Annotated in this window: 46 protein-coding genes (2 of these 46 cut by a window edge); 34 read left to right on the top strand and 12 right to left on the bottom strand. The window is 43.1% G+C overall.

Translation table 11 applies throughout. The features are described 5' to 3' along the window. On the top strand, positions 1-53 hold the 3' end of the coding sequence (locus BLU97_RS11060) for a flavodoxin family protein (RefSeq protein ID WP_074761628.1). 487 nt of this gene lie to the left of the window's left edge; 53 of the gene's 540 nt are visible here — the last part of the coding sequence; its start codon lies off the left edge, out of view; its stop codon occupies positions 51-53. Between the two features lie 167 nt (positions 54-220). Here BLU97_RS11060 and BLU97_RS11055 read toward each other — a convergent pair whose 3' ends face one another. Further along, positions 221-2,722, bottom strand: a complete 2,502-nt coding sequence (locus BLU97_RS11055; RefSeq protein WP_074761627.1) for an alpha-L-arabinofuranosidase C-terminal domain-containing protein — start codon at positions 2,720-2,722, stop codon at positions 221-223. Positions 2,723-2,896: 174 nt separating this feature from the next. Here BLU97_RS11055 and BLU97_RS11050 point away from each other — a divergent pair, with 174 nt between their 5' ends. The 5 genes from BLU97_RS11050 to BLU97_RS11030 all read left to right on the top strand — a co-directional run bounded on the left by BLU97_RS11050 (position 2,897) and on the right by BLU97_RS11030 (position 10,054). Beyond that, positions 2,897-5,341, top strand: a complete 2,445-nt coding sequence (locus tag BLU97_RS11050) for an alpha-L-arabinofuranosidase C-terminal domain-containing protein (protein WP_074761828.1) — start codon at positions 2,897-2,899, stop codon at positions 5,339-5,341. 460 nt (positions 5,342-5,801) lie between these two features. Further along, positions 5,802-7,313 (top strand): phage integrase SAM-like domain-containing protein, encoded by a 1,512-nt coding sequence (locus BLU97_RS11045; RefSeq protein WP_074761626.1) that lies wholly within the window; start codon positions 5,802-5,804, stop codon positions 7,311-7,313. 350 nt (positions 7,314-7,663) lie between these two features. After that, complete coding sequence (locus BLU97_RS11040) at positions 7,664-8,038, top strand: helix-turn-helix domain-containing protein (RefSeq protein WP_081352991.1); 375 nt, start codon at positions 7,664-7,666, stop codon at positions 8,036-8,038. Position 8,039: 1 nt separating this feature from the next. Then, positions 8,040-8,963, top strand: coding sequence for an AAA family ATPase (locus tag BLU97_RS11035; RefSeq protein ID WP_074761625.1), 924 nt, complete (start codon positions 8,040-8,042; stop codon positions 8,961-8,963). Further along, entirely contained in the window at positions 8,963-10,054 is a 1,092-nt protein-coding gene (locus BLU97_RS11030) for a DUF6371 domain-containing protein (protein WP_074761624.1), read from the top strand. The genes BLU97_RS11035 and BLU97_RS11030 overlap by 1 nt, the downstream gene beginning before the upstream one ends. An 18-nt stretch (positions 10,055-10,072) precedes the next feature. Here BLU97_RS11030 and BLU97_RS11025 read toward each other — a convergent pair whose 3' ends face one another. The 5 genes from BLU97_RS11025 to BLU97_RS11000 form a co-directional block, all read right to left on the bottom strand. Then, positions 10,073-10,591 carry a 3'-5' exoribonuclease domain-containing protein gene (locus BLU97_RS11025; protein WP_074761826.1) on the bottom strand — a complete coding sequence of 173 codons (519 nt, stop codon included), beginning with the start codon at positions 10,589-10,591 and terminating at the stop codon, positions 10,073-10,075. Then, positions 10,591-10,932, bottom strand: a complete 342-nt coding sequence (locus BLU97_RS11020) for an MmcQ/YjbR family DNA-binding protein (protein WP_074761623.1) — start codon at positions 10,930-10,932, stop codon at positions 10,591-10,593. The genes BLU97_RS11025 and BLU97_RS11020 overlap by 1 nt, the downstream gene beginning before the upstream one ends. A 3-nt stretch (positions 10,933-10,935) precedes the next feature. After that, positions 10,936-11,529, bottom strand: a complete 594-nt coding sequence (locus tag BLU97_RS15680; RefSeq protein ID WP_081352988.1) for a DUF1294 domain-containing protein — start codon at positions 11,527-11,529, stop codon at positions 10,936-10,938. Positions 11,530-11,760: 231 nt separating this feature from the next. Further along, complete coding sequence (locus tag BLU97_RS11005) at positions 11,761-12,315, bottom strand: sugar O-acetyltransferase (protein WP_074761621.1); 555 nt, start codon at positions 12,313-12,315, stop codon at positions 11,761-11,763. 12 nt (positions 12,316-12,327) lie between these two features. Beyond that, positions 12,328-12,795 (bottom strand): PaaI family thioesterase, encoded by a 468-nt coding sequence (locus tag BLU97_RS11000; protein ID WP_074761620.1) that lies wholly within the window; start codon positions 12,793-12,795, stop codon positions 12,328-12,330. A gap of 102 nt (positions 12,796-12,897) precedes the next feature. On the opposite strand from BLU97_RS11000, the gene BLU97_RS10995 reads away from it, so the two are divergent. Next, entirely contained in the window at positions 12,898-13,485 is a 588-nt protein-coding gene (locus tag BLU97_RS10995) for a flavin reductase family protein (RefSeq protein ID WP_081352987.1), read from the top strand. Between the two features lie 103 nt (positions 13,486-13,588). On the opposite strand, the gene BLU97_RS10990 is transcribed toward BLU97_RS10995, so the two are convergent. Continuing rightward, on the bottom strand, positions 13,589-14,206 hold the full coding sequence (locus tag BLU97_RS10990) for a hypothetical protein (protein WP_074761619.1): 618 nt from the start codon (positions 14,204-14,206) through the stop codon (positions 13,589-13,591). A 198-nt stretch (positions 14,207-14,404) separates the two neighbouring features. Here BLU97_RS10990 and BLU97_RS10985 point away from each other — a divergent pair, with 198 nt between their 5' ends. The 4 genes from BLU97_RS10985 (at position 14,405) to mobV (ending at position 17,570) form a co-directional block, all read left to right on the top strand. Further along, the gene (locus tag BLU97_RS10985) at positions 14,405-14,743 is read left to right on the top strand and encodes a hypothetical protein (RefSeq protein WP_074761618.1); all 339 of its coding nucleotides are present in this window, start codon (positions 14,405-14,407) and stop codon (positions 14,741-14,743) included. Further along, complete coding sequence (locus tag BLU97_RS10980; protein WP_074761617.1) at positions 14,740-14,976, top strand: hypothetical protein; 237 nt, start codon at positions 14,740-14,742, stop codon at positions 14,974-14,976. The genes BLU97_RS10985 and BLU97_RS10980 overlap by 4 nt, the downstream gene beginning before the upstream one ends. Before the next feature lie 356 nt (positions 14,977-15,332). Further along, complete coding sequence (locus BLU97_RS10975) at positions 15,333-15,740, top strand: hypothetical protein (protein WP_074761616.1); 408 nt, start codon at positions 15,333-15,335, stop codon at positions 15,738-15,740. A gap of 288 nt (positions 15,741-16,028) precedes the next feature. Next, positions 16,029-17,570 carry a MobV family relaxase gene (gene mobV / locus BLU97_RS10965; protein WP_074761614.1) on the top strand — a complete coding sequence of 514 codons (1,542 nt, stop codon included), beginning with the start codon at positions 16,029-16,031 and terminating at the stop codon, positions 17,568-17,570. 64 nt (positions 17,571-17,634) lie between these two features. Here the strand turns inward: mobV and BLU97_RS10960 are convergent, their stop codons facing one another. Beyond that, positions 17,635-17,841 carry a DUF1896 family protein gene (locus BLU97_RS10960; protein ID WP_074761613.1) on the bottom strand — a complete coding sequence of 69 codons (207 nt, stop codon included), beginning with the start codon at positions 17,839-17,841 and terminating at the stop codon, positions 17,635-17,637. An 18-nt stretch (positions 17,842-17,859) separates the two neighbouring features. Further along, the gene (locus BLU97_RS16080) at positions 17,860-18,015 is read right to left on the bottom strand and encodes a hypothetical protein (protein ID WP_175456367.1); all 156 of its coding nucleotides are present in this window, start codon (positions 18,013-18,015) and stop codon (positions 17,860-17,862) included. A gap of 399 nt (positions 18,016-18,414) precedes the next feature. Between BLU97_RS16080 and BLU97_RS10955 the strand changes: the two genes are divergently transcribed. After that, the gene (locus tag BLU97_RS10955; protein WP_074761612.1) at positions 18,415-19,779 is read left to right on the top strand and encodes an ATP-binding protein; all 1,365 of its coding nucleotides are present in this window, start codon (positions 18,415-18,417) and stop codon (positions 19,777-19,779) included. Positions 19,780-19,923: 144 nt separating this feature from the next. Here the strand turns inward: BLU97_RS10955 and BLU97_RS10950 are convergent, their stop codons facing one another. Further along, positions 19,924-21,657 carry an ATP-binding protein gene (locus tag BLU97_RS10950; protein WP_081352986.1) on the bottom strand — a complete coding sequence of 578 codons (1,734 nt, stop codon included), beginning with the start codon at positions 21,655-21,657 and terminating at the stop codon, positions 19,924-19,926. A gap of 118 nt (positions 21,658-21,775) precedes the next feature. Further along, the gene (locus tag BLU97_RS10945) at positions 21,776-23,173 is read right to left on the bottom strand and encodes a hypothetical protein (RefSeq protein WP_074761611.1); all 1,398 of its coding nucleotides are present in this window, start codon (positions 23,171-23,173) and stop codon (positions 21,776-21,778) included. Positions 23,174-23,383: 210 nt separating this feature from the next. On the opposite strand from BLU97_RS10945, the gene BLU97_RS10940 reads away from it, so the two are divergent. Next, a complete protein-coding gene (locus tag BLU97_RS10940) occupies positions 23,384-24,256 on the top strand; it encodes an RNA polymerase sigma factor RpoD/SigA (protein WP_074761610.1) in 873 nt (290 codons plus the stop codon). A 277-nt stretch (positions 24,257-24,533) separates the two neighbouring features. Here BLU97_RS10940 and BLU97_RS10930 read toward each other — a convergent pair whose 3' ends face one another. Next, positions 24,534-25,244 carry a nucleoside 2-deoxyribosyltransferase domain-containing protein gene (locus BLU97_RS10930; RefSeq protein ID WP_074761608.1) on the bottom strand — a complete coding sequence of 237 codons (711 nt, stop codon included), beginning with the start codon at positions 25,242-25,244 and terminating at the stop codon, positions 24,534-24,536. Positions 25,245-25,357: 113 nt separating this feature from the next. Between BLU97_RS10930 and BLU97_RS10925 the strand changes: the two genes are divergently transcribed. The 21 genes from BLU97_RS10925 to BLU97_RS10825 form a co-directional block, all read left to right on the top strand. Next, positions 25,358-25,963, top strand: coding sequence for a hypothetical protein (locus tag BLU97_RS10925; protein ID WP_074761607.1), 606 nt, complete (start codon positions 25,358-25,360; stop codon positions 25,961-25,963). A 12-nt stretch (positions 25,964-25,975) separates the two neighbouring features. Continuing rightward, positions 25,976-26,554: an NADAR family protein gene (locus BLU97_RS10920; protein WP_074761606.1), complete on the top strand. Its 579-nt coding sequence runs from the start codon at positions 25,976-25,978 to the stop codon at positions 26,552-26,554. Between the two features lie 78 nt (positions 26,555-26,632). After that, the gene (locus BLU97_RS16245; protein ID WP_254771711.1) at positions 26,633-28,990 is read left to right on the top strand and encodes an ADP-ribosylglycohydrolase family protein; all 2,358 of its coding nucleotides are present in this window, start codon (positions 26,633-26,635) and stop codon (positions 28,988-28,990) included. A 79-nt stretch (positions 28,991-29,069) separates the two neighbouring features. Then, positions 29,070-29,978, top strand: a complete 909-nt coding sequence (locus tag BLU97_RS10910; RefSeq protein ID WP_074761605.1) for a carbohydrate kinase family protein — start codon at positions 29,070-29,072, stop codon at positions 29,976-29,978. A gap of 102 nt (positions 29,979-30,080) precedes the next feature. Next, positions 30,081-32,732, top strand: coding sequence for a PD-(D/E)XK nuclease family protein (locus BLU97_RS10905; RefSeq protein ID WP_074761604.1), 2,652 nt, complete (start codon positions 30,081-30,083; stop codon positions 32,730-32,732). Further along, positions 32,729-36,001 carry a UvrD-helicase domain-containing protein gene (locus tag BLU97_RS10900; protein WP_074761603.1) on the top strand — a complete coding sequence of 1,091 codons (3,273 nt, stop codon included), beginning with the start codon at positions 32,729-32,731 and terminating at the stop codon, positions 35,999-36,001. The genes BLU97_RS10905 and BLU97_RS10900 overlap by 4 nt, the downstream gene beginning before the upstream one ends. A gap of 19 nt (positions 36,002-36,020) precedes the next feature. Continuing rightward, positions 36,021-36,428, top strand: a complete 408-nt coding sequence (locus BLU97_RS10895; RefSeq protein ID WP_074761602.1) for a hypothetical protein — start codon at positions 36,021-36,023, stop codon at positions 36,426-36,428. Positions 36,429-36,587: 159 nt separating this feature from the next. Next, a complete protein-coding gene (locus tag BLU97_RS10890) occupies positions 36,588-37,214 on the top strand; it encodes an HAD family hydrolase (protein ID WP_074761601.1) in 627 nt (208 codons plus the stop codon). A 94-nt stretch (positions 37,215-37,308) separates the two neighbouring features. Beyond that, on the top strand, positions 37,309-38,982 hold the full coding sequence (locus BLU97_RS10885; protein WP_074761600.1) for an ATP-binding protein: 1,674 nt from the start codon (positions 37,309-37,311) through the stop codon (positions 38,980-38,982). 12 nt (positions 38,983-38,994) lie between these two features. Further along, positions 38,995-39,912: a leucine-rich repeat protein gene (locus BLU97_RS10880; RefSeq protein WP_074761599.1), complete on the top strand. Its 918-nt coding sequence runs from the start codon at positions 38,995-38,997 to the stop codon at positions 39,910-39,912. Positions 39,913-39,919: 7 nt separating this feature from the next. Beyond that, positions 39,920-40,324, top strand: a complete 405-nt coding sequence (locus tag BLU97_RS10875; RefSeq protein WP_139209009.1) for a hypothetical protein — start codon at positions 39,920-39,922, stop codon at positions 40,322-40,324. Between the two features lie 8 nt (positions 40,325-40,332). Next, the gene (locus BLU97_RS10870; RefSeq protein ID WP_074761597.1) at positions 40,333-40,866 is read left to right on the top strand and encodes a leucine-rich repeat protein; all 534 of its coding nucleotides are present in this window, start codon (positions 40,333-40,335) and stop codon (positions 40,864-40,866) included. Between the two features lie 94 nt (positions 40,867-40,960). Then, complete coding sequence (locus BLU97_RS10865; RefSeq protein WP_074761596.1) at positions 40,961-43,714, top strand: leucine-rich repeat domain-containing protein; 2,754 nt, start codon at positions 40,961-40,963, stop codon at positions 43,712-43,714. Between the two features lie 55 nt (positions 43,715-43,769). Next, complete coding sequence (locus tag BLU97_RS10860; protein WP_074761595.1) at positions 43,770-46,634, top strand: RNA-binding domain-containing protein; 2,865 nt, start codon at positions 43,770-43,772, stop codon at positions 46,632-46,634. A gap of 232 nt (positions 46,635-46,866) precedes the next feature. Then, entirely contained in the window at positions 46,867-48,531 is a 1,665-nt protein-coding gene (locus BLU97_RS10855) for a DUF262 domain-containing protein (RefSeq protein ID WP_074761594.1), read from the top strand. Between the two features lie 12 nt (positions 48,532-48,543). Further along, complete coding sequence (locus BLU97_RS10850) at positions 48,544-50,349, top strand: site-specific DNA-methyltransferase (RefSeq protein ID WP_074761593.1); 1,806 nt, start codon at positions 48,544-48,546, stop codon at positions 50,347-50,349. A gap of 3 nt (positions 50,350-50,352) precedes the next feature. Beyond that, complete coding sequence (locus BLU97_RS10845; protein ID WP_081352985.1) at positions 50,353-52,689, top strand: DEAD/DEAH box helicase family protein; 2,337 nt, start codon at positions 50,353-50,355, stop codon at positions 52,687-52,689. An 11-nt stretch (positions 52,690-52,700) separates the two neighbouring features. Further along, positions 52,701-52,916 (top strand): DNA modification system-associated small protein, encoded by a 216-nt coding sequence (locus tag BLU97_RS10840; RefSeq protein ID WP_074761592.1) that lies wholly within the window; start codon positions 52,701-52,703, stop codon positions 52,914-52,916. A 12-nt stretch (positions 52,917-52,928) separates the two neighbouring features. Continuing rightward, positions 52,929-54,929: an AAA family ATPase gene (locus tag BLU97_RS10835; RefSeq protein WP_074761591.1), complete on the top strand. Its 2,001-nt coding sequence runs from the start codon at positions 52,929-52,931 to the stop codon at positions 54,927-54,929. A gap of 11 nt (positions 54,930-54,940) precedes the next feature. Further along, complete coding sequence (locus BLU97_RS10830) at positions 54,941-56,524, top strand: ATP-binding protein (RefSeq protein WP_074761590.1); 1,584 nt, start codon at positions 54,941-54,943, stop codon at positions 56,522-56,524. Positions 56,525-56,537: 13 nt separating this feature from the next. Further along, positions 56,538-57,671, top strand: partial view of a DUF2130 domain-containing protein gene (locus BLU97_RS10825; protein WP_074761589.1) — the 5' portion only. 669 nt of this gene lie beyond the right edge of the window; 1,134 of the gene's 1,803 nt are visible here — the first part of the coding sequence; the start codon lies at positions 56,538-56,540; its stop codon lies off the right edge, out of view.

Genomic DNA, 57,671 nt, shown 5'->3' with positions numbered 1-57,671 from the left:
AGGGCAATCCGAAACTGCAGGAGGCTTTTGATTTAGGAAAGAGCATCGGCTAAGACAATGAAGAGTAAAATGGTTGCTGGCGAAACCAAACGGCTGAGCCGAGCGTACGGAAGCTGATATGTCACAGACAGATGAATCAGAATATATCTGTTAAATTGCACTACCTAAATCATCTGTGCCAACTGCTATATTATTGCCTAACTTTTATATAAACTTGTTTTTATAACTCTATCACACGGAAAGTGTAAGGGGGTAGCGTGAGGGCGTTGGGGCCTGCTACTCCTTGCTTCATCTCAAGCGTCTGGTCGGTGGGCTGACCGCTGAACTCCTCGGTCTTGCTGTCGGCTGGGATAGTGAGGCCGTTGGCTTTGATGGTGAGCTCTACGGGCAGGGCGTTTACCAACTTGAGATAGCGACGGCCGGTGGCACTGTGGCGAACCAGACTGACGCCTACGCGATGTTTAAGTTCGGGGGCAATCTGGATGTCGGTGCTCACGTACTTGTCGCCACCATATACCGAGAACATGCGCTGAACATGGTAGGCAGGGGTGGGGCGGACTTCGGTGTTAGAGAAGTAGATCATGTCGGGATCCCAGTTGTGGTGCTTATCCTTGGCCAGCATCGGGGCGTAGCTGGTCATCTCTACCACGTCGCCATTGCGCTCAACATCGGTGAGATAGAGGGCTTCGGCCAGTGCGGTCTCGATATTGGGACGCTTGACATTGGTTGAGGCTGCATATTCGCCAAGATAAACCTTAGGCATGGTGCGATCGTAACCGTCGTAATAGTTGCGATGGTGCATGAACCAACCGGTTGACTCGTAGTAGTGCTCATCAACCATATACTGCAGCTCGGGATGGCGCTTGGTGAAGTCCCATCCTTCGACGTAATCGGCACTTGGGGCGTGGAAAGGTCCTACGGTGCCACAAATCTTAATCTCGGGATGTTTCTGACGGATGGCCTTGCAGATCATCTCGTAGCGCTCTTCGAACACGGTGCCGATGATGTCCTCGTTGCCTATACCTATATATTTAAGGTTGAATGGGGCGGGGTGACCGGCATCAGCGCGAAGCTTGGCCCACTTGGAGGTGGCGGGATCGCCATTGGCCCACTCAATCAGGTCGAGCAGCTCCTGGATGTAAGCTGGCATCTGATCCATAGGGATGCCGCACTGCTGACCGCCTATACCCTGGGCGTTGGCGGCTGAGTTCTGGCATGGAACGCCTGCTGCAAGCACTGGGAGTGGCTCGGCACCGATGTCTTCGCAGAACTGGAAATACTCGAAGAATCCCAGTCCGCGTGTCTGATGATAGCCCCAGATATTGAAGTCGGGTTTGCGGTCCTGAAGTGGACCTACGGTGTGGTTCCAATGGTAGATATTGTCGAGGCCCTGACCATGGCTCATGCAACCGCCTGGGAAACGGACGAACTTGGGCTTCAGGTCGGCGATGACCTGAGCTAAGTCGCGACGCAGACCGTTAGGACGGTTCATAAATGTTTCTTGTGGAAAGAGCGAAATCATATCGAGTCCCACACGGACGGACTTCTGCGGAATGATGGCCAGACGGGCCTTGGTGCAGCTCTTCTTGGTGCTGAGCACGCAGGTGTACTGTTGCCAATCGGTGCCCTGGGTTTTGAGTTTGCTGCTGGCAAGTATGGTGCCATCGGTGCCTATTAGCTGAATCGTGAAGTTCTGCTTCTGACCGTCGGCCAGAACATACATCGAGAAGTTGTACTTATGGCCGGCCTCTACGGCGATGCCATCCCAACCCTCGTTCCACAGTGTGTCGGCAGCAATCACAGCATAGTGGTGATTGTTGCTGCTGAGTGGGTGCTGGGTGGAAATATCGATAGGACTGGCTGAGTGCCAGGCGGTGGTGGCGTTCCACTCGCGACGATCTTTTGCGTTGTATTCGAAGTCGCGGTTCTGAATCAGTTCGGCATACAGACCGCCATCGGCAGCATAGCTGATGTCTTCGAAGAAGATACCTATCAGTTTGTCGCTGATGGTCTTCTCGCTGTTGCTCACGTGAAGTGTGGCTGTCACAGGCTGATGGGACAGCAGGGAATTCTTGGCATCGTCGTGCATGCGCTCACTGCTGAGACGTGCGTCGGCCTGCAACTGTTGGAAGTGACTAGTGATGGTGCTGAGCTCCTGCGCTGTGATGTCGAAGGTGTTGCCCTCGTGCAACTTGCCTGCTATGGTGGCGGTGTCGCGCGTCCAGGCAGCCTGATCGATCAGGCTCTTCTGGTCTTTGCTGAATTGACGGAAGTTGCCCGATGCAGATACCCAGCGCTTGTCGCCGGTCTTCGTCTGATAATAGATGTCGAAGGTGCCATTGTCATTGGCAAAGACTACCGGCTTGAGGCACTGTGGCGTTGACATCACAGGATAGTCTTGTGGGCGCCAGGTTACCAAGTTGCGGCTATAGGCTGCGGCAAAGAGTGGTGAACTGTCGTTGACCTGAAACACCAGGCGCCAGGTGCCATCGGCAGCGCGGGCCACTGAGGGGTGGTACATGCGCTTCTCGGCTCCCCATGTGCCATAGTCGGACGAGCACAGCTGACCCATCTCCTGCCAACCGTTGGGGGTGAATTGTGCTACATGCAAGCCGGCGTGCTCACCTGGGCTATAGACAAACACGCGCTTGGTGGTCTGAGCGCAAACGCTGATAGACGCTGTGGCGAAAATGCCTAAGAGGTAAAATCTTGATTCCTTCATTATTATTGTGTCATTAATTCTTTGAGGATGCAAAGGTAATGAATTATAGCGTAAAAATGCAAGTGAAATTCAGAAAAAGTTGCTTGGGAAGGAAATATCTTCAAAAACTTTTGTATATTTGCACCTGATATGATTATTACTATCTTTTTAAAACGTTACTATTTTGGAACTATTATGAACTGTAAAAAATCGCTCTTTATGGCCTGCTGGGCTGCTATGGCTGCCACTGCACAGGCTCAGATAACCATTGATATCGATGCACAGCAGCGAGGCCCTAAGGTGAGCCCCATGCTTTATGGAATCTTTTATGAGGATATCAACCATGCCGCTGATGGAGGCATCTATGCCGAACTGATCAGAAACCGCTCGTTTGAGGATGGACCGCGCTTTGGTGCTCCTGCCGACATGCAGGGGTGGGCTACCGTGGCTGCAGAGCCTTCTGTGTTGGCCGCCCGTCTCATTCAAGACTCGAAGAAAACGCCTCTGCTCAATAGTGCCCAGCACCATGCCCTGCAGTTGGATGTCAAGGCATCACCAGCTGCGCCTGTAAGTCTGATTAACGAGGGCTACTGGGGGATTAACGCCGTGCAGGGACGCACCTATCGCCTGTCGTTCTGGGCCAAGGCGCCAGCCTATAGGGGCACCGTGAAGGCAGAACTGCGCTCGGCCGACGGAAAACAGGTGTACGCTCAGCAGCAGGTGGCTGTATTCGCCGCTGCTAAAAAGCGGGGGTGGACAAAATACGAGGCCACGCTGACCGCTCTTGACAATGATGCCCAGGCGCAGTTCGCGCTTGTGTTCGATGGTGTAGGACAGGTGCAGCTGGATATGGTGAGCCTCTTCCCACCCACATTCCGCAATCGTGAGAACGGTATGCGTCCTGATTTGGCCAACATGCTGTGGCAGTTGCATCCTAAGTTTATGCGATTCCCTGGTGGTTGTTTCGTGGAGGGGCAGGAGAGTCCCGACAATGCCTTCCGCTGGCAGCGCACCATCGGTCCTGTCGAAGAGCGTGAAGGCCACTGGAATGTGAACTGGGGCTACCGTACCACCGACGGACTGGGGTATCATGAGTATCTGCAGTTGGCTGAGGATCTGGGAGCCAAACCGCTCTACGTGGTGAACGTGGGGATATGGCACGGCGGACAAACACCTTACGATAGTATCCAACCATGGATAGACGAGTGCTTGAATGCGCTGGAGTATGCCAACGGTCCCGTCAGTTCCAAGTATGGAGCCATGCGTGCCAAAAACGGTCATCCAGAACCCTTCGGAATAGAATATCTTGAGGTGGGTAATGAGAACAACCAGCCCGATCCGCGGCAGCAGAGCGATCACTATTACGAGCGTTACGAACAGTTCTACAATGCTATCAAGGCCAAATATCCCGATATGAAAATCATAGGCAATGTGGTGGCTTGGGGCGATGATAATCCGAAATGGGGCAGCAGTCTGCCCGTGGATTTGTTGGACGAGCATTATTACCGCTCGCCCGACTGGTTTGCTGATGCTTTCCACAAATACGACAGCTACGACCGCCAAGGACCTAAGGTGTATGTGGGTGAATATGCCGTGACCAATGGCTACGGCACGCTGGGCAATATGAATGCTGCACTGGGCGAGGCCATCTATATGATGGGTATGGAGAACAATGCCGACGTGGTGGAACTGGCATCTTATGCCCCTATCTTCGTCAACGAGAATGATGCCCGTTGGCGCCCGGATATGATACGCTTCAGCAGCAGTCGTGCGATGGGTACTCCGAGCTACTACGTGCAACAGCTCATGCCACAGCATCTGGGCACGCAGGTGCTGAAAGTGCAGCAAACTAATCCTTATAAAGATAAGGTGGTGAAACAGATTACGCCAAAGCAGAGTAGAGTGGGGTATGGTACATGGAACACACGCGCCACTTTCCAATGTGATAAAGAGGTGGACTGCATGTATGGCGACTGGCAGATAGAGGGTGGCATGCTGCACCAGACTGGACATAAGGATGCCACGCGCTGCATTCAGAAGGATGTCATAGACGGCGATCACTATACCTGTAAGTTCCGCTGTCGCAAAGACGAAGGGGCCGAGGGCTTTATCGTCATCTTTAACTATGTGGATGACAAGAACTACTGTTGGGTGAACCTTGGCGGATGGACCAACTCGCAGCATGCCATCGAGCAGATTAGCAATGGCGGCAAACTGCTGACCGACAGTAAGCGTGGGCGCATTGAGGCAGGACGCTGGTATGATGTTACCCTGCAGGTGGCAGGCGACAGTGTGAAGGTATGGCTCGACAATGAGCAGCTGTTTGATACTTTGCTCAAGCGCGACCACACCAAGGGCATCTACTCATCGGCCACCATCAACGACGCCACTGGCGAGATTATTGTAAAAGTGGTGAACAACGATGATGCTGCCACCACAGCTCGTATTAGTCTGAAGAACTTTGCGCCAAGCGAAGCCCGAGTAGTGAGGTTGGCAGCCAACGACGGTATGGAGGAGAATACGCTCCAGCAGCCCACAACCATTCATCCCGTAGAGCAACAACTCTCGACAGCTGATGACCACGTGATGCTAACCGTGCCCGCATATTCGCTGAACATCGTCACAATAAAAACGTCGTGACTGCGAAACAGGCTCTTTTTCTCATTTTTTTGTGATTTATTTGGTGGTTTAATTTGAAAAGTGTATTTTCGCAGCAAGAATAATTATTGAAAAGTGTAGTTTTTGGCCTCCAAAACCTATTGAAAAGTGTAAAAAACGTCATAAAAGGTGGTACGTACCCCACTTAAAATGGTGGTATGTATGATAAACACAAAAAAAGAGACATCGTTTAGGCGATGTCTCTTGGAGGGTGCCCGGTGGGACTCGAACTTGTGACAATATATTTCATTATATTCCAATAATTTTCAAAACATTGCAAATAGCTGAAAAGCAATGTGTTATAATAAAAATTAATCTATATTTCTATTTCTTAATATTTCAAAAATGTTCATAATGTACACCCAAAGTACACCCAACTTTTAGAAAAGATTATATACCTTTGCTGCCAGTTTTTTTTGTTTAATTTTTAAATAATTGTATTATGGCAGAATATTTCGTTAGATCTAAAGTTAACACGGGAAAGGCTCCGCTTTATACGAGAGTCTGTAAGCGTAACCCCAAAATTGTTTGGAACCACATCCGAACTGGTATTTATGTTGATATTGAGTCGTGGGAGAAAGCGCATAAATCAATATCAGCATGGAATAAGTATGTTCAAGGTGAGGGTAAAGAGATTAATGAGAAGCTTAATAAGGTGTCGCAAACCATAGACTTGCTATTTGCAGAAGGTAAGATTATGTGTAATGCTGACAAACCTGTGCTTGAAAATGCATTGTTACTAATTGCAAACAATGAGGCAATAAGAGAAAGGGAAGAAATGGAAGAGCGCGAAAAACGCCTAAAAGAACTTGCTGAACAGAAGAGAATTCAGGAGAAAAAGTATATCTGGAACTTCTATGAGTACTTCCTAAATGGTATTACGGACAAAAGCATACGTCATGGTAGTGGTAATGTGTATAAACCAGAAACTGTAAGGATATGGAGAGATTTTGGAACCCATCTTCATGCTTATTGTCCCATGGATATGTCATTTGATGATATTTCCCAACCATTTGCAGATAAGTTTAGACTGTATTTGGAAAATATCCCTGTTATGGAAACTACAATCAATAAATATGTTGGTTGTTTCAGAAAGCTGTGTAGGTATGCAACCATAGAAAGGGTAAATACAAATGCTGTAAGTCTTATGGTTTGGAAAGAGAAGACTGTCCACAAGAAAGATAAACGAGCAGCTATATATCTGACCACTGATGAATTGGATGCATTGTATAATATGAAGTTGAGCGGTACTGATGAAGAAGTTCGCGATGTATTCTATTTGGGAATTCTCAGTGCCCAAAGAGTATCTGATTATTCTACTCTGGATGAGAGTAACTTCACAACAACTGCAAAAGGTACTGATATCATATCATTAGATCAAATTAAGACCGATAATGGGGTTAAGGTTCCTTTCCTGAATAAGAAGCGTATTCTTGAGCTAATTCGTAAGTATGACTTTGATTTCCCTGATGTAAAGCCTCGTGATTTTAACAGAAGAATCAAAAGAATATTGGAAAAGCTTGCAGAATCAGTGCCATCTTTGCTTGAAGAATATCCTACGAAGTTGACGAGTGCAGAACTAAGGAGGGAAAAAAGCTATTTGAAAATGTGTAAAATGGTTGCTGATGGCGAAAAACTCAGTCCGGATAAGCGTAAGCAGTTTAGAGAGTCACAAAAATATGCAGAAGAGCATAATGGCTCTCCATTATTCAAACGCGATAAGAACGGGACGGTTTGGAAACGGAAATTTGAGATTGTTAGTAGCCATACTGCTCGTCGCTCTACAATCACTAATCTATATAAATTAGGTGTATTTGATACCCGTGAAATGATGGCTATTAGTGGTCATAGAACTGAAAGGAATTTTGAGTGTTATATTGAGACATCAGAAGATGAAATGGCTGATCGTATTGCAAAAAAATTGGAAGCGTTACAATTTGATATGATAGGTTGACAAATTGAAAACATTAAGCGCATTTCAACTATCAACGCAAAATGATTTGGTTGGTACAACACCTATTATTATATAAGTAATGTATGAAGGGGACCATTTAATATGGTTCCTTTTTTCTGTTATTTGGGAGTAACATGAAAGACTCTAAGCAAGCATTTATTTTACAGCAAAATGGCGTAAAAAGTCTTGTTTAAGCCATAACAAGACTTTTAGAGGGGTTCAAAAGTCTTGTTATAGTTAAAACGAGACTTTTGTTGGGAAATGTTTTGGTGGTTATGAAACGTTGATATAATTTTGCAGACCGAAATCCGAGAGCTCAAAGGATTATTGTTAAACCAAATAATATAAAAATGACTTATAAGAATTATGAGCATTCAATGCTCACTGATATTATAAAAACAGCGGTCGGAAGTTCTATCGACGAAAAGCTATCTGACGCTGTGTTGAAGCAGAAACTCAGAGAGGTCTGCTATGAAGTGATTAATCAATTCGTCGATGTGAGATTAGCCAATAATGTGAAGGGGCAGAATCCTGATGCAGAAGGATATCTCGATAGCGTTGAACTATGCGATATGCTGCATATCTCTATGACGAGTTTATGGCGCCGAGAGAATGATGGCGTATTGAAATGTCATCACATTGGTGGTAAAAAGCTCTATTCTAAGCAGGATGTTCAGAAGTTGGTTGAATCAGGCAAACTTGCCAAATTTAGTAGGAGGAAGTAATATGTTGAAGAATTATATTACAGGAGAAACCCTGCTGAATAAGGGTGTCAGTGAAGTTCCTACTTTATTGGAGCCACTATTGCCAAAATCTGGTCTCGTTTGCATTGCTGGTAGTTCTGATACGGGCAAGTCTGCTTTCCTTCGTCAACTGGCGATGGCTGTCTCTGCAGGATTGGACTCTTTCCTTGGAATGAGTCTCCATACAGAGCACCGGAGCGCAATCTATGTCTCCACAGAGGACGACGAGACTGCCAGTGCCTATTTGGTTGGACGGCAAAATGGCGATTTGCAACTTGAGGCACAATCCCTAAGGGGGCTTCGTTTCATCTTTGATAGTGAGGACGTTATTGCGGATCTTGACAAATGTTTAGCGGATCAACCAGCAGATTTAGTTGTGGTAGACTGTTTCTCAGACTTGTACACTGGCAGTATGAACGAAGGTAATCAGGTTCGTCAATTCTTGGTAAAATACTCATTATTGGCCTGCAAGCACAAATGTCTTATTATGTTCTTGCACCACTGTGGCAAGCGTACAGAAATGTTTGCACCGTCAAAACATAACCTGCTTGGTAGTCAGGCATTTGAAGCAAAAATGCGCTTGGTGCTTGAATTGCGTACTGACTTGAGGGATGTGAATTATAAACATCTTTGCTGTGTGAAAGGTAATTATTTGTCGGCTGACTACAAGTCTGAATCCATCAAGCTGATGTTTTCTGAACACCTCACCTTTGCAGAAACTGGCGAACGAGTGCCGTTTGAGGAGCTTGTGCCAGTTGATACAGAACGAGAGGCCAAATATAAATTGGCTAAGCAATTGAAGGAAGAAGGCTTGACTTATGAACAGATTGCCAAGCAACTTGGTTACACAGATAAATCGAGTGTGACAAAACTAATTCAAAGATTTGAAAAGAAGAAATGTGTGTAATGGACAAGTTTGATTATCAAGCTTTGGTTAACGAGGTCGTGTTTCGAAATATCAATATGTTTGATAATTTTGACAACTGGACGAAAGGAGCGTTCGCCCTCTCCACTCTTGGAGAGGATGGACGCCCCCTGTTCAAAAGTATCTCGAAACTAAGCAGTAAATACAATGAGGCAGAAAATAACCGGAAGTTCTCCAACGCATTACACACAGGTAAAACAGTTGGTCTGGCTTCTTTTATATATATGTGCCGAGAATATGGAATTGATACAAATAGATTCTACGTAAAGGATGGAGTTGAATGTGCTCAACCTGTTGCGAACATTGCTACCCCAAAAACAAAGAAAGAGTCTTATGTAAATATCCCATATGAGTATGTAAAGCGAAGCCTTGATAGATATTGTTGTTCTGATTTTGTGTCTTTTCTAAAGCGAGTAGTTGCCAATGATGATGCAATTGTTGAAATTGTCAATACGTATCAGTTGGGTATAACAAGGGCTGGACACATTATATATTGGTATGTGGATGAGGGGAATATAGTAAGAATGGGGAAGGTGATGTCCTATAATTCTGACGGTAGGCGAGACAAATCTTCAACGCCTTTGAGTATTCCTAAAGAATTGGCAAAAAGAGGAAAGTTGCCCACTTACTATGTTCTGAGAAAAACGCTCTTTGGTGAGCATTTGCTTCGTAATCCTCAAAATGCCAATAAGACAATATGCATAGTCGAAAGCGAAAAGACAGTTGTAGTTTGTTCGTTATGCTTTCAGAGTGTTCTGTGGATGGCAACAGGTTCGAAGGGTAACCTACAGGACGAACGATTGAGTGCAGTGAAGAATAGTAAGGTGCTGCTTTTCCCCGACACTGATGTTGATGGTCAAACATACAGGCAATGGTGGAAGCGGGCCAGAGAACTAAATGCAGCAGGTTGGAATATCCAAGTAAGTGATTATCTGGAATTGTTTGCCACAGCAGAAGAGCGAATGGCCAAAATCGATATTGCAGACTTGATACTTGATGACCTGGCCCAGCATAAAAACAGACACATAGAGGCTATAGCAGATATGTTGCAGGGTAAGTTGTGTGGTTCGTAACTTTACACTGAACCCTAATCACAGGATATATAGTGCTATAGCAGCGCAAGCTTCGGCATCTGCCAGTGCGTGGTGGTGGTTCTGCAGGTCGTAGCCACAGGCGGCTGCAACGGTGTGGAGCTGGTGATTGGGTAGCGAATAACCGAATTGTCTGCGGGCTGCTGTGAGGGTGTCGTAGAAACGATAGTCAGGATAGTCCATCTGATAGACTTTGAAAACTGCTTTCAGACATCCTTCGTCAAAGCGGGCATTGTGAGCCACGAAGGGTAGGGTAGCAATTGGACATGAGTAGACTTCTGCAATCCGCTCCTCCAATTGTTGCCATACTTTTGAGAATACGGGTGCATCATCTGTATCTTGCTGGCTCAGCCCATGAACTCGTTGGCACCAATAATTATAGTAGTTGGGCTCGGGCTGGATTAGACTATAAAAACTGTCAACCACTTGCCCGCCACGTACCATAACCACTCCAACTGAGCAGACACTTGACGGCTCCCGATTGGCTGTCTCGAAATCGATAGCAATAAAATCCCGGATCATTTCGTATATTTCTCCTTTACTATCTCATATGAGTTTCGTGTCAGTTCCTGTAGCAAATCATTTGGTGCAGTACTGGGATTAATGCCAATCCAATGCTTGGGTGATTCATTGTATGGATTGCCAATACAGTCATACTGTGCTTTCAAGTCTTCAATGCGCTCCGGTTGGCATTTCATTGAAATAACGGAGAAGTCATTGCAGTCGAAGAATGAGAACATATGCCCCATGACGTAGAATACCAATACTCCTTCGCCGCTTTTGAACTTCTGGAACGGCAGTTTCTCTTCCACGTCAGCGCCTAATGACAGGCAGAATTCACGATAGTCTTCTATATTCATTGATTATTGGATTTCTATTCTTGGTTTGACGGGATCCGTAAGTCGGATGATATGGTCATACTCGACAGTAGTTACACCTTTCACTTCTTTGAAATATTGCATGGTTTCTTCGAGTGTTTTATTCTTAGGTTTCTCTATTGCCATCCCGTTTATGATTTTATAGTCGTATTTAATGTCGGCTCCATATTCTTTGATGGCTTCGAGTAGGTATTGCTTTCCAATTTCTGCATCGTACATCACTAAGAATACATTTGGTGAATGATCCTGAATTGGCTGGCGTTTATGAATTGGTGTCTGATTTGCAGACTCGATTGTTGTTACCTGCTTTTTCGTAGCACATGCGGTTAGGAAGAGCATAGCAATCTGTGCAATTAAGATTAATGGTATACCATACTTGAACTTCTTGTGCATTGTCTTATGTCGCCAGACTTTCATGCCAAGCCAGGCGCCGATGCTACCTCCGATAACGGCCAACAATAGCAACGTGGTCTCAGAAATGCGCCAACTCCCTTGCTTTGCTTTCCACTTGTCTATGCCAAAAACGAAGAAGGTCACTACGTTTATGCCTACAAAATAATATAACAACGTTTCAGTCATTACTTTTGTCTTTTGTATATCTGTAAACAGCCAATGTTGGTAGGATAATCAATAGCAGTAATGCAACCTCTACAAATGCATACGACCCACAATAATCAACCAGTGATTGGAACTTCAGGACTCCATCCACCAGCACGACCCAAAGGGCGAACCAGCAGAGAAAGAATATTGCAGAATACTTGATCTTCCGTTTCTTCATTGTTACTGTATTTTGGGGGGACTTGCTTTGTTCTAACTTTTTATCACTTTACACGGGTTGCCAACCGCAATGGAATTCGAGGGAATATCTTTTGTCACTACGCTTCCTGCGCCGATGGTTACGTTATCGCCAATGGTTACACCTGGTAGTATGGTGACACTGCCGCCAATCCAAACGTTATTGCCGATGCTTACAGGTTCTGCCCATTCTCTGCGGCTGTTGCGTTCCACAGGATCTGTGCTGTGGCAAGCTGTGTAGATGCTGACATTCGGACCTATAAAACAGTCGTCGCCAATGGTGACTGGTGCTTCGTCAAGTACTGTGAAGTTGAAGTTAGCAAAGAACCGTTTGCCTACACTAATCTGCTTGCCGTAATCGCAGTAGAAGGGTTGGATAATTAATATCTCATCGTCGGCGATGTGTCCCAATAGACCTCTCAGAATCTCCCTTGCTTTTTGTTTCTCCGACGGGCGCAGCAGATTATAGTCGTGAATTATCTCCTTCACTTCCGTCAGTTCTTCAATCAGTTGCGGGTCAACAGCGGAATACACCTCGCCTGCCAACATCTTTTCTTTCTCAGTCTTCATAAATACTCATATTTATTTTTCTACCTCACAATGCAGGAATCCCATTTCTTTAGCCTTTTCCTCGTTCATCAGGAAGTAGATGGCCTCGCCCTCGTTGCAGAGTTCACCTTTCGAGTTCGTTATTTCTGCGCTGATATAGGCAAGATTCCTTACTTGTTTTGTTACTTTAGCACGTATGGTCAACTCTGGTTCAGTCGTAGGAATTGCCTTGCGAAACTTTACATTCAACTGAACGGTATAGCCGCTGGTCTGGAGCTTTCGAGTTACCACCCATCCGCATACTTCGTCTATCAGCGTACTCAGAATACCGCCGTGCATGGTATCTACCCAGCCCTGATAATTGTGCTCAGGATGCCAGGTGCTCACGATATAGTCACCATCCTCGTAGAACTCCATGTGGAGTCCAATAGGATTGTCTGGACTGCAACCGAAACAATTATACCCCTCATGGTTGCGCCAAGGGTTTATTATTTTCTTCATATAATTTGGTCTGTCATTTCACAAAACATATTAAAAGCTACGGCAAAGATAGTTATTTTCAGGATTAAATTCGTATTTTTGCCCTCACAATTAGGATAGTTTATGAAGAAAAGCACTATTATCTCAGCATTTACAGCCATTTTGATGATGGCAGTGACTCCTGCATTTGCACAGGAAGAGCATGGCTTCAAGAAATTCAACGTGAGGGAGGACTTCACGGAGAACGGTTTCCAATGGTTCCACGACGCTGAACTACTTGCAGCAGGCGACAAGGAGAAAAGCAATGCCATGACCATCGGGTGGGGTGGCATCGGTACACTTTGGGGGCGTACAGCCCTAACTGTCTATGTAGCCGAGAAACGCTACACCAAGGAGTTTATGGACAAGGCTGAATACTTTACCGTGATGGCCTTCGATGTAGAGCAAAGTAAGGTTTTGAACTACATGGGTACTAAGAGTGGCCGCGACGGTGACAAGGCTCAGGCTCTTGGGCTTCATACGGCCTATACTGCCAACGGAACGCCTTACTATACTGAGGCTGCAATGGTGATAGAATGCAAAATCATGTATGCTGCCCCCTTTGACCCTCAGTATTTCAAGAGTGATGTGCCCAAGAAAATGTATGCAAACTTTCCTGCAGGCATCCACTCCATGTATATCGGTGAAGTTGTAAATGCATGGAAGAAATAAGGCGAGTTATCTCGAACATGTCAATCCATAAACAAAACGAGAAACCTCATTTCTGAGATTTCTCGCAAGTCCTCTTTCGAGGCATATAGAGAGTTTCCGGAAATTATCTACGTCCGCTAAAGTGACCACCGTTTCCGCGATTGGTGTTCATAGCCATGTGACGGTCAGAACCACGACGGTCGTTATGTGCCATATCGCGCTTCTCGTTGTGCGGAGCCGGTGCTGGTGCCTTATGATGCACGGCAGGTGCAGGATGATGCACAGCTGGCTTTGACATGTGACGTTCAGCGTAGAAGCGATCGTGCTTGTGGTTATTGCCGCCCCTGTAGGTAACGAATACCTTGGGGTGTGCGTTGTAGAAATGACCTCTGTTATAGTGAGAGTATACTGCGAATGTCCAGCCGCCAGCCTTCCAAGCTACAGGACGATAGAAGTGAGCCAGGCTCATATACTTGTCGAACTGCCAGCTGTTAAGCACGAAGCGGAGGTCAGCGTTGCGGCGATCCCACCAGATTCCGAAGACATCACTGTGTCCGTTCAGGCTCATTAAGTAATCGAGATTGATCTCGTAGACAGCCTCATACTGTGCAGCAGTGAGGTTTAGCTCGTAAGCCATCTTGTCGCTCAGGAACAGAGCCTCGTGCTTTGCTGCGTTATAGCTCATTGCGTTGGCCGAGATAGTCATGACCATCATCATTGCCAGTATCATCATCTTCTTCATATCGTTATCTCCTATACTTTAGAGTTTGACATTTTGTTTCTTGTTCACGGTGCAAAGTACGGCATTTTTCTCGGTATTTACAAAGGAAAAATCATAATATGGAGGGGGATTTTCCCGAAAAGATAATAGGGAAAACTCCCAATATCATTTTTTATTCGTACCTTTGCACCCACGATTATAATACATAAAGATAGTAACATGACTCTACGCGAACTTGTTCTTTCTGTTGATCCTGAACAATACAACGATTCTGCGTTGTACCAGGAACTGCGTAAGATTAAGCCTGAGTATGGTTCAAATAGGCATATTCAGGTAAAGTTGGTAAATGGTAAGGTTGCCATTACCAATGTTCACGTCGGTTCATTGGGCGACATCGTTACGTACCCTATTGATATTGATTCTGATTTGAATATCTCAAAGGTGCAGCTTCTGGATGCCATTCTTCATGAATTGTCGAATGACGGTTTCAGCGACTCAGACGAGTCTGCCTTTTGGGATGACTTTGATAATCTTCAAAAAGCCAAAATAATTCGATGAAAGATTTTGACTTTATATGGCGTGCTCAGGATGAAATAAGAACAGTCGTCAATGCGTTCTTAGGTGAGTGTATATGGAATCTGAGTTTTAATGAAAATAGGTCGGCAATAGAGCTTGAATTGACTATAGCTCTTGATGATGATGTCGTTAGTGAACTGTGCTGCCAATTCTCAATTGCTGCCGATTATGATGGGGTTGGAGACGTTGGTACAAAAATCGTTTTTTATATTTGACTTATAAGGATTGAATGTCTCCTTGAAAGGACTTCTGCTGATGTACTTTCTTTGTCGTTTTAATAGCTGAGAAAACTCACTCAACATATAGTAATCATATTATGTGCTGGTGATTTATGTAAACTGAAATCTAATGTCTATTCCCATATTCATTCTACTTCAAAAGTCTCGTTATAGTTAAAACAAGACTTTAGTTCTTATACTTTTCTTTTTTGTCGAACTTTATTCCTAATTTTGCCCTCCAAACGCCACGAGACTACACTGTCGTTGCGATATTCTTGCTTAAATTTTATGGCGGCATTTAGGGTCAAGTGGAGTGTGATTATTTAAGTGTGTAATGTAAAAAATAATTTTCTATGTTGAAGACAAAAAATGAAATTCTGACACAAAAAAAAATGATGGTTGTTCCAACCAACATACTTCTTTGGGACTATTTGTTGAAGGGGAATAAGCTGGCCCCAAAGTTCACGCGCTGTGAAGCCTTTTATGATCTTATAAAAAGGCAAACTACCATCATGAATCAAACGGATGAACTTTATATAAATGGAAGTATTCGTGAGTTAGCAATGGCTTGGCGATGGGATCGTGAAACTGTTTCTCGATTCCTCTCTCAACTTACTGAGTTTGGCCTTCTTATGGTTGGCCAGAATGAATACAGAGCATCTTATACTCTAAAGTGCTCTGTCGAGACTTTGAATACGTTAAACGAATCTTCTCATCCTTCGGCTTGCCTGCCCCTATCGGACCGGCCCAGCGGATTATAATTTTCTTTGTTATGACAAAGCAATGTAATCCTGTGGTTATTGTATATGTAACGCTTGTAGTCAGCTTTTTCCTCTTACAGAACTATTATAGAGTAAAAGCATATTTCAAAGCGCTTGCGCTTGAGGTGCGGCATAATGCCGCCATAGTGGTAGCCTATTACCCCCCTTACGACATAAATGCCGCAGAGAGGGAAACCACACTTAAACAAGCAAGCTTGGTGGTTTCATAGGCTCAGGGTTTCACCCTAAGAATCCGTCTTTATTTATTCACTAATAATATTTTATTCTATGGAAAAAAATCAAAAACAAGCAATTAACTTACTTGCAGGAAAACGTATGGCTGTTGCACTCTCAAATGAGAACCTTCGTATCGGCGCATCTACGGCATGGTCAGCGAAGGTCGCAGGAACTCTTGATGAGTCGCGTATTCATCTTGATTTTGAGGTCGGAAAGGGAGGTGTGATTAAAGAGATAGATAGAAAGGTTTCTATTCCTAAGCGAATTAAAGCCATACTCCAATCTTATAATATTGAAGATCCTAATAAAGGTTTGTCGAATGATATCTTGATGCAAAAAGGAAAGGGGATTCGAACTTATGCGAGTTTGATACTTCATGGATCTCACGATACGATGACAAAACTTGCTTTCGGAAACCAGCAAATATCTTTTGAACCTAATGCTGATAATTCCCACCTGCAGCGTCAGGAAGATATTGAAAAGTGGGCAAAGGATATGTATAAATTTATTGCAGACAAATACGGGGAGAGTCATATTGCGGCATTTATTGTTCATTTAGATGAGACAACACCTCATGCACACTGTGTCGTAGTGCCAATTTCGAAGAGAGGAAAACTGTCCTATAAAGAGGTCTTTGTTGGCAAGAGTAAATATGAGTACTCTCAACGAACCAAAGAACTTTGGGACGAGGCTTCAAAGATTAGCGAGAAATATGGTTTGGCCCGAGGTGATGATATGCTTATGACTGGTGCACGACATAAATCTTATCTCCAGTGGATGCGTGAAATGATAGTCAAAAACGGAAGTATCCTTGAAGAAATAGATAAAGCTATTTCTGATAAAAATGATATCATTGCCCAACAAAAACAGCAAATCAATGGCTTCAATGATGAGAAAAAAAAGGCCGAGAAGAAGATGAAGAGTTTTATAACGATGATTAATAATATGGAAGCCGCAAAGGAGACTCTCGAAGCACAGGTTGCTGCTCTTGATTGCGAATATGATGAGGGGAATGAGAGATATGAAAAGAAACAGCAGGAATTAAGTGACAAAATAGCAGAACTTGAAGAAAAATTATCTGACAAAAGAAAAATGCTTGAAGATGTTGCTGAACAACTCGAAAAACTTGGTCTAAGGATGGTTAAAGTTCAGAGTGAATATGACGATTTGAGGCGAGAAATAAACAAGGAAAAAGATGTCTATTATGAGAAGGTACAGAGAAACATTAATGGTACCCTCTGGCGTGAGGTTGCTTATAATTGTAAACAGTTATCTCCTAAATGGAATAGGTTGGTTGATAGCTTAACACCAACTCAAAGAGAACTCTATGAAAACGTGAAAGGAATTTCTTGGATTGAAGACATGTCTGAAAGGGCTGATGAAATCTCATGTGTGGCCTGTGCGCTTTATCTCGGTTTCTTGGATCAGGCAACGTCATTTGCCCGTGATAATGGTGGCGGTGGTTGTAGCCCTGATTCTGATTGGGGCCGCCGAAAAGATGAGGATGATTTGGAGTTTATGCACCGGTGCTGCATCATGGGCAGAAAGATGATGCGTCCATCGATGTCTCCCCGTAGGGGCTTTAGACGATAATAGAATTGTAGGGTGATCACCTTTCATGGGATTGGTGAATTACCCTACAATCTTTAGTGACTTATCATTCAAATCCTTCCATTAGTACATGCATTGCCACTTCACGTGCCTGATTGGGAGTAAGGCCACTACGAAAAGCCTTTTCGTAGGCATCCTCGGCTGCAGCTCCACGATTGTTGATGAAATCGGCATTATCTGCTTTTGGATTATCGTTATCAATGAGATACTTCTTTAGGTAAAGTCTGGTGTACTGAAATTCAATTTTACTCATAAAAACTTCCTTTTTTAACTAAATGTGTTGACCATGGTCGTGAAACCAGGCATTATCGAGCCAAGAATTATCCTTCTTGTATCGGCGGTACGACTTCTTCTTCTTACGACACGGCTTCTTGTCGTGGTCATCGAAGATAGCACATAGAATCATCATGAAAATAATAAAAGTCATATTGTTGAATTTTTAAGTTAATCCGAATTCATTTTTATTCTCGTCGGCAAAGATAATGCATAAATAAATATCATCAAAATTTGAGCCTCAGGATTTTAACACTCTTTCTTTGATTTATAGAAAATAAATTTTCTTTATCTAAACATAATACAGACCCACATTTAACAATTTTGTTGTTTATTAACTTGGCGTGACCTGATTTTGACGGTATATAGTCTGAAATTTGACTGCGAAACAGTTTTTTTTCGCATTTTTTTTGTGATTTGTTTGGCGGTTTTAATTGAAAAGTGTATTTTTGCAGTACGAAATATTATTGAAAAGTGTAGTTTTTGGATATTAAAACTCATTGAAAAGTGTAGTTTTTGGCCGTCAAAACTTATTGAAAAGTGTAAATACGTCATGCTGTATAGAAAGATTACATCATACATCGAAGACTATTTGAAGTCTGATAATGACAAGATCCTGATACTGGAGGGAGCTCGTCAGATAGGTAAGTCATTCAGTATTCGCGAGGTGGGTACACGCCTGTATACCAATTTCGTAGAAATTAACTTTGTGGAGGACGATGAGGGTGAACAGTTGTTCAAGAATATCCACAAGAAGGAGGATTTCTATCTGACCCTTAGCATGGTCGCTGGCGACAAGCTTAACAATCGTGATGATACTTTGGTGTTTCTCGACGAGGTTCAGCATTATCCCCAATACCTCACAATGCTAAAGTTTTTACGTGAGGATAAACGCTATCGTTATATTGCCAGTGGTAGTCTGTTAGGTATCACCCTGCAAGATACAACCTCCATTCCTGTAGGGAGTATTACCGTAAAGGAAATGTACCAACTCGATTTTGAGGAATTCTTGATTGCTAATGGCTTTGGTACAGAGGCTATTGCTATGTTGCGGCAGGCTTACGAGAATCGACAGAGTCTTTCTGAGGAACATCATAACCATGTGCTTGATTTGTTCCGCCGTTATCTCCTGGTAGGCGGACTGCCCGATGCTGTCAATACTTACCTTGATACACACAATATTGTGAAAGTTCGTGAGGTACAAGATAGCATCCGAAGTCTTTATGCCAGCGACGCTTCTAAGTATGAGATGGAGCATAACAAGAAACTGCTTATACGCCGTATCTATGAGATGATTCCCTCGCAGATGGAGAATAAGAAGAAACGCGTGGTGGCTCAGGATATACGTGGGAAAAAGGGCGATCGTTTCGATCAGTATAAGGAAGAGTTCGAGTATCTTATCTCTTCCGGCATATCTTTGGCTGTTAATGCTATATCCAATCCTCATTTCCCATTGAGCGAGTCTCTACAGAAGAATCTGCTGAAGCTCTATCTGAATGATGTGGGTTTACTTACAGGAGTGCTTTATCGAAACAATATCCGTCCTGTGCTTGACGATATCTGCAGTATCAATCTTGGTTCTGTCTATGAAAGTGTCGTTGCTCAGGAACTGCGTGCACATGGTCATAAGCTTTTCTACTACGACAACCGCAAGCAGGGTGAGGTAGATTATTTGGTTGACAACTACCAGACGATGAGTGCTCATCCGATAGAGGTTAAGTCGGGTAAGGATTATACGGTACATAGTGCTCTCAATAACCTCCTTAATGTTCCTGAGTACAATGTACTTGCTGCGACTGTCATTTCTAATGAGCGTGAAGTATATCAAGACGGTAAGATTACTTATATGCCTGTATATTTCGTAATGTTTATGGAAGCTGATATGCCACAGACTGATGAATCAGAATATATTTTCTAAAGTTTGGATATCTTATTAACTTGTGATATATTTTAGGGATCATGGCTTTGATAATCCGTTTACCATCCCTGATGATAAATAACATATTAAGGGCTTCTATCTCAATATGCAGATAGAAGCCCTTTTGTAACACGATTATCCTCATTATACAAAACCTATACGAGCACAGCCTTTCTTCACAATCTTCTCCTCATGACAGTACTGCATAATCTTTTCGTCAGTTATGTAGTCCTCACCATAGAGGATGCTTTCGATGTCGCACTTGCGTGTGATGTTTTCTATCTGACCACCGCTGAAGTCAAAAGATGAAGCAAGTTTTTCTGCAGTATTAGCTGAAAGACGTGGCATCATTGATTGCCATATTTTTGTACGTTGAGCCAATTCTGGCTTTTCAAACTTTACTTTGTAGAGGAAACGACGCTCAAAAGCAGAATCCATATTCTGTACAAGGTTCGTTGTAGCAATCATAATGCCCTCCAATGATTCCATCTCCTGCAGGATGATGTTTTGGATAGAATTCTCCATTTTGTCAACCGAACGCTCTGCACCCTCCTTACGCTTACCAATGATTGCATCGGCCTCATTGAAGAGAAGGATAGGGATGTGCTTTGAGTGTTTGGCTACTGCACGATAACGATCAAAGATTGCTTTGATGTTTTTCTCGCTTTCGCCAACCCACATACTTTTCACCTCAGAGATATTCACTTGCATGATGTCACGATTAGTTCTTCTTGCTATCTGTAACACACTTTCTGTCTTTCCAGTACCAGGTTCACCGTAGAACAGACATGCGAAACCTTGGCGCAGTCCACGCTCCTTAAGCCGGTTGCAGATTCCGAGATATTTCTCTTCGCTTAGTAATTCTGTGAGACTCTCGAGTTGTCGCTGTACATCATTAGCGAAAAACAACTGCTTTATAGCTATCTCGTTACTCTGCATCACATCACATCCCTTGTTTTCCGTGGGTTTGATGTTATAATCCTTTAGAAGAAACTCGCATGCTTTAGCTGTTAGCTGATACTCATCCTTGTCCTTAAAACCTTCAGAAAATGCGTTCTCTACCCATCCTTCTCGAATCAGGAAATGTTTTCCCTCAGACATCATTCGATCAAAATCATACTTTTGATGTTGTGCGTCGAAGAGAAAAACCAGATGATTCATGGGAATGCTTGTTGTTCCTGTCAGCACCAAATGACGGCACATATGGGTAATGACCGCACGACTGATTTCTGACATCTCAATGCAACAAAGTGATTTAACATATGACAATTCAGGATTCTCATCCATCAGTCGTTTAATCTCTTCCAACATCAATTCCGTCGAAAGTTCCTCTTCATAACGAAGATGAGTAATGTCATAGAAATGCTGGAAGAATTGAATTTCTGTCGCACCCTTATACGATTTACGCTGAAATGGCTGATTGTTAGATAGACTTTCCAGTAGTGTAGAAGCCACGGCATAATCATAGTCACCATTCATATTGTTTTTAATCATACGGATGATTCCCATCCTAACAAGGCTATCTACTTCGCCCTTGTATTGCAACACTTGTACGTTGTTACAATCGAGATAGCGGGCAATGTCGGAAAAGTCTGCTTTATTGCCAGACGCGCTCGACTCTATAAATATTGATAATAGAACAGCTTGCATCTTTGAGATACCCTGTCGCTCAGAAAGGTAGGTTATAAATCTATCTGCCTGTTCAAAGAACAAAGTGCTTAGTTTAGAATCCTCTGCCAAAGTCACAATGCTGTTGATGGCAGACAACATTGTTAGTTCTTGTCCGTCATCTATGAAGTCTGGCTGCAATTCCATCTCAGTTTGTTCCTGTATCTTCAGCCTACGAAGTGGCTTCCTCATTTTCTTTCCTATAGTCATAATAGCTCCCTTTAGTTAATATCCTTGGTGAATCCTCAGATTTCTGGGGGCAAAAGTACGGGATTTTGCCCATATGAGCTTTTTAGATATAGGTATAACGACCGAAATATGTTACTTTTTAGAAAATGTGCTTTGCTTTTCCATATAACTTGAAGTTGCCATCATCTTCGCGTTGATCAGCACCATAAACCATATTCTTATGGATCTCAAATAGCGCTTTTTTAAGTTCTTTATTATCAAACAGTCTGTAGAACGAAGGCATTTCTTTAAACAAATCGTCAAAAGAATAATCATCCAACATATTATCATTTATTATTATTCTGTCTTCAGGAAGTCTTATTTTGCGAACTTCAAGCGTTTTTGCCTTTGGGCCAATCCGAAGGATCTCGTTTTCAAAATTGCAATAGTATGCTTCTTGTGGTTTTAGTCTTTTGTCCTTTTCTATTACTTCTTTTGCATGAGAACGATACATATAAATGTTATGATTATCAGAAGAACATTTTTCAACCCAATCACATCCGCCAGAGCGGTATACTTTATTAAACACCTTCTCCAAAATTCGTTTTGACCTTTTGTCTTTGAAATAACTTGTAGGCAAACCTCCATTGTATTTTTGGCATAGAAGAGTTAGCAAATAGAGCATCTTGTCACCTCTATGTCCAAAAACAAAATCAAATGATTCTCCATTATCTCGCCTAAAGGTAATCTCATAGTCACCATCTTTGTCTTTTTCTGAAAGAATGTCTTTCTTGGCATATGAAATACAGATGGTAAAATCTGGTTTATACAATCTGGGAACATTTGTCTTTGCAGAAGGTATAGATATGGAACTTGAATCTATGTCATCATAATTATAACTCAAAAAGTCTTTGAGAATTTGAATTGATTCTACCTCATTAGAATAACTCAAAGACTCTTTAACCAATGCTCCCAACTGGAGTTGCTTTTCCTCTGGCAGATTATTAATGAAATCAGTCAAAAAGATTTCTGCTGATGTCATCACTGCTGAACAGACAATGCTTGTATAGCGTTGGGACATGGCTATTAGTTTGGTAACATTACCATCATAAGCATTCAATACCAAATCGGCAAAATCATCATTCCCATATTGGAAGAAACGTCGAACGGTATTCACAAAACTCTTGCTCTTTTCTTTGTCCAACACATCTACGAATGTATCGAGTTTATGAGCAAACTTTTCCCTACTTGACAAATCGTCAGAAGTCAGGATTTCTGTTGCATATCTATATTCGCCAGACTTACGTGGCATAACTCTTGCCACTATATCTGCATGAGTTATCGAAAAATACAACAAAGGGTCTATGTCATTGCCAAGACTGGTCTGAAATTGTTTTTCCACATCAAATGGGATAAATACAATATCATAATCCCTCCACATTTTTCTTTTTTTAATCCAATCATTACCTGATTTGAGTTTTTCATTCTCAAATATGAAAATCTGATAGGGGTTGAGATTCAATGCCAGTTCCTTCTGAATACACTCGATAATTGTCATAGGTCTTTATATTAATATGTATGCAAAGGTATGAAAAAGGTTTAAAACCTCCAAATGATTATTTAGTTATAACATTGATTTAACATCTTTGGCTTGTTAATCTTATGCAACGACATAAAGATTATGGGTATTTCGTTATAGGTATATCTGGAAGGCTACTATCGTCTAATTTCCCTACCTTTGCACCTGAAATATCAAATGAGATCAAATATGAGACAATTCAAAATTAACAAAAGCATTACCCCTCGTTCTGAGGAGTCTCTCGACAAGTATCTTACTGAGATTAGTAGAATACCTATGATATCTACTGACGAGGAAGTGGCACTTGCCCAAGCCATTCATGGTGGAGGTAAAAAAGGTGCTGATGCCAAAGACAAGCTTGTTAAAGCCAATCTGCGTTTTGTGGTATCTGTTGCAAAGCAGTATCAGAATCAGGGTGTTCCATTTATTGATCTGGTTAGTGAAGGAAACATCGGACTAATCACTGCTGCAGAGAAGTTTGATGAGACACGTGGATTCAAGTTTATCTCTTATGCCATTTGGTGGATTCGCCAAAGCATCCTTCAGTCAATAGCTGATTATAGTAATATAGTTCGTAGGCCTCAAAGCCAAATAGCCATCAGTAACAAAATCAAGAATGCTACGAATATATTCCTTCAGAAGTATCAACGTAATCCTTCTGCAGAGGAACTGTGTGATATTATTTCCATAGAAATAGAGAAGATTGAGAAAGCCATACAGACTGAAGCTCACGTATCCAGTATTGATGCTCCTATCACAGAAGGAGAGGGATCTACCATGGCTGATATGTTGTCTTCATCAGCAGAGTATGCTACCGACCGAAAAGTTAACTATGATTCGATGTGTAGCGACCTTATGCAGGTGCTTTGCTCTGTACTTAACGATAGAGAAATGACTATTGTTATTCAGAGCTTTGGCATAGGTTGCCAGGAAAGAACTCTTGATGACATCGGTTACGACATGGGGCTTTCTCGTGAACGTGTCCGTCAGATTCGTGAACGTGGTATCGACAAGATGCGTAAAAGTAGTAAGTCAAGTGTGCTTCTTAGACACTTATGTTGATATCATATGAAGAATGTATTGAAATTCATACGAGACTTCCTATTAGGATTCTTACTGACCTGGTATGCACTTGATATGTGGAAGCTATTCCATGGTGACCTGCGGCCTCTATGGCGAAAGGGGATAAATGTAGAATGGCTCGTTAATACCAAATTATGTAAGATGCCTAAAACAGCCGATGAGGTACATGGAGATAAATGCACATACATCGGTTTCAGAGTTACCTATACTTATACTGAGCCTATATTGATAAAGCCGAAGGATTAATCCATTCGGCTTATTGCTGTATAATGGTTCCGTTCAGAAAAAGCCTCCATTCTTCGGCTCCGAAATCTCCGTTTATATATACTGTATCGCCTGGAGAAACGGTCTGGTTCCAGTGCTCCATCAGCGTTTCGTTGCGACTTGTACTCGGTTTTATCGTCCTGCTCAGTTTGTCCATCGGCTCAAATGCTGGACCATCCATATGGTGTACCTTCTCTTCTGCCTTACGCGGACGTTCCATCCACTCCTTTAGTTCCTTCATACAGTCTTCCAGCGAAGTATGGATATTCTCCACTCCGTAATACTTCGCCATACGCCTCAGATGGTGAATACCAGCCATATCTTCACCTTTCTCATTCTTAAACTCTGGGTCAATGCCGATGATTACCTTATGCCCGCGTGCCAGATTCTCGGCCATTTCCAATCTCGTGGTGATGGCATAGTAGCGCCATGGTTTCATAGGACGAGCCTGAGGCGGAATCCAGAACAGGATGACGTCGCACATACGGAGTCCGAAGGTTTCCCAATTCACCTGATAAGTACCTGTAACAAACCTTTCGGTCTTGCGCGGGTTCAGAAATGTTACACCGTTAATGCCTACGTTAGCTGCCGCTTTTGGAGCCTGAACTTGCCAGGAGGGGGCACCGTTCATTGGACCGGCAAGAAAAACTGTCCACTGAGTTTTCTCAGCAACTGGAGTAGGGGATTTAATAACTTCTATCATACTGATAATTATTGGTTTTACGCTGCAAAAATACTAAAAAAAGCGAAAATGAGACTTTAATATATAGGTATAATTGATATAATGTGTATATTTGCATAACAATATTAGAACATATGGAAACATTCTACCATGGCACATCAGTGCTTTTCAAGCAGTTCGACATTGCCCACGCCCTTGAAGGCGACGGCAAAGCAAAGTTCGGTTTTGGAACATATGTCACCGAATCGTACACCTCGGCAGCTCACTATGCCTATAACAAGAAGCGTCCAGAAAACAAGAGCTATTACGTGTATACTCTTGAGATTCCCGATATGACGGAGGAGAACCACCTCTTTTCAGTCTGCCCTGTCCATCTTTCCATTATCGAGCGTACAGAAAAGGCGCTTGGCGAACATGTACCCGACGAAGCGCGTCAGGTGGGTAAACTCTTCCGCAAGTATGTAGGCAACAAACTCATTGGCAAGACTGGCACAATCAAGCAACTCACAAACAAGGCCGATCTCGATGCTGAGAAAGCAGCAGCCAAGTTCTTCAGTGAAATTGGGTTAGAGTATTTCGCATGGCCTCAGGCCCAGTCAAAGCCTGATGGTCTTACTAACCGTGTTGTTCTAAACATCGACAAGATTCGTATTGTCCGTATCGACAAGGTGGAACTCGATCCCAAGCACTTCCAGCTTGTCCCTGGTTCCGAGAAAGAAATCCCATTTGATAGTTTCTAAATCGTAACGAATATGAGTTTCTACAGCATAGCCCCATTTATCAGGGAGTTCTACCCAGAGTACTATTCCATCGAAACCTATCCCAAGGACAAGTGCGTAACCATTCGCAAGGTAGAAGAGCCTTGGGGTATTCTTGGCAATTTTGGTCGTACACCTATTATATATAAGGATGTCACGTTCAAGAATTCTGAGCAATTGTTCCAGCTGATGAAGTTCAAGGATGCGGAACCTGTGAAGGCAATCTATCAGGCAGGCAATCCCAAATACACTACCAAACATTGGGAAAAGACTCATCGCCGTGCCGACTGGGGACAGATGATAGTAGATGCTATGAAATTCTGTCTGACACAGAAATACGAACAAAGCGAGGAGTTTCGTAAGGAACTGGAACGATCCATAGGCAAGTTCATCGTCGAAGACCAAGACAGTTTTAGCAAAAAGTCACCCGACACATGGGGTGTCAAGACTCAAGGCGATAGTTATGTAGGCCCTAACCTTTTAGGTCGCCTGCTCATGGAACTACGCGACAATGGCAAATTGGAATACAGATTGCCAGATGATGCTTTTGCTTTCATCTCGTATCTGCGTTAATTCCTTATACGTATATCCAAACGGCTACTGTGCTTTTATTTTGCGACCTTTGCACCGCGAAAATAAAATCACAGTAGCATGACAACAAAACAGACAAACCAACAGAAACCGAAAGCTCGGGGCGGAAAGAAGCTCATGAGCGAGTTGCTGACAGAAACCCGCATGTACATCGAACAGGCGGAACAAACCGACGTAGAACCACTGCGCCAGTTCTTGCTCAACAATCCTGAGCGTCCTCTCATTGCGATGGGACATGGCGGTTCTCATTCTTCGGCTGCATATGCTGCACTCCTTTACGGAACCAACTGTGGACTGGGTAGGGCAATAACACCGTACCAGGCCAACTCACTTTCTGACGAGACTCTGAAGAACTCGAAACTTCTCCTTATTAGCAAATCACTGAAGAATCAGGATGTCGTGTACGTCTCACAACGCATGACCGCTGTCAATCCCGAACATAGCTGCGTCGTAACGATGAATCCCACGGAGGATGACAACGCGAACATCCGTCGGGTGAAGAAATCCTGTCCCAACGGAGTCACCAACCATTACTTCGACATCCCTGATGGATTCATCAGCGTCAACGGAACCTTCGCGTACTTTGCGTTATTATACAAGGCCTTCACAGGCGATGCTGATTTCTCGCGCCGACTTGCGATGTCGGTTGACTCTGCCGAAAATTACGTTTACCGCTGCGTGGATGGCACCACCACTCCGCCAGACCTTAGAACCATTACCCAATTCACTGTTCTGTTCGGTTCTTACGGAGAGCCCGTAGCACACAAGTTGGAGAGCAACATGACTGAAGCAGGACTGGCCTCATGCGTTATCTCCGACTACCGTGACGAATGCCATGGACGTTTCCTCGCACTCTCCAATTTCATCAGCAGCCCCAAGCACTCCCAGACCGACTGTGCCCTCGTTCTGTTGGTCACTCCGCGTGAAGAGTCACTATGTCGCAACCTGCTTGATCGTCTGCCAGGCCATCTCCCCGTTGTAATCATCCGTACTGACATCGATACGCCTCTGGGAAGCATCGACCTGCTCTACAAGATGAGCATATTCACCAGCGATTTTGGCGAAAAATACCGCCACTCCAATCCCAACGATCCCGAAAACCTCGGTGGCTTCAGCAAGGGTGCGTTCCGCGACCTCGTCCGTTTTCAGGATGATTTCTCCCTCTACGGTGCTCTCGCACTCAACGCACCCCACGTTTCATATACTGACCGACTCCAAATCAAATCAGAACACACCAGCATCAACCTGCTCGGGTTGCATTTCTCCGACATCGAAGTTCCATACCTTATGGCCGCCTTCGATGATAGCCGCGATGCACTGAAAACACAGCAGACTATCCTTAATCCCGAAAAGGGCTATCTCAACAATCCAGAGCGCATACGTCGCGACTTCCTCGAGGATCGTTTCCACGTAAAATGCCGTAGAGCACTGGAGTTCGAGAAACCTGGTTACCAGTGGTGCGATGAGTGGAAAAAATACCTTTTGGGGCAACCTGCCGATGCAGACATCCTCAACGATGCATACATCAACTGGCTGGGCTATACCCTCCGTTTTTGTCCTCAACCCGATGGTTTGCTGAACGTTTCTGCTGTCAGTCCATCCACACCAATATCTCTCCCCAATCATGGACTTATCGGTGGTATCGTAGGTGAGGTGCTCGGCTCAAAATACGAACTCGAGAAAGACAAACAGAAGGTCAAGAATCTTGCCGGCCAGGATCACATCAAGCCCCTTGTCAGCATGACATATACCGATGATACCGTGCTTACCCTTGCTACCGCCAAGTGGCTCATGGACGATCCTGAACACCAGAAACAGAAGCTCATCGACCTCTACAAACGCTTCGCACGTAGATACGTATCTTACTCGTTCGGAAAAAACTTTCGTGCCTGGGTCCGCTCTGACAGCCGCGAACCGTACGGGGCTGGCAGCAACGGCAGTGCCATGCGTGTTGCTCCTGTAGCCTGGTACGCCCATTCGCTCGACGAGTGTCTGGCACTCGCCAAAATTACTGCCGAAGTAACTCATAACTCTCCCGAGGGCATCCGTGGTGCCCAGGCCGTTGCAGCTGCCATCTATCTCAACCGCACAGGCTCGTCAAAAACTGACATTCGTTCATACATCGAGCAGACATTCGGCTACAACCTCCATCGCTCTACCGATGAGATACGTCCAAACTATACCTTCGAGACTGCCTGTGACAAGAGTGTGCCAGAATCCATCATCTGTTTCCTTGAAGCCAAATCGTTCGAAGACGCCGTGATCCGTGCCATCTCCCTGGGGGGCGATACCGACACGATGGCCTGTATCGCTGGCAACATCGCTGCCGCCACCATGCCCGTGCCGCCATCTCTTGCCACGTTTGCTTACGAGAAACTCCCGCTCGAACTGCGGGAGATTCTCTGCTTAGAGAAATAACCGTTATACCTATATCTAAACCCCTTATATGGGCAAAATACCATACCTTTGCCGACGAATTTAAATTTTTAATGGTGATATGAATAAGATGAATGAGAAATTTGGGCTGACATGCCTCGGTGCGGGTACTTTCCCGCTTGACAATCTTCAGGAGAAGAATGGTAAGGACGTGAATGTCATCTACCAGCATGTGGGTGGTACTGCTGGCAATGTTATGACCATCCTCGCTTGGTACGGCTGGCATACTTTGCCTGCTGCTCGTCTCGATGATTCTGAGGTGGGCTTCCAGCTGAAGGCTGATATGGAGGCTTATGGCTGTGACACACGCCTCGTTAGCAATGCACCTGATGGTGGTACCACAATCCTCGACATCATCCATAAGACTGGTCGTGACGGTAAACCCAAGACTGCCTATATGGCTCATTCTCCTCGTGGTGGACGCTTTGTGAATCACCGTTTCTGGACGTTGAAACAGGCACAGGAACTCTTTGATTCGCTGAAAGAGATGCCCGACGTGTTCTTCTTTGACCGCTGTGCTCCTGGCAACATCCTGCTGGCTCAGCTATTCCATGAACGCGGAGTGCTGGTGTATTACGAGCCGAACGAGCCCGTAGACCGCAACTTCCTTCGTGCCGTTGCAGCCAGCGATATTGTGAAATTCTCAAACGAACGTCATCCAGACGTCTCTTTCTCAGATGCTTATGATGACAAGCTGTTCATCCAGACACTGAATCAGGAGGGGCTACGCTATCGCCTGAGGGATGCTGAATGGAAGAAACTCGATCCCGTTTGGAATCCTGATGCCATCGACGGCGAAGGCGCTGGTGACTGGACTTCTTCCACCTTCATCCATGCACTCGGCCAGAAAGGCCTACCTCATGTTTCTGACTTATGTGTTTCTGTACTTGAGGACTGCCTGATGTATGCTCAGCGAGTCGCTTCTGAGAGTGTTTCGTATATCGGCGCTAAGGGACTAATTCATCATTAGTCCCTTCCTATACCTAATATAATATGTAATATTTTTAAATTTTGTGTTGTGGTTTGAATTTAAATTTGTATTTTTGCCCGAAATAACTAAAAATGTGAGAAGATGAGAATAGTGTATAGTCCTTATTATAGTGGGAGTTACTACGTTGACCTAAAGAAACGCAAGGAAAGTCTGCTTGGACTTAAGGTTTGTGGCTCAAGAGAACTCCTGTCAGAATTGGAACTGAGGGCAGGAATCGTATCACAGGAGCTTTCAGAGCCTGAGCAGCTAATTGCCTTTCATGAGGTGTTGAGTGAGAATGTCACTGGCACCATCTTTGAGCAATCGTTTAGGAGTGACGAAGTGGGTGTTTCCCGTCAACTGATGGCATGGAGCAACAGTCTGTTGATGGAAGGATGGACTCCAGAATCTGCCGTTGAAACTGACAAACTGAGAGACCTTGCGAAAATAGTTAAGGGAGTTAAGGTTAAACCAATTTCTACACGCTGGCATGAATTGACCAGTCACCTTAAGAGTCATCGTATTCTCATGGAGGATGACTATATTGAAGTCCACGATAAAGAGCATATCCCTGCTGTAATCAGGAGAGCCCTTGATGAACTGGCCAAACAAACCACCGTAAGCTATACTGTCTCTCAAGGTAACATACCTGATGATTTTAAAGTCTATCAGTTTAAAACACGAACTGAAGCCTATCAATGGTATCTCTCCAAGCCTGAAGTATTACAGAACACTGATGTCACTATCAGTAGCGACAACTGTATACTCAATGACATGGCAATAGCCATGGGACAGCCGGTTGTCAATTCTACAGCGACGAACAGTAATCCTCAGCTCCTTCAATTGTTCAAATTGGGTATGTCTCTTTTTGCCCGTCCATTGAACGTCTATAACCTCTTGTCCTATCTACAGATACCTGGCAATCCGTTAGGCGGTGTTTCATATCAGCTTGCACGGGTCCTGGCTAATGAGGGTGGTATCAATGAAGAGTGGCAGAAGGTCATTGACGAATATGATTTCACGGATGATGAAGGTAAGGATAAACGCTCTGATAAACTTGCTTTCATCGAGATGATCAACAAAGACTATGATGCCGAAAAGATTCTGGTAGATGATGTTAAAGGGTATGCTGGCAAACTGGCGCATTGGTGCGACCAGTCGTTGCGCAGTGATAAGGTGGATGATGAGCGCAAAGAACAACTCGTTGTATTAGCTTCTTTTTGCAGGTCGCTTCATGAGATTCTGCCTGCAGATGGTTACATTACTTCAGAAGTCTTAAAGGCTCACATTGATGGTATTTACCGGCCTCAGTCTTTCACTCATATGAAGGCTCGACAGTATTCTCCCGACACCATCACTTCCATTGCCCAGTTGGCTGATGATGCAGAGAAAGTATGCTGGCTGGGGTGTGTAGGAGCAACTTTACCCGCCTACCCATTCGATTTCCTCAATACAACAGAACTTGACATGTTACATGCCCAGGATATTATGATTCCCAGCAAACCAGCATTCTATACACGGTATCATCAACTGGAAATGGATGCGTTGAAACATGTCAGCCAGCTCATTCTCGTAACATGGGATTTCGACAATAACGCGCGTCAGGAGGAACATTCGTTGATTACCGAACTGAAACACACCCATAAAGATGATTGGGAAAATTGCGTTACAAAAGATGCAGTTCCCAACCTCATTGAAAAGTCTGATAATATTCATAAGTTGGAAATGCAGACTTACTACAATCTCTCTTCGGATTTGGCGAATCTAAAGCGCGACAAAGAGAGTTACTCCAGCATCGATACGCTCATCCAACATCCGTTTGACTACACCATGACTCACCTGCTCAAACTCAATGAGCCACAGGTAGGGCAGTTGCCAGACCTTGACACAACAGAAGGTTTGGTAGCGCACCTCTTTGTTCAAAAACTGTTCGAATTATATGGTGAGAAGATGGCTGAAGAATATCAGAAGCTGGCCTCGGATGCCATCCAAAAACTGGTGTATGAGGTTATCCAGCAGAAAGGTGCTGTACTATTGCTGCCAGAATATAAGTTGGAACGTCAACAGTTTGAGAGCATTCTGAAAGAGAGTGTTACTGTTCTCACTAACATCATACAAAATCTCCACTTGAAGCCCGTTGGAAGCGAAGTCGAATTTAATGTCAACCTTGAATCCATTGGAGCCTTCAATGGTAGCATCGATATGGTTTTGAAGAATGATAATGACGATTTGGTCATCTTCGACTTCAAATGGTCGGAGGCCAAACACTACAAGACAGACTTGGAAGAGCGAAAAGCCATGCAGTTGGAACTTTATGCCGAGGCTGCTCAGAAACACTATGGTTCAAAGATTGTTGGTGTGGCCTATTATCTCTTCCCGCTTAAGACTCTATTTACCACCTATTTCCCAGAGTCCAGCCATATTCGCCATATAAAGGTAAAGACAGAAGTTGAGAATAGGAATATACTTAAAGAAGTGCAGAATGCCTATAAATTTCGTCGCAACGAATTGAATCGTGGACATATCGAAGATGGTGAGGTAACGGAAATAGCCAATTTGGAGTATACTACGGATACCGCAGATACCCCACGCTATCCACTCAATGAGGCTTATAAGCTTGATGGCCTCAAAAGTTGTCCTTACGTCAAGAAAGACAAACCAGCTTTCTCAAAGAAGACTTCGTTTGAAAAGTCCAAAAGCAATCCTAAGGAAATTAAGACTACGCACCCCATCTTAAAAGGCAGACTTGTATGAAGAATATCCAATATATCAATGCCGGAGCAGGCTCTGGCAAGACCACAAAACTCACTCAGATTCTTTCTGAGCAGTTGAGCAATACCGATAATCGGATCAAACCTTCAGAGGTTATCCTCACCACGTTTACTGAACTGGCAGCTTCTGAGTTCAGAGAGAAATCGCGCCACCAACTCTTCAAGGATGGCCATCCTGACATAGCAGCAGAACTGGATTCTGCTACCATTGGCACAGTACACGCTGTGGCATTGAACTTCATCCAGCGCTATTGGTATCTTATTGGTGTTTCACCTGATATGAAGGTCATGTCGGAAGACGATCTACAAGTATATATCAGTGAGTCGTTGGGGCACTATGTTACCAGCGAACATATTCAGTTCTTTAATTCCTATCGAGCCTACTTCGACATCAAGGATGCTCAATCGAAGGCTGATTATGACTTCTGGAAAGAACATTTGCTTACCATCATCGAAAAGGCGAACAACTACGCAGTTGATATTGAACGCAGCAAAACGGATAGTTGTGCTGTTGTAGAGCGTATCTTCAGTAGTAAGACTTTACTCAATAATGAATTACTAAATGCTTTTGTTGTTTTGTTCCTCTCTGAGTCTGAATCATACAGTGACTCTGTAAAAAAGAGTATTCGAACATTATTAGATGGACTTAAAGCAAAGAAATGTACGTATGCTATAATTTCCTCGCTTTATAAGGAACTGACATCAGAAGATAAATACATAGGGAAAACTAACAGGAATAATCTAAAGCAGAGTTTTTGCCAATATGATGCTCTTGTCGACAACCTCAAGGATGTCCAAATGTCATCTGGTGGCGACAACACTCCTGGCGGTATGATGAAGCAGATGATTACCATCCTCTTCGACATAGCCAAGGAGTGGAAGGATGACTTTAATGCCTTCAAGGCTCAGCGTCATATCATCGACTATAACGATATGGAACGCTTGTTCCTCAAATTACTCAGTATACCACAGGTAGTTAACGAGATCAAAGGCACCTACAAACTGATGATGGTTGACGAGTTCCAGGATTCCAGCCCTGTACAGTTGGAGATATTTAAGCTTCTCTCCGACCTGATGCAGAAGAGCTATTGGGTAGGCGACCCCAAACAGAGTATTTATGGTTTCCGTGGTGCCGATGTTGAGTTGGTTAATGAACTTACTCAGCAGTTCCTCGATAAGAAGGGAGATCCCCAACTCAATCTTACACATGACAATCTGCCCAACTCATGGCGCACAAGAGAGCCTTTGGTAAAACTTACTAACGACAGCTTTACCAGGGCCTTTGAAGGAGTTATAAGCAAAGAGAATGTTGAACTCGATGCAGCTCGCAAGGAGGTTCCAGAGTTTTCTAGTTCTTTATATCATTGGAACTGCTATGTTCCCTCTAAAGGAGCGCAATACTCTTTCCACGACAAGGTGGCTGATCGCATCGCATTGTTGATGACCAACCGCCCTACAGTTTTAGATAAGGATACCCAAAAAGTTCGCCCCTTGCAGTATGGCAACATGGCTATCCTTTGTCGAAGGCACAGTGAATGCAAGAACTTTGCCGAGGCGCTCATCAAGAAGGGAATACCGGTATCCTATGTAAACAATGATATTCTTCAGCAGATAGAGGTACAACTGGTCTTCACACTCCTCAAGTTTATGGTAAACTCCTCTAACAAGCATGTTAGGGCTGATCTACTGCACCTTCTGGAGGATAAACCCACACAAGTGATTCTTCAGAGTCGTCTTGACTATATAATGAGTCTTAAAGCCAATGACGAGGATACCGCAAAAGATCTTTGGCTCGACGATGGTAATCCGTTGATACAGAAGCTTAGAGCCTTCGAGCAGACCGTACGTAATCTCTCTGTCAGCGATCTCCTTGAAAGCATTATCTATGGCCTTTGCCTTCCTCAGGTAGTGGCAAAATGGGGTGATGCTGATAATCGTCGTCAGAACCTTCAAAGCCTTTGTTCGCTGGCAAAGAAATATGATGAGCATTGTCTTCAGATGGGCATCGGAGCCTCTGTAGGTGGATTGCTCACCTACCTGTCCTATGCCGAGATTGATACTAAAATTGACAATGCAGCCAATGCAGTTAAGGTACTTACCTATCATGGTTCAAAGGGGTTGGAATGGTACTATGTCATTCTCTCGTCGTTGGAAGATGACTCTCTTGAAGAAAAGGAGTTCATGAGAAAGGATTTCTGGGGCGTTCGTGAACTGCGTCACCCTGAGCCCAACGAACAGTATGCCTATGTCGTACAGTTCCTGCCACGAATCAACAGCACTCCAAAGACTAACCTGCCACAACCCATAATCGACAAGTGCAAGGAGTTGTCTACTTTCAAACCGTTATTGGATAAAGAACGTAACGAGCTGCGCCATCTGCTCTATGTAGGAGTAACCAGAGCACGCGACTATCTCACTACCCTCAGTAAGCAGACTTCAAAGGATAAACTGCCAATTCTCTCATGGATTAAAAATACAGGCATCTCTGATGGTGTCCTTACTGGTAATGCCGCCAATCTCTGGCAATATGAAGCCTTGAAGCCTGTCTACGAAGATATCACAAACTGTCAGGAGGCGACTATTCCTGAGGCAACAGAATATAAGCATTATCAGTATCCAGACAACCCAATACTCTGTCAGGAACCTAAGTATCTCTCACCCAGTAAACTGCCTGAGATAGCATTTGCACAGGAGAATATCCAGATACTGGCCGACCTGGATTGCCGCATTGATCCTTTCAAACCGGATGGGGTAAACGAGGCTGCTGCAGGCACCTGCATACATAACATCTTCGCTGTCTATGATCCAGCTCTTTCTCATGAGGAGAATGTGCAAAAGGCTACTCGCATTCGCAATGGCAATATGATGTATGAGGTCATCCCTGATATTGAGAAGGTTGTCATCTCCATTGAACAACTTTATGCTTGGTTGGAGAATACTTATGGCGCACCTTATGCTATTAAACATGAGGTTCCCTTCACGCAACCACTTCCTGGACAAATAGTTCGTGGTGAGATAGACCTCCTATGGTATCTCAATGCCCAGGAGTGCATACTTGTCGACTTCAAGAACTACCCAGGCAAAAAGGCTATCATTACCACACCAGGTGAGTCTAATAGGCATTATGCTGGCAAGTATGCTTCCCAGCTTAAGGCTTACCACGATGTGCTCGTCAGTGCCGGAGTAACTGTAAGAGACACTCTCATCTACTATTCTGTTATGGGCTGTGTCGTTAAATTAAAAATGAATTGAGAATTAATATTTGGTAGATATGAATAAAAAGACAGACATTAAAACAATCCAAGAAAACTTCCACTCATATTGGGACGACCGAGATACAGGCGAATGTTTCTTGGGTATAGCTTTTCTTCTTCATGACGAAGAATACACTGGTAAAGAGTTAAGTTTTGACACAAGTAATCCTGATAAGTTGCCTACAATATCGCTTAATAACGAATATTGGCAAGTTGAAAGATTGAAAATTACAGGTGAGCATGAACTTGAATTGAATCTTATCGGCAATGGTATTACTAAAAAGGTGTGTATTTCTGATGAAGAGATTGAAAAGTTAGAAGCTTATAAACTACTGTGTGCGGTCTTCGATAATACTGAACATGAGAAATCAGAAGGTGAAGACTATGAAGATGTAGAGGATTTCTACGGATGGGAACTATCGTAGCTAAACAGGCATTTTGTAGTTAAACAGACGATTATTAATAATTTCAGAAGGGAGGTAGTTGTACTTCCCTTCAATTGTGTTTGCTTATACGTATATCGAAAAGCCAAGCTTGGAAAAGATTGTATAATTTTGCCGTCGCAAACCACAAATTAGTGATATATGACAAAGCAAAAAACAATCAATCGCAACTTCAAAACGGTGCTTTTCGACTTCGACGGCACCTTGTTCAACACTGCTGAAGCTGACCAATACGTGGGTAGGCAGAAAAAACTGCGCAGGTTCTCTCCTGAATGGGTACAAGCACGTAAAGAATATCTGGAGCATATCAAACAGTGTCCTCTGTACGACGGTTGGCTGCAGGTGTTTGAATACATTAAAGCCAACAACATCCAGGCTGCCATCGTTTCTGGCAACAATCGTGAAGTACTGAATGTGGCTGTTCGTCATTATGGTCTACAGGATATTTTTCCAAAAGACAAAATCAATCGTATTGGCTGTAAAGATGCCACAGGTCGCAGAATCAGAAAACATGGTGGTAACCCGCTTCTTTTTGAATATGCACTGAAGCAACTCGAAGAAACACCAACAAACGTCCTCGCTTTTGGTAATGAAATGTGCGATGCACAGGCTGCTGGCAATGCAGGCATCAAAGCCTATCATTGTCTTTGGGGGGCCAAAGCCGAGGATATTAACCAAATGATAGTAGACCCTGACCATCAGTGTGTCACTTCCCCCAGCCAAATAATTGACATCTTGCGCTCTGAGATTATATCTCAGAGTCAGTAGTTGTGATAATATTTTAAGTATTTATAGGTATAACAGACCCCTTAGATTAAGTATAAATGGATACCTTTACAGCAGAATTTTAAAATGATTGAGTATGAATAAAGAAAAAGAAACATGGACAGTCATCAGTGCTCTGAACAGAGTCCTGGATCTTGCCCAGGACTGCAAGTTGTCGGACGAATTTTGGAAAACCTGCAAGGCCCCTCTGGCATACCTGCGCCAGAAACTTGGACTTACCAACATGCAGATTGTTCTGTTGGCTATTATGGCCGAACTTGGTGATGCTGTATCTTGGAAGCGTCTCGGTAACTATCTCGGTTGCTCTCGACTTACAATAATGCTCTATTCTGAGGAGATAGAGGATCTACTCGCTAAGCGATGGTGCGTTCGAAAGGCTGTTCATGAAATTGGTGGTAGCTACGAAGGATTCGGACTGGCCCATGGAGTTGTCACGGCTCTTCGCCATAACAAGCCATTCGTTCCAGAGAAAATTGATGGTCTCAACGAGCAGCAGTTTGTGGATAAGCTGGAGAGTCATGTTGATAAGAACATGAACGACCGCAATGCCGTTTTTAATGATGACGAGGAATGGATGCTACAACTTGTCAAGGCTAACTCACATCTTCCTTTATGCCATGAGATATTGAAGTTCGATGATATTCACATTCAGTCGCTTCTACTTTTGATAGTAGTTGATTATGCCCAGTGGGAAGGTTCAGAAGGCGAGGGCCTCACATTTCAGACCATCGATGGCCTTTATCCTGAAGAATATGAATGTGGCCTAATGCGCCAAAGATTGAGAGATGGTATACATCCCCTGATTCAATGCGGATATATTGAGCATAAGTGCAATGAAGGTCAGGCCGATACAGAGCAGTATATGCTTACTCGCAAGGCTAAGACTGAATTACTGTCTGCCTATACTCCAAGCCATTCTAAGTGTAGAAGAATGAGAACCGATGACCGATTCTTGAAAAGTCATGAAGCGATCAGGGAGAAATCATTGTTCTTCAATACATCAGAGCGAGAACAGATAGAGCGACTCACCAGTCTGCTTAGCATAGAGAACCTGCCTTCTATCCAGCAGCGACTCGAAGAGCAGGGTATGCGTAAGGGTTTTGCCTGCCTGTTCTATGGTGCTCCTGGTACAGGCAAGACCGAAACTGTCCTCCAGATAGCTCGTCAGACGGGGCGTGACCTTATGCAGGTTGACATCGCCGGACTGCGCGACAAGTGGGTAGGGGAGAGTGAGAAGAATATCAAGGAGGTGTTTGCGCGCTATCGCAGGCTGTGTCAGAACAGCGAGGTGATGCCCATTCTGTTCTTCAACGAGGCTGATGCTATCATCAACAAGCGTACAGAGAACGTGGAGCACTCTGTCGATAAGATGGACAATGCCATGCAGAACATTATCTTGCAGGAGATAGAAGACCTCGACGGCATCCTCATTGCCACCACCAACCTGACGAGTAATCTCGACAAGGCTTTTGAGCGTCGTTTCCTCTACAAGGTGGAGTTTCATAAGCCCGATACGGACGTGAAAACCAAGATTTGGTGCTCTATGCTGAAGGATATCAGTGTTGATGATGCCCGTCAGCTGGCCTCTCACTTCGACTTCTCTGGTGGCCAAATTGAGAATATCGCCCGCAAGCGTACAGTTGACTACATCCTCTCTGGCAAGTATGCCTCGTTCGACGAGATAGAAGGCTACTGTCGTTCAGAAGTTCTCGCCAGTAAGAACGGTCGTCGCATAGGTTTTACATCATAAACAGTATACAGTATGAAGAAAATTATTAGTACCAAAGGACTCTTGGACGGGAGGCATGATGCCCCCTGGACTACAGAAGCAATTCACGATAGAGTGGACTTTAAGCTCGTTGTGTGTTACCGTCAAGACTATGGTGGGGATATTCAGGTGTGTCCTCAACTCTCTTATGAGTTGCTTAACGGTGAGGTTACTCTCATCGAACTCTCCTATACCATTGACAACCCTACTCCTGAACGATTGAAGTTGTTCCGCGAGGAGTGCGAAAATTTCTATGAACTCTATGGCTTTGTAGTGGATACAACGAATAGTACTCCACGAGTGTGTTTCCGTGCTACCGATCTGTACGATATGGCTTCGCTCATACATGCCCTTGATTACCAGTCTGTCAATCTGGAGTCCATCATGTGTCCAGTCGATGCAAGTCTGACAGAGAAGGATGCTATCTATTCCCCTTCGGGATCATATATCTTGCAAATACCCGATGTGGAGCATTATGCTATCAAGGAGGGAACATTCTGCATCTCACCAATGGCTGCCCGCCATTGCTCAAACTTGCAGAAGCTGGACATCCCTATGTATATGATGTTCGACGAAAACACATTGAAGGAATATCCAAAGGGCTTAATGATTAAAAAGTGGGACACTCATTACGATGGGACTCCTGATGAAGATGATTACGATGTGGAGGAGGAACCTTACATCGTTGATAATATGGGTGTTGCATATTCTGAAGATGGTAAGGTACTGAAGTTTTGCCGTTACACCTTTGACGCAGACCATTATGAAGTGCCTGATGGGGTAGAGGAGATTGAGGAATTCGCATTCCTGTCTTGCCGTAACTACCTTGAACTTTCCATTCCTCGTTCAGTCCGTAAAATTGGTGATACTATCTTTGGAAAAGGTGGAATAATTGTTGTAAGAGATAAATAATATGAGAATGACGAAACTACTTTTTACCCTATTCGCCTTGATATTGGTATCATGTGAATGCCCTTATCAGGATGAATTGAACCGTGCTCAGCAGCGTAAAACCAATATCGCTGGCGATGTGTTCTATGCTGATGTGTTACTTGGTACCTGGCAGTGCTATTACCCTATGGTTATTGGTGGTGTGGAGTTTAAGCAGATTCTGTTTATGTCTGATGGCAGAGCCGATATCACTATGGACAAGCCCAATGACACCGAGTGGTACACAGAGACCTACAACTATGCCTACTATGGCAATACTCTGCGATTCTCCAGAAGCGGGAGCAATATCTCCTTGACTATCGAGGGGTATTTGTTCCCTGAATTATATCTGAGAGATTCCTTTGGACATTATACATTAGCTAAGCGTAAATAAGTGCGGAGATGATGAGAATTATGTTTCTGCTGTTCACTCTGATTATGAGTACAGCAATCAAAGCCCAAGAGATTGAGAAGGTTGACAAGTTTACGTCAGGTTACATCAACGGCACCTACATGAACAAGTACAAAACCATCGATGGCGTGCTCTATGCTGTCGGCTATGAGGGAACCAAGGACTGGATCCTGGTACGCTATCCAGCAGGTAGTCGGAGCACTACCTATACTGTTCACGCAAACTGCCGTCGAATAGCCCGTGGAGCCTTCGAAGGAGCCGCCTATCTCCAAGAAATATTCCTTCCAGAAACAGTAAGTTTTATTGGTGAGGATGCCTTCGCAGGTTGTACCTCCCTCCAAGGCATCTACTATGGAGAGAGCACAACGTCTGCTGTTAGGACTGTTGAAAGGGATTACTCTGATGGTGATGTCAATGAAGTAGCTCGTTACAACCTATCTGGTCGTCCCTGTCGCCCCAACGAAAAAGGAGTTCAAATCATAGTTTACTCTGATTTTACCACCAGAACCATCATTTCTGATTAATAAATGTTATAGAAATAGCATTATATGCACATTTGTTTATATCTTTGTATCTAAATTTTAAACTTAGAATATAATAATTACTTTAAAAGGCCCTATGGATACAAAACTAAAGATAAACGGGTTGAACCAAGTATATGGTGTCGTCGACAATGAGGTGACTGAAATTGTCATCCCTGACGGCGTAGTTTCAATCAAACCTAATTCTTTCAAGGGATGCAAGAGGCTTAAGGCAGTTAAGATACCTGAATCAGTAGAAACTATAGGGGCAAGTGCCTTTATGGATTGTTCGTCACTGAAGGAAATCGTTTTACCACAAAACCTTACTTCGATTGATGCCAATGTCTTCACAGGATGTACATCCCTTCGAAGAGTAACTATACAAGAGTATGTTACTTCAATTGCTTTGACGGGATTCATTGACTGCAAACAGTTGGAGGAGTTTATTATCTCGCCAGCCAATAGTAAGTATTGCTCTGTTGATGGCATCATCTATAACAGTAGGAAAAGTATCCTTTACATGGTGCCTGCAAAGGTTAAGATTTCTGATCTTGTCATAGATAAGAAGGTGAAAAAGATTGAGAAAGGTGCTTTCAGGGGATGCCAGACAATTCAAAGTATAGTCATACCAAGTAGCATTACTAAATTTAATGATTATACATTCGAAGATTGCAAAAATCTTAGGAAGATCAACATTCCAGAAGGTACTACAGAAATACCATTCTTTTTCCTTTCTGGTTGTAGTTCTCTTGAGGAAATAACACTTCCAGAGAGTCTCTCGTTTATTCTCATGAAAGCTTTTGATGGCTGTTCGGCATTACGCAGAATCTCGTTACCTCGAAATGTATCTGTAATAGTTGGTGGTTTCGATGGATGTGATTCATTGGAAAGAATAGAAGTGGATCCCAATAACAAAGACTACGTTTCTGTTAACGGAGTGTTGTATAGTAAGGATATGTGTAAAATTATATGCTATCCCTCCGCACATCCCGATGAAACGTTCACCATTCCTTCCACAATTACCAGTTTAGGTAATGGGGTATTCACTAATTGTAAGAATCTCAAAGAGCTGTATATTCCAAATTATGCTGATTTAGCAGAGAATATAATCTCGAAGTGTCCATCTCTGACTGCCATCCATATTCACATACAAGATATTAAGGGAGCACCTGTTGACAAAAATGCATTTCATGGGGTGTATACATCACTCTGTACCCTATATGTACCAAAAGGGTGTGCTGATGATTATAGGAAACATCCAGCTTTTGCTATATTCCCCAATATTCAAGAAGAGAAGCAAGAAGAAACTGGAATCTCCCCAATAGATATGGTCGAGCTTAGTCCTGATGGTAAGACTCTCATACAAGTAAAAGATGTTTATAAGCAATATTTAATCTGTCTTGATATTCCAGAGGGAGTTTGCATTATAGGCAAACATGCATTTGAGGATTGTTGTTCTCTTGAACACATTTCGTTTCCAGAGACAATAGAAACTATAGAGATTGGGGCGTTTAGGAAATGTCGTAGCCTAAAAGAACTGTCCCTTCCAAGTAGTCTTCGTGAGATACAGAATTTTGCATTTGCAGAGTGTAGTTCAGTAACCAGTAAGATTTTACCAGAGGGAGTCAGAAGGCTTGGGTTTGGAATTTTTGAAAAAGTGTCGATTCCAGAGATATTCATACCATCAAGCGTGAAGAAGATTGACCCAAATGCCTTTAGGGGCTGTGACCAGTTGTCGATGATAATAGTAGACCCTGCAAATCCTTATTATGCTTCTTTTGAAGGGGCGCTGTATAATAAGGACATGACAGAGCTCATTAGCGTCCCAAGTAGCTCAAACATCAAAGACTTCAGAATTCCTGATAGTGTTTTATCGGTATCTAAAGATGCTTTCCACAAATGTATTGGCATCGAGAGTATAAGGCTAAATGATGCTATGGAATCTTTCCCTGTTAATATTTTTAGTAATGACCTGGTTAATTTGGATAGTATCATTGTTGGTGAGAAATTCAAGTTGTATCAGGTGAAGGATGGAGTTCTCTATGATAAGGATGGTACGGAACTGATAAAAATGCCTCGTAAAGCCCAAATACAGGAATATGTGATTCCTGATGGCGTTAAAAGGATTTCTGATTACGCATTCAAGGGATGTGGAAGGCTTCAGTCGATTACCATCCCAGAGAGTGTTACTGAAATAGGTCAAAACATCTTCGATGGATGCAAGGGACTTGCCACCATGAAACTTCTTTGTAATCTTATCGACCTCAATTGGAACACCTTTGATGATATAGATAAGAAGAAATGTAAAGTTTATGTTCCTGAGCAGTTGTTCATATTTGGATTTAAAGGAACTGCCATTGAAAAGTTCGATGTTTATTCTCTTAAAGAGTTGGAATCTGGTGCTGATGCTGATTCAGAATTGATAGCGGAGGTAAGTGTTGATGAGAAGGGGTATGCCTTGAAACTCGGGAAGAAAACAAAAATCACGGGCGACTTCCATCTTGAAGATATTGAGACCATGTCCTCCCGCATATATGACTATTTAGATGTGTCAGAAGCTACTTTTGGCTCAGAGATGGAAGAATGGTCTCAGTTTTTGGGAATGAGCCATTCTGGGCCGGTTTATGGAAATAGTGGTACACGTGAGGTTGACATTCTACTGAGATTTATCTCCAGTATCAAAGTGGCCACACTGGTACTCCCTGATGATGTTCAGCGTCGTCATATTAATGCTGCTAAAAATAACCAGTATATTAAACAATTAATTGTTCGTGACTCTTGCAAGTTGTTCTCCTACGTTGATGGCAAATTGATGAACAAGAAGAAAACCCTGATTGCTTTTGAGCGTTAATTCATTTGTTTTACGATTGTAAAGTAACATAAATTGGATAAAAACAATAAGTGACATGGCTACAACAGATAAGACGCCTCTATGGCTCGACTTGAAAAAGGAGTATATTGACGATAACTTCGCCAAGTTACAGTCATATCTGCGCGACTGTGCAGAGCATGGTACTAAAGATGCATTCTATAATACTACTATAGAACTCTTCCGCGAACGCGTTAGCGATTTGTTGCGCGATCTTTCGGAACGTCCTGTATATGCCGACGAGCAGGAACGTCAACAGTTGGCTGCTAATGTTAGCATGCTGGCCACCTATCTGCTGGCCGACGGCAACCATCAACTGGCTCTGCCTGCATACGTAGCCTTTATGAACGAGTTGCGCCAGATGAATCCTCGACTCAGCGATCTGATAGTGAAAACCATCATGCAGCGTATACGCTTCGAGAAGGTTACCAATCTCGGTTTCGGATGGAATGACCTGGAAAAGCTCGGCACAGAGCTCTTTGTACACAATGCCTGCAAGCAAGCCAAGTTCGATACTCTGATATCCAAACCGCAAACATTCAGTAAGTATGGTACTGCCATGCTTACAGCAGATGCGTTAATGCTTACTCACGACAACAAGGCTGACTCGAAAAAGCTTGTTAAGGAAGGAGCAAACTCGCTCGATACGGGACTTGGCATAACACTCCGTACCTCATCCGACAAGAAACTCAAACAGAGCCTGTCGGATAGTGTTGTCGACATGGACGAATACACCAAGGACTTTATTCTGGCCCAATTCAAAACCCAGGACAAATCAGTTCAACGTAAGCCCATGAAAGTTTACGATTTTGGCGACGAAGCCATCGTACGCGTAACAAGCATCGACCGCGTTGTACATGTTGAAACCATCGATCCTGATTATCAAAAGGTTGAGGGTGTAATCAAATACGTTCGGCGTAGTTTGGTATACTATTATACTGACGAACTCTACAAAGACTTCCACATCGGCGATTATCTAACTGCCACCATCAGCGATCCATTCCACGGCGAATTCAATATCGAGGAGCAGCTTGTACGTTTCTTTGTAGAAGATACCCGCGAGACGATGGATGACGATAACAGCTACATGCTGGCAACCCTGATTGATGAACAACCAAGATCTTATGCCTGGCTCACAGAGAGCGGTGTGGCGGTACGTACTGACAACACTGGCGAATATCGTCATGGCGATTTTGCCTTCATTTCTATTAAGGAGTACTGCACAGGCAAGGCATATGGTATGATGATTGGTTACGTTCGCGAAGATAAATCCCGGAACCTCAACGATACCTTCGACGAGAAAGCCGCCCGTCACGACTGTATCCGTGCATTTGCTGAGCAAACCGAGCCTCCTGTTTATCAGCGCCCCGAAGAAGATACAGCAGAACTCAGTCCGGTACTACTCCGCCTGTTGTCTCGTTTGCTCTATGAGTATCAAAAATCACTCCTGAAACCATCTGACCGATTCCGTTGCTTGGCCAATGCCAATGTGATGGCTGAGATGGTAGGCGACGAACTAACATCATCATATATCAGCTTTGCCCGTACCTACCTGCGTGCACTCATTCAGTTTGTTAATGGCGAGAAGATTAACGCCATAACACTTGAACCTGATGCAGAATATCTTGATGCAAAAGCTACTCTGATACGCTTGTCAATAGTTGACCTGTTAAAGGAATATGGGCGTAAGGATAACTCAGAAAAATTGGCAAAGACCATTAGCGATTTCGAAGAAGATATGCCCCAGTTGGCTCGATTGGCCCGACTTATCCAGACTGCCAACTCTATGCAGGACACCCTATCGGGCTCTGCACTCAACGTGATTCGGCGCGAGATTATCCGCACTCTATCTATCGAAACCGAGAATGATGCTGACCTTGAGGCCGACAAGGGTACCTATCTTGGTGTGGAGAGTGGTACACTTGAGTTCAAAACTTCTATCGTTTATCCGCCTGATAACAATATGCAACCCGACGAATATGCTCAGAATATGAATGTGATGAGAGGCATCTGTGCCTTCCTCAATAGCACTACTGGTGGCACACTTTATTTAGGAGTTAACGATCAGGGTTATGTAGTGGGCATTAACAGCGATATGACCTATCTTAAAACTCAGAGCATCGATGCATATATGCGTTATGTACAAGACGTGGCATCTAAACACTTTGGTGTTGATGCGCTACCTTATCTGCGTATCGAAGCCCTATATGATAACAAAGTGGTAGGCATACATGTTGAACCTCATCCATATCGAGTGGTTGAACTCAATGGTACTGCCTATCTGCGTGTGAATGCAGAATCGAGAACAATGCCCGAGGAAATGCGTCAGGAACTTATCGACCGTAAGGTGTTTACAAACAAAGGACGCGCAGCTGCCATATCTATGCTGCAACATGCTTGCACTCAGAAACGTTGTGTGGTTCTGCACAACTATGCATCTAACAATGGCGGAAGCGTGAGCGATCGTCATGTAGAAGCCTATGATATCCGCCCAGAAGATGGACTTGTTATCTGTTTCGATCTCGATAAGATGTGCACTCGTGTGTTCAGCATCAATCGCATAGGCTATGTCGAGATAAAGGCCGACGAACCATGGCATCGCACCAATTTTCATAAGGATGTAAAGGTGGATGTGTTCCACATGAATGGTGACACAACCACACGCATATCGCTACAACTTGACTTGATGGCCAAGAACTTACTCGTAGAGGAATTTCCCCGTGCAAAAGACTTTATTACTGGACATAAGGGGGACGAAAATATCTGGTACTTCACTACCGAAGTCTGTAGCATGGTAGGTATAGGACGCTTCTACATTGGCTTGGCTGAACACATCCGGATACTTGAAGGCGATGAGTTGAAGAAGTATGCTAAAGAATATGCAGATAAATATCTGAAATAGTCAGCATTGTTGTATGTATCTCATTCCCAGTTTAGGAATGTTTTGTTCCCAACGAGGGAATAATTTATTCCCAAGTCGGGAATTTCTCAACATTAGTAATGTAATGATCATTGTTTTGATTCAAAAAGATAGCAAAAACGATTAAAAATGCTGTTTTTTGCCAGTTTTTTGGTTTTGTCGACCTTATTTAGGATTTATTTTACTATCTTTGTGGGCAAATAAAATATGAATAATGGGACAAAAAATAGAGATTATCAATAATTGGACACTACCACGTATCTTTCAGGAGCTGGAGAATGGCAATATGCGCATTCCCAGATTCCAGAGAGCTTATGTTTGGGAGCGTACAAAGATTGTGAGTCTGTTAAACAGCATATACAAGCAATATCCTATTGGATCTTTCTTCCTTTGGGATACGGACATGAAGATGGATGGGTTTTGTAGGGATATTACAGATTTGGGATTCCCAAAGAAACCTGAGGCCAGTAAATTTTCTTTCATCCTTGATGGGCAGCAGCGCATAACTTCTTTGTATGTAGCTTTGCGAGGTAAGACATTGAACGAGGTGGAATATGGTAAGATTTGCTTTAATCTTGACCAACGAGTATTCAAAGTACCCAAACTTAAGACTGAGCAAAACAACATTCCAGTTTGGAAAATCTATAATGATCAGGAATACGGAAACTTGTTGCAGGAGTATTACGGTTCTGGCAGAATAGAGTTTGGTAATATCATCAAAGATTGCCATGAATTGCTGATCAACTATCCAGTAAGCATCATCAAATCGATGAATATGGAGCTGGATGAGGTTGTTACCATCTTTGAGCGAATCAATCAAGGAGGAAAGAGGCTCTCGCTGTTTGACCTTGTTCATGCATCTGTATGGTCGGAGGATTTTGATTTGCGAAATAAGATAGCAGAATTTAATAGCGATCCTGTCATTAAGATTTTTGGTACTTTAGATTCTGAAATATTCACTCAGTCACTTGCACTTAATGTCTCAGGCGACTGTACGAACAGACACCAGTTGAATCTTACATATGAAAAATGTAAGGCCAACTGGAAGAAGACAACGGAATGTATCCGACTTGCAATTGATTTTGTGAAGAACCTGGGAGTACAACAAATATCCATCATTCCTTATAACAGCATATTGGCAGTTATCCAGCATTATTTCTTCCTTTCTGGCGAGAAATACATCAATGCAGAGGTAAAGAATCTGATTGCAGGCTGGTTCTGGACGGTTACTTTCTCACAACGCTATTCCAGCTCTACGTTAACCCGTATGAACGAAGACGTATTGTGGATTAATGCCTTAACAAAGGGTGAGCGTTCACCAAGGCTTTTCTCTGTAAAGTTAACAGTTGACGATTTGTTGCGAGTAAGAATGAACTTGCGTTCTGTTATTAAGAATGGTATTCTCTGCCTGATGGCTTTGAATGGACCATTGGACTTTGATAATGGGGCTATCGTAACACTGGACAAGACCAATGCTTCGCGTTCCAATTCTAAGGAGAATCATCATTTCTTCCCTTATGCTTTGCGGAATAAATTAGGTATTTCACAGGACGAAGCTAACTCTGTGCTGAACTTTGCCTTTATTACAAAACGCTTGAATCAGCAGATTAGTGCGAAGTTTCCCAGCGTTTATTTGAAGAATTACGAACAAGATAATTCTGACATTTTGAAATGCCTGCTCACACATTTCATCGATGAAAAGGCATTTGCTGCTGCAAAGGCTGATAATTTTAAAGAGTTCGTTTCATTACGCGGAACTGCCATACTAACAACTATCCAGAATGTGTGCTGTGCAAATGAAAAGAAGGAGGTCATTCAGATGCCAGAATCTGATGAGGACGTAGAGGAATTTGAATTATTTGAAGAAGAAAACAACTAAAAACATCATATTATGAAGTTTGATAAAGAAGAACTAATCAGAAAGATCCGTGAGGCTGAAGGTCTGAGCAATGACGACAAGTCGGCCTTGCTCGGATTGCTTAACGAGAAAAAGACCTATGGACTGGTGTGGGAGGACTCGACAGAAGATGCTTTCGAACAACTGAAGACTCAATTGCCGATTCTTCGTGAGGTTAAGGATCGCCAAATTGTAAATGATACAGAGTCTGAGCACTATCCCAACCATATTCTGATTGAAGGTGAGAATCTTCAAACACTTGTTGCTTTGACCTATACACACGGGGGAATGATAGATGTAATATACATCGATCCACCATATAACACTGGGCATAAAGATTTTACATATAATGATTCATATGTTGACTCAGAGGATTCATTTAAGCATAGCAAATGGCTATCCTTCATGGATAAAAGACTAAGGATTGCAAAAGAATTACTTTCACCAAGAGGAATGATTTTCATTTCTATTGATGATAATGAAGATGCACAACTTAAACTCCTGTGCGACGAGATCTTTATGAATAAGAACAAGGTCTCTGACATTATTTGGCAATCACGTAAATCTGTTTCAAGTGACACTTTTGTATCTCAGAACCACAATTATACTCTTGTTTATGCAAAGAATATTGACCTTTGGGATAAAGAAGAGTTTAGGTTACCTGCAAATACCGATGATTTTGAGAATAGAGATAATGATCCTCGCGGACCATGGGTAGCAGATCCTTTTGATGCACCAAATTTAAGACCAAATCTTACTTATGCTATTATCAACCCCAATACAGGAGAAGAATATTGGCCTCCAAAAGGTAGATGTTGGAGAACAACAGAAGAACAATATAAAGAATTCCTTGCAGATAACAGAATTGTATTTGGAAAGAAGGGAACATCAAAACCCCAATTGAAACGTTTCCTGGATTTTGCTATGGCCAAGGGAGAAACGCCCACAAGTATATGGAATGATATTGAAACGACAACAAATGGCACCCAATTACTCCAATCTATTTTTAATGGTGAGAAGGTATTCTCAAATCCCAAGCCAGTGGAACTCATTAAAAGAATAATGTTTCTCATAGGTAAGAATGATCTCACTATCTTAGATTTCTTCGCTGGTTCTGGAACTACCATGCATGCAACTATGCAACTTAATGCTGAAGATGGAGGTCATCGTCAATGTATTCTTGTGACTAACAACGAGAATGGCATTTGCGAGAATGTTACCTATGAGCGAAACAAACGAGTAATCGAGGGGTATAAGACTCCGAAAGGTAACTATGTTGAAGGATTGAAGGCGAATAATCTGCGTTATTACAAAGTAGATTTTAAAGAGCGTAAGCAGAGCCACCAGAGCAACCGAGATCTGGCAATGAACTTGAAAGATGCGCTTTGCATTAAAGAAGGCATTTACAGAGAACAAAATCAGTTCGGAGCCCTGTCGTTATCAGGAAAGGAGCAAATGCTTCGCTACTTTGCAGAGACCGGCCGTGGAATGCTAATGGTATATGATACACGAGTTATACCTTTCATAACGAAGGAAATAGAAAAGATGGATATAAAGGATCAGCCGCTGAAAATTTACATTTTTGCAGATGGTGCCTATCCATACGCAGATGATTTTGCGAGCGTGATAGATAAAGTGTCGTTGATACCAATGCCATACGCCTATCATAGAGCCATAAAAGATGTGCTACCAGATCAGGACGTGACAAAGGTTGACGATACCGAGCTGACCAGTGACGAACAGAAAGAGATGATGGCCGAAGCTATTGAGGCCGAGAATAATGAAAAGAATGAGGACTAAGATATGATTGAACTGAAAGACTATCAGAAATCTGCCATCAAGCAGCTGAAAGAGCGCATGATGGATATGCTCAGTTTGGACAGTATGCGCCAGAAGATTGTTTTTAAAGCGCCAACCGGCAGCGGAAAAACAGTGATGACCTCTGCATTGCTTGATGAGCTAAAGAGAGATTTGGAGGCAAAATTTATGGACTGTGCCTATATCTGGATTGCCCCCAACAAGCTACATATACAAAGTTACATGTCGTTCCGCAACTTCTTTAGCGAAACTCGTTCTCTGCGTCCAGTGATGTTCGACGAAGCAAACCCTGCAGAAGGCTTGCGTCCAGGCCAGGTGCTATTCCTGAACTGGGAGAGTATCAACAAGGAGAATGCCGTGCTGATACGCGATAACGAGCAAAATCGCAATCTGTACCAACTGACACGTCGCACCCAACAGAACGGATTCCCCATTATCGTTGTGATAGACGAGGAGCATATGTTTGGTGGCAAGAATGCCAAAAAGAGCGAGCTGGTATTGCAGAACATCAACCCCAAGATTGAGTTACGCGTTTCGGCAACCCCCATCACTGGCGGCTGTCCAACAATTGAGGTGCCCAGACAAAAGGTCATTGCTGAGGAGATGATTAAGAAGGGCATAGAACTGAACCCCCAGTTGAAAGGCTCGAACGAAATCAAAATGGACGAGCAACTGCTGGAGCAAGCCTTGGAGCGGAGAAACAACCTGGCAAGAGCCTATAGGGAGTATGACATCAACCCACTATTGCTGATTCAGCTGCCCAACGACTCAAAAGATACGCTGGATACAGAAGAGAGGACGCTGGTAAAGGAGATTGAGCAGTATCTGGACGTTAACAAGGATATCAATGTGGCCAATGGCAAATTGGCTGTATGGCTGAGTGATCGCCACGAAAATCTGCACGAGATAGAGAAGAGCAATAACATGGTTGAAGTTCTACTCTTTAAACAGGCAATTGCATTAGGGTGGGACTGCCCCAGAGCCTCTGTTCTCCTTATTTATAGAGATATCAAGAGTAAAACCTTTACAGCTCAGACTGTTGGCCGCATACTACGTATGCCACAGCAACACCATTATCAGAATGAGGCCTTGAACTATGGCTACGTATATACAAACCTGAGTGCCGACATGATTGAGATTGTTGCTGATGATATGAACTATATCTCAACCCTATATGCCAAGAAGCGTGAAGATGTGAGACGTATTGAGTTGAACGCAGTCTATCAGAACCGTCGCAAGACTCCACATGTACTGATGTCGCCGTTCAAAGAATTTTTTAAACGTGTGGTTTCAGAAGAATGGGATTTGCCACAGACAGAGCTGTTTGGAGCTGATGGAGGCTGGGATGATCTTGGAAGTGGTGAAGAAAAATCAGAAGAAGAAACAGAGTTCACCTTCACCGAAAACAAGCGTAAGGCTAACAGGCATGGTGTACGTACTGATGTGGCCAGAATTATGGTAAAGATACCTAAGGACTTGTTAATTACAGGAGAGGTTGGCCGTATAAATATTGAAGAGAATGCCCGATTTGCACGAACCCAAGATGAATTGTTGCTATCGTTCTATCATTTTTGCAGGAAGAACGTGGGCGACTATGAGCCAGGACAAAGTTCCGAGATGATACGTTCGGCTATCTATGAATTCTTCGAAGAGTATCTGGGCATCAATCAGAATGATGCCATCAAGGTGGTGCTCTATTATCTAAACAAACCAAAGTTCGAAGCTTATCTGGCAAAGGCAGAGGCTGTATATGCCAGAGACTACGAAAAGCGTGAACAGGAGCGTAACCCGGAGGAATATGTACAGTTCAAGTGGGAATTGCCTGATACTCGAATGTACAATTCGGAAGTGAGTCATCATTGTGAAGATATCTACCATCACGCCCTGATGCCTTTCTTTGAAGAGAACAGAGTGTCGGAGCCCGAATATAAGTTCAGCCGTATGCTGGATAAGAACAACGAAGTGATAGACTGGTGGTATAAGAATGCTGATAGTGGACACATGCACTTTGCTGTACCATATACAGATAAGGATGGTGTGCCTCGCTGCTTCTATGTAGACTATATTATCAGACTGAAGAATGGTACCGTTTGCTTGTTTGATACAAAGTCGAAAGACAGCGATCCCAATGCACCAATGAAGCATAACGCCTTGCTTGATTATATTAAAACAGAGAATGAGAAGAATCACAAACGGCTGATGGGAGGCGTTATCATTGAGCAAAATGACAACTGGTATTACAGCACGATGAATATTGATAATACTTCGGACCTTAGAGGCTGGGATGCCCTCCGACTTGAAGACATCAATGTAGAACCCTAAAGATTAACAATATGAAGAAAGGACTCGACAGGGCATTTCTGGAATATGGCATCAGAAAACCTGATTTGGAAGTGATAACAGAACTCTGCGAAAAGCATGAGTTGAATGCCGACTGGGTAAAAGATCAGTTGCTCAGCCAGTATCATAAGGAGAAAGTAGATAGAATTGAAATGGACGATTCTACCACCGAGAGTGTCATCAACAAGGCTTTGCAGAACATAAGATAGGAGAAAGAGATTATGCAGATACAAAAGATAAAAGCAACAAACTTCAAGACCTATCTGAGTCTGGATTTGGATTTGCAAGTAGAAGACGAATGCCCTATTATATTAATAGGTGGTTTGAATGGTGGAGGTAAAACTACACTTTTCGAAGCTATCTATGGTGCACTTTATGGTCTGAACATCAAGAACAAGAAGAATTTTGAAGAACTTCTAAATAATGGTGCATTTGGTAAAACGGAACCCAAGATAGAACTGGAATTGGTGTTTACAGGTCAAGTACTTCATCAGACGCAAAAGTACATACTGCGTAGAACATACATTCTTAACAAAGCAGAGAAGCCTGTCGAGTCTGTTTATCTAAATATGAATGGTAGTGTATTTACCTATGGTACCGCTACACCTGCAGCCCAGAGAGCTATGAGTGAACAACAGGTAAATAAGATTATAAAGGCAAATCTGCCGCAGGAGCTGAGCCAATATTTCCTGTTTGATGCCATGCAATCGAGTGAACTGCTAAAGGATAATGTGTTTGCACAGATTATTCGTGATAACTTCCAGAATGTGCTGGGGTTCAATAAATATCTGCAGCTTAAAAAGTCGGCAGAAAAGTTGCTTCAAGAACGTTCTAAGCAAAGACTCAAGGCTCAGCAGGAAATTGAGGAATACAATAAACTCTGCGAAACCAAGAAGAATCTGGAAAAAGAGTTGGGAGATAATGAAGCTAATCAGGATGTGCTCTACAAATATCTCACTTCGATGAAAGCCACCTATGACAAAGCCAAACAGGGGGCAGAAGATCAGGAACATATCCGCCTACAGGTACAACAGCTTGAGAGTACGATAAAGGATACAGAAAAGAAAGCCGCTGAATATGTGGAAAATGTCAAGGATTTCATCAATACCATTGAATTAAATGTATTTCTACCAAGGCTTTCTTCCAGCATGTCGCCAGAGATCGAAGCCATTATGAGATCGAAGGAAGAGATGAAAAAGGCTATGGATCAGAGGTATTCTGCTGAAGAAATAGAAGACATTACCAATAAGGTGATTACCTATCTGAAGGATTTCGCACTAATAGCTTCGGATGTAAATCCACAGAATGTTGCAAGCCACATTATGGCAACGCAACAGGATATTGTTGCAGAGGACAATTATGCGTTTCTTGACGATATAGACCTTGAAGCCCTAAAGACTCTAAAAAAACTGAATGCAGTTAATGGCTTTATTCAGTTGGACGGTCAACGCAGAAGTCTTGACGATGCTATTACAGAATTGCCAAACCTTAGAATACAACGCGACAGCCTGAAAGGTACATTGACACAAGGAAGCGGAAATATCATCAAGGAATATGAAGAAAAGAAACGCGAACTGGAACGTCTGAAGAAAGATGTAGAAAGAATCAATGAAGAAATCAAGAAGTTGGATAGAGATATTCATGGCTATGACGTTCAGATACAGCAAGAGCCAGATGTAAAATACGATACTTTGGTGAAACTGGTTCCTTTCTTCGAAGATGTGGCCAACACACTCTTGGCAAACAAAAAAGCTTTGATAGAGGAACAGATAAGAGAACAGTTAGACAAGATGTTGCTTTCGTACAAAGGACACATTGGACGAGTGGAGCTATCTGATAAGCTCGACAATTTCTCTATCCGCATCTACCATACTGCAGGAAATGAGATTTCACTCAATCAGCTCAATGCGGCATCAAAGCAGATTTTCATTCAGGTTCTTTTAAAGGTATTGAGAAATCTTGGTGATTATAACCCACCTGTAATGATTGATACTGTGATGGGTGTTATTGACGAAGAAGGACGTGACGTGTTGATGGAAGAGTACTTCCCAGAACTGGCAGAGCAAACAATCTTACTTTGTACGACATCGGAAATACGTAAAGAGAGCGACTATCAGAAACTGGAGCCTTTCATTTCAAAGACATATACCCTTATCAGAAACGTTGAGGAGCAGAATACGACTGTTACTGAGGGTTATTTCGGAATACCACTTTATAAATAAAGGAAAGAACTATGGACATTTCATTTGATAATCTGCGACAAGCAGAAGGCATCATAGATAATTTGAACGAGATAAAAGAAAAACTCGAGCAAAGCATAAACTTGCAGCACCAGGCTGCTGACGAGAAGAAAGTATCGTTGACAGGTAACAAGATAATGCGTATCTGTCTGATTGTTGGACTTTACCAAACTGGTCAGCGCGATTTGAACTGTTTGACAGAAATACAACTTTCTAAGTCAAGTATCCGTATCCCTTCCAGCTTCTTCACTTATTTAGAGCTGAAAGATTTGTTTGGTGCATTACTAAAAATGCGCTATAAAGATTTTGAGATAAACTGGCAAGACAGTCCTACTGTATCCAGAATCATTGCAGCAGAGATGTATCGTGGAAGAGACTACTTGTTGCAAGGCGACAACCTTGATACATTTATGATGGCACAGACTGCTAACGGAAGAAACCGGACAGGTGGTATACCCAAACTTGAACTTATTATTGGTCAGTATGATGAGGACATGGAGGCCACATTGGATATCAATAGCCGTGAGATTTCAAACACGCAGATCTTGGTAGCGGGAACAACTGGCTCCGGTAAAACCAATTTATTGGCGGTACTTATCAATCAACTCAGGCTGTTATCTATTGAATCGCCTTATCCAGTGAACTTCCTTTTGTTCGACTATAAGGGAGAATTCTCTGACCCTGCCAACAACCACTGGCTGAACTTGTTTGAGGTTAACAGAAGTTGTATTCTTGATCCAATTCTGTCTCCGCTTCCCTTTACTCCTTTCAAAGACTTCAGGGATCGTTCAATACAAGAGATTAATTTGTATTCAACAGAAATGGCTAATGCACTATGTGCTCTTGACAGGGCAACGATTAGCGCAAACATGAGCAACAGATTAAGTGAAGCCATTAGTGATGCATATAAGAGTACAAAGGGAGCGCCGATATCATTCCACCTGATGTTGGAGAAGTATCAGGATATAATGCCAAATCCAGATAAAGACGATAGCGTAACATCTGTTCTGAAACAACTCGACAGGGCGCATCTATTCGCTGAAGAAGATAAAGTCGATTTAGTGAAAGACTCGTTTATCGTCAAGATGGACTCTTATCCAAAGGATGGGCCCATAGCCAAAGCAATAGTCTATTTTGTTATTTCCAAGCTTAACAATATTTACGAGAAACTGGAGAAACAAGCTGTTAGCGAAGACTATGTAGAGATTCGCCACTTTACTATTATTGACGAGGCTCATTATATGTTAAGCTTTGACAACCGTCCTCTTCGTAATCTGATTGCTGTTGGACGTAATAAGGGACTGAGCATTATTCTTGCGACTCAGAATATGGATGATTTTAAGAGCAAGTCATTTGATTTCTATGCAAATGCTCAGTATCCACTGATTATGAAGCAGCAAAGCATCTCTGATGGTGTGCTGAAAGATATCTTTGGTGTTTCAGGCAAAGAATTCCTTGATCTGAAAGCAGCGATTTCTGGTTTGCAAAAAGGTGAGTTGGTTATCAAAGATAACACTGCAGACATTTTGGGCATCGGCAAGAAATGGAAGAAAATTAAAGTGTCGCATTTAATCTAAAAAGTATACCCAGATGAACGAAATAAAATGTCCTGAATGCGGAAAGGTCTTTTCTGTTGATGAGGCAAGCTATGCCTCTGTAGTTAATCAGGTAAGAACGAAAGAGTTCGAAGACGAAATTCGACGCCGTGTTGCTGAAATAGAAAAGCAGCAACAATTGAAACAACAGTCAGATAAACTCATCTCTGAACAGGCTTTCCAACAAAAACTGAATGCCAAAGACCAGGAGATTGAGAAACGTAATGCTGATATTGCCCGTTTGGAAGAACAGGTAAAGAGTGTTGCAATCTCTAAGCAGGCAGAATTTGAAAAGCTTCTTTCAGACAAGGAAATAGAAATTGCTCAACTGAAAGAGAAAGCGCAAGGAGCTGTAAAGACAGAGCAACTGGAGCACGAAAAGCAACTTGCAGAGAAGGACACGGAGATAGCTCGTTTGGAAGAGAAAATGAAGGGTATCGCGAAAGATAAGCAAGCCGAATTTGATAGAATACTCGCAGAGAAAGATGCAGAATTGTTACGTTTGCAAGGTGCTGTAGATCAAAGCAAAAGCCAGACTCAAGTAGCCGTTTTGGAAGAAAAGAATAAGGCAAACGAAGTGATTCTTCAGAAAGAGAATGAAATAGCTACATGGAAAAACAAACTTGAATCGGAGAAAACGGATGCTCTACGTCGTGAACAAGGAATTCGCCAAACCTACGAATTACAACTGAAACAGATGCAAGAGATGGTTGAGCAATACAAGGATTTTAGAGCCAGACTATCCACAAAAATGATAGGAGAGTCGCTTGAGACCCATTGTAGTGATCAATATAATGCCAACTTGCGCTCAGTTCTGCCAAGTGCATACTTTGAAAAAGACAATGATGCTTCTGGTGGCTCAAAAGGCGATTTTATCTTTAGAGATTACGATGATGGATTTGAGTATATCTCAATCATGTTTGAGATGAAGAATGAGATGGAATCGACTGCTGTAAAGCACAAGAATGAGGATTTCTTTAAAAAATTGAATGATGATCGCAACAAGAAAAGATGCGAATATGCTGTTCTCGTGTCGCTCCTGGAGCCAGACAGTGAACTTTACAATGGTGGTATCGTAGACGTAAGCCATCGCTATCCTAAGATGTACGTAATCCGTCCACAATTCTTT

Origin of the sequence: Xylanibacter ruminicola, from assembly GCF_900107775.1 — a bacterium.
GTDB classification, from domain to species: domain Bacteria; phylum Bacteroidota; class Bacteroidia; order Bacteroidales; family Bacteroidaceae; genus Prevotella; species Prevotella ruminicola_C.
The sequence above is the reverse complement of the archived record's forward strand: the minus strand, read 5'-3'. Positions and strand labels throughout refer to the sequence as shown.

Excerpts from the sequence above, each read along its gene's own strand:
- BLU97_RS10870 (WP_074761597.1), top strand. The coding sequence starts at position 40,333 with ATGATGAGAATTATGTTTCTGCTGTTCACTCTGATTATGAGTACAGCA.
- BLU97_RS10925 (WP_074761607.1), top strand. The coding sequence starts at position 25,358 with ATGGAAACATTCTACCATGGCACATCAGTGCTTTTCAAGCAGTTCGAC.
- BLU97_RS10860 (WP_074761595.1), top strand. The coding sequence starts at position 43,770 with ATGGCTACAACAGATAAGACGCCTCTATGGCTCGACTTGAAAAAGGAG.
- BLU97_RS10960 (WP_074761613.1), bottom strand. The coding sequence starts at position 17,841 with ATGAGTAAAATTGAATTTCAGTACACCAGACTTTACCTAAAGAAGTAT.
- BLU97_RS10980 (WP_074761617.1), top strand. The coding sequence starts at position 14,740 with ATGAAAGATTTTGACTTTATATGGCGTGCTCAGGATGAAATAAGAACA.
- BLU97_RS11045 (WP_074761626.1), top strand. The coding sequence starts at position 5,802 with ATGGCAGAATATTTCGTTAGATCTAAAGTTAACACGGGAAAGGCTCCG.
- BLU97_RS11030 (WP_074761624.1), top strand. The coding sequence starts at position 8,963 with ATGGACAAGTTTGATTATCAAGCTTTGGTTAACGAGGTCGTGTTTCGA.
- BLU97_RS10850 (WP_074761593.1), top strand. The coding sequence starts at position 48,544 with ATGAAGTTTGATAAAGAAGAACTAATCAGAAAGATCCGTGAGGCTGAA.
- BLU97_RS15680 (WP_081352988.1), bottom strand. The coding sequence starts at position 11,529 with ATGACTGAAACGTTGTTATATTATTTTGTAGGCATAAACGTAGTGACC.
- BLU97_RS10845 (WP_081352985.1), top strand. The coding sequence starts at position 50,353 with ATGATTGAACTGAAAGACTATCAGAAATCTGCCATCAAGCAGCTGAAA.
- BLU97_RS10835 (WP_074761591.1), top strand. The coding sequence starts at position 52,929 with ATGCAGATACAAAAGATAAAAGCAACAAACTTCAAGACCTATCTGAGT.
- BLU97_RS10930 (WP_074761608.1), bottom strand. The coding sequence starts at position 25,244 with ATGATAGAAGTTATTAAATCCCCTACTCCAGTTGCTGAGAAAACTCAG.
- BLU97_RS10855 (WP_074761594.1), top strand. The coding sequence starts at position 46,867 with ATGGGACAAAAAATAGAGATTATCAATAATTGGACACTACCACGTATC.
- BLU97_RS16080 (WP_175456367.1), bottom strand. The coding sequence starts at position 18,015 with ATGACTTTTATTATTTTCATGATGATTCTATGTGCTATCTTCGATGAC.
- BLU97_RS11050 (WP_074761828.1), top strand. The coding sequence starts at position 2,897 with ATGAACTGTAAAAAATCGCTCTTTATGGCCTGCTGGGCTGCTATGGCT.
- BLU97_RS10880 (WP_074761599.1), top strand. The coding sequence starts at position 38,995 with ATGAAGAAAATTATTAGTACCAAAGGACTCTTGGACGGGAGGCATGAT.
- BLU97_RS10940 (WP_074761610.1), top strand. The coding sequence starts at position 23,384 with ATGAGACAATTCAAAATTAACAAAAGCATTACCCCTCGTTCTGAGGAG.
- BLU97_RS10985 (WP_074761618.1), top strand. The coding sequence starts at position 14,405 with ATGACTCTACGCGAACTTGTTCTTTCTGTTGATCCTGAACAATACAAC.
- BLU97_RS10995 (WP_081352987.1), top strand. The coding sequence starts at position 12,898 with ATGAAGAAAAGCACTATTATCTCAGCATTTACAGCCATTTTGATGATG.
- BLU97_RS10950 (WP_081352986.1), bottom strand. The coding sequence starts at position 21,657 with ATGACTATAGGAAAGAAAATGAGGAAGCCACTTCGTAGGCTGAAGATA.
- BLU97_RS10900 (WP_074761603.1), top strand. The coding sequence starts at position 32,729 with ATGAAGAATATCCAATATATCAATGCCGGAGCAGGCTCTGGCAAGACC.
- BLU97_RS10920 (WP_074761606.1), top strand. The coding sequence starts at position 25,976 with ATGAGTTTCTACAGCATAGCCCCATTTATCAGGGAGTTCTACCCAGAG.
- BLU97_RS10890 (WP_074761601.1), top strand. The coding sequence starts at position 36,588 with ATGACAAAGCAAAAAACAATCAATCGCAACTTCAAAACGGTGCTTTTC.
- BLU97_RS10875 (WP_139209009.1), top strand. The coding sequence starts at position 39,920 with ATGACGAAACTACTTTTTACCCTATTCGCCTTGATATTGGTATCATGT.
- BLU97_RS10840 (WP_074761592.1), top strand. The coding sequence starts at position 52,701 with ATGAAGAAAGGACTCGACAGGGCATTTCTGGAATATGGCATCAGAAAA.
- BLU97_RS10975 (WP_074761616.1), top strand. The coding sequence starts at position 15,333 with ATGTTGAAGACAAAAAATGAAATTCTGACACAAAAAAAAATGATGGTT.
- BLU97_RS11035 (WP_074761625.1), top strand. The coding sequence starts at position 8,040 with ATGTTGAAGAATTATATTACAGGAGAAACCCTGCTGAATAAGGGTGTC.
- BLU97_RS10910 (WP_074761605.1), top strand. The coding sequence starts at position 29,070 with ATGAATAAGATGAATGAGAAATTTGGGCTGACATGCCTCGGTGCGGGT.
- BLU97_RS10990 (WP_074761619.1), bottom strand. The coding sequence starts at position 14,206 with ATGAAGAAGATGATGATACTGGCAATGATGATGGTCATGACTATCTCG.
- BLU97_RS11020 (WP_074761623.1), bottom strand. The coding sequence starts at position 10,932 with ATGAATATAGAAGACTATCGTGAATTCTGCCTGTCATTAGGCGCTGAC.
- BLU97_RS10865 (WP_074761596.1), top strand. The coding sequence starts at position 40,961 with ATGGATACAAAACTAAAGATAAACGGGTTGAACCAAGTATATGGTGTC.
- BLU97_RS11005 (WP_074761621.1), bottom strand. The coding sequence starts at position 12,315 with ATGAAGACTGAGAAAGAAAAGATGTTGGCAGGCGAGGTGTATTCCGCT.
- BLU97_RS10895 (WP_074761602.1), top strand. The coding sequence starts at position 36,021 with ATGAATAAAAAGACAGACATTAAAACAATCCAAGAAAACTTCCACTCA.
- BLU97_RS10830 (WP_074761590.1), top strand. The coding sequence starts at position 54,941 with ATGGACATTTCATTTGATAATCTGCGACAAGCAGAAGGCATCATAGAT.
- BLU97_RS10885 (WP_074761600.1), top strand. The coding sequence starts at position 37,309 with ATGAATAAAGAAAAAGAAACATGGACAGTCATCAGTGCTCTGAACAGA.
- mobV (WP_074761614.1), top strand. The coding sequence starts at position 16,029 with ATGGAAAAAAATCAAAAACAAGCAATTAACTTACTTGCAGGAAAACGT.
- BLU97_RS10905 (WP_074761604.1), top strand. The coding sequence starts at position 30,081 with ATGAGAATAGTGTATAGTCCTTATTATAGTGGGAGTTACTACGTTGAC.
- BLU97_RS11000 (WP_074761620.1), bottom strand. The coding sequence starts at position 12,795 with ATGAAGAAAATAATAAACCCTTGGCGCAACCATGAGGGGTATAATTGT.
- BLU97_RS11055 (WP_074761627.1), bottom strand. The coding sequence starts at position 2,722 with ATGAAGGAATCAAGATTTTACCTCTTAGGCATTTTCGCCACAGCGTCT.
- BLU97_RS10955 (WP_074761612.1), top strand. The coding sequence starts at position 18,415 with ATGCTGTATAGAAAGATTACATCATACATCGAAGACTATTTGAAGTCT.
- BLU97_RS16245 (WP_254771711.1), top strand. The coding sequence starts at position 26,633 with ATGACAACAAAACAGACAAACCAACAGAAACCGAAAGCTCGGGGCGGA.
- BLU97_RS11040 (WP_081352991.1), top strand. The coding sequence starts at position 7,664 with ATGACTTATAAGAATTATGAGCATTCAATGCTCACTGATATTATAAAA.
- BLU97_RS10945 (WP_074761611.1), bottom strand. The coding sequence starts at position 23,173 with ATGACAATTATCGAGTGTATTCAGAAGGAACTGGCATTGAATCTCAAC.